Origin of the sequence: Promicromonospora sukumoe, assembly GCF_014137995.1 — a bacterium.
Lineage (GTDB): Bacteria > Actinomycetota > Actinomycetes > Actinomycetales > Cellulomonadaceae > Promicromonospora > Promicromonospora sukumoe.
The window spans coordinates 1,311,313-1,367,558 of sequence record NZ_JACGWV010000001.1 but is presented as its reverse complement, the minus strand read 5'-3'; the positions used below and the strand labels follow the sequence as shown (position 1 = coordinate 1,367,558).

Genomic DNA, 56,246 nt, shown 5'->3' with positions numbered 1-56,246 from the left:
GCCTGCCTGATGACCGTTCGCGTCGACGTCCCACAGCAGCCGGCCGTGGTCGCCGTCGACGGCGTCGGCGATCCTCGTGAAGACGACACCGGGGTTCTGCTCGTGCCACCAGGCGAGGTACCGCACGAAGTCCTCGGCGGTGCGGATGTCGTCCGCGGGGGTCGACCCGTCGGGCCCGGTCACGGCGAAATGGATCCGGAAGTCGTCCGCACAGATCTGTCGCGCGATGTCGCCGTCCGAGTTCCACATCGTCAGCCACGCGTCTAGTGCGTGCCGGGCGGTGGGGCTGGGTGTTGTCGTCGGGGTCGGGGTCGTGGTGTCGGTCATGGATCCAGTGTCGGTCGACGACGCGACAACTGTGTGTCGGTGTTCCCGGGCTTTCGGCGTGCGGTCGGTTCTGCTGTGGGCAGATCGGGTCGGCTCGGCGGGCGGTGCGAACGGGCGTGCCATACGTTGATGACATGACGCGAACGGGTGAGGTACCAGGATCGACGGGCGGGGAGCCCACTCGACCGGTGCTGCCCGGCGGAGTCGTGGATGTGGCGGCCGTCCGGGCAGTACGGGAGTTGCTGGCGGGCATGATGCTGCCTGGTGCCACTGACACCGGGCCCGTTGGTCCCGTCGCGGCGGCAGTGCAGGCCGAGTGGGTGGACCTGCTCGGTGAGCTGGAAGCCGTGAAGAACGCGGTGACCGCGACGCAGGCGCGGCTGACGGTGGCATTGGACCAGGCGGCGCGCGGCGAGGAGGCTTGGCTGTCGATTCGTGCGGAGCGGCGGGGCCGTGGTGTGCCGAACCAGGTCGGTGGCGCGCTGCGGGTCAGCCCGCACGCCGGGGCTGGGTTCGTGAGTACGTCCCGGGTGTGGGTGACGCAGATGCCGCACACGTTCGCGGCGCTGGAGGCCGGGGTGCTGTCGGCCTGGCGGGCCACGCTCTTGGTCCGGGAGACCTCGCACCTGTCCCTGGAGCACCGCGCGCTGATCGACGAGGAGATCTGCGGTCCCGCGCACCTGGACGAACTGGCCCGCATGGGGACCCGCCGGCTGATCGCCCGCATCAAGGAACTCGCCGCCAAGCTGGACGTACACGCCTGCGTCAAGCGCAACGCCAAGGCCGTCTCGGAGCGGCGCGTCTCGGTACGCCCGGCACCCGACCTGATGGTCTACCTCACCGCCCTGGTACCCATGGCGCAGGGTGTGCAGGCGTACGCGCAGCTCAAGGCGACTGCCGAGAGCGCGAAGGCCACGGGTGACGAGCGTGGAGTGGGCCAGATCATGGCCGACACCCTCATCGAACGCGCCACCGCCCGCGAACCCGGCCACGCGAACGACGTGCCGGTCACCATCAACCTCCTCGTCTCCGACCAGACCCTGTTGGCCGACGGCAACGAACCGGCCGTGGTGGTCGAGGGCGCACCGGCAGGCGCGGGCGTCATCCCAGCCCCCGTGGCCCGCAACCTCGCCGCCCACGCGATCGACACCGACACCGCCTGGCTGCGCTCGATCTACGTCAACCCACACGGCCGCCTGCTGGCCACGACCTCGACCTCCCGGTTCCACCCGCAAGGTTTGGCCGCGTTGCTGCGCGCCAGAGAGCAGGGCATCTGCGCCACCACCTGGTGCGACGCCCCCATCCGACACACAGACCACATCACCCCGCACGCCGACGGCGGCCCCACCAGCCTCGACAACGGCCAAGGCCTGTGCGCGCGCTGCAACCATGCCAAGCAGGCACCGGGGTGGCGGCAGAAGACAACCCAGCTCGACGGCCGCCACGCGGTCGAGACGGTCATGCCGACGGGGCACACCTATGTCTCGGTCTCGCCCACACCACCGACACCGGTCGGGGCAAGCGTCATGGCACCGGTCCGCGGTGCGGACTCCTCCGGAGCGGCGCCCGGCGGCACGCTGGTCACCGGCCAGACAGGCCGAGGCGTCGATACAGCCCCCGACCGAAGCGCGGCCGCGTCCAGTGACGGCCAGAGTGCGACGCCAGACCGCGACCGCGTCACAGCACCTCCGTGGACCCCGGCGGCCGGCATGACCAGCCCCGCACCCGGTCGTACCCCGCGCAGCCGCTATTCGATCGGCTGCCAGACCCGTCCCGACCATGGCGCGATCGCCTACAGGCCGAGCCCGCCACCTCGTCGAACACGCCCTGGTCGAGCCCGCGCCCAAAGACGTCGGCCCGACCTCTCCTGGACCCACCCCAGTTAGGACGGGCGGACCACCACACCCGCCGGCGGGGTGACCGCGCGGGAGAAGCACGCCGAGACCGCGACCAGCACCATGACCAGCAGGATCGCGAGCCGCAGCGTGAAGTGCTCGCCGATGAAGCCGAGCAGGGGCGGCCCCACCAGGAACGCCGTGTACCCGGCGGTGGCGACGGCGCTGACGCGGCGGGCGGCGTTCAGCGGGTCGTCGCCGGCCGCCGAGAGCGCCACCGGGAAGCCCAGCGAGGCGCCGATCCCCCAGAACAGCACGCCCACCGCGCCGAGCACCGCCGTCGGCGCGAGCGCCACCAGGCCGATGCCGACGATCGCCAGCAGGGCGCTGACCACCATGACGGGCGCCCGCCCGAACCGGTCCAGGAAGTAGCCCCCGCTGAACCGTCCGACCGCCATCGACAGGCCGAAGAACGAGTAGATCAGCGCCGCCGTCGCGGCAGAGAGCTCGAAGCCGTCGACCATGATCAGCGGCAGCCAGTCGTTCGCCGAGCCCTCGGCCAGGGCCATGCCCAGCACGATCACGCCGATGGCCAGGGTGCGCGGCTCACGCCAGACCGCGAGGAACGCACCGACGGTCTCGCCGAGGGGACGGCGGTGCTGTCCGGCGTCCGCGGCGCCGTCCTCCAGACCCACACCGTGCGCCAGGTTGGCCACAAGCCACACCGTGGCGACGGCGGTCAGCCCGGCGACCACCAGCAGGTGCGCGAGCACCGGAAAACCACCGGCGCTCGCCCCCAGGCCGACGAGCCCGCCCACGCAGACACCGAGGCTGTAGGAGCCGTGCAGGCTCGGCACCACGGTGCGCGCCAGCGCCCGTTCGACGTCGACGCCCTCGACGTTCTGGCCGATCTCGCCCGAGCCCATGCCGTACCCGAACGACGCGAGGCCGACCGCGACAAGCCAGCCCTCGCCGACCGCGGTGCCGACCGCCACCACGGCGACGCCGGTCACGATCGCGACCATGCCCCACAGCACGACGAACCGGGCCCCGCGCCGGGCCACCAGGGTGCCGGCCACGGCGATGCCCACCATCGAGCCCGCCGACAGGCCCGCGATGATGAGCCCCATCTCGGCCGTGGTCGAACCGGTCGCGTCGCGGATGGCGGGCGTGCGGGAGACCCAGGTCGCCATGGAGAGCCCGGTCAGGAAGAACGACGCGAACAGCGCGGCCCGACGGCGCTGGGCCGACGGCACGAGGTGCGCGGTCACAGCACGCGGGCCAACGCGTCGAGCGCCGCCAGCGGGTCCGGCCCGGCGGGGATGAAGACGCTGGACGTGACGCCGGCGCGGCCGAGCTCGTCGATACGCGCCCGGACCTGGTCGGGCGTGCCGGCGAGCGCGAGGCGCGCGACCCACTCGTCGGGCAGGCGCTCGACGAAATCCGCGCGCGTGGCGGACGTGGCTCGCAACGCCGCGAACTCCTCCGCGAACGGCAGGGGCGCGACGTGCGGCGCCCAGTCCGGCTCGCCGATCCACTCCAGGCCGGGACGGGCGGTGCGCAGGGCGGCCGCCGCGTCGTCGTCGACGGCCCCGATGTTGTAGGCCACCAGCCGGTGCTCGCCCTGCGGCGCGACCGCGTCCAGGGCGGCCGCCGCGTACTCCGGGCCGACGGGCTCGGCGAGCACGGTGCCGTCGGCGACCCGGCCGGACGCCGCCAGCGACCGCGGGCCGCGCACGCCGAGCAGCAGCGGCGGCACGGTGTCGGGCACGGCCGAGGAATCGAGCCGCACCTCGCCGGAATCCCCGCCGCCCAGCAGCGTCCGGAGCGTGGTCACGTACTCCGCGAGGAAGGTCAGCGGCCGCTCGGGCCAGGCCCCCGCCTGCCGCATCCAGCCCGGCATCCCGTGCCCGACGCCGACGTCGGTACGGCCAGGGTGGAGCTGCTCCAGCGTGGCGATCTCCATGGCCGCGAACGCGGGGTTGCGCACGGCGGCGGGCAGGATGCCGATGCCGACGCGGAGGCGCTCGGTGGCGCCCAGCACGGCGGCCGCCTGCACCAGGCCGCCGCGGTAGCCCAGGTCCTCGACGACCCAGAGCTCGTCGAAGCCGAGCCGCTCGGCGGCGCGCGCGTACGGCAGCACCTGGGCGGCGGGCAGGTCGCGCGGGAGGACGACACCGATCTGCGGAGAGGTCATGGCGCAGTTCTACCAGAACGATCGTATCGATACGAGAGCCGTTCAGGCCGACTAGGCCGCCGGGGCCGGCAGCGCGACGTCCAGCCGGAAGCCCTGGGGGACGTGGGCCGCCCGCACGTCGCCCCCGTGCGCCCGGACGATGCCGCGCACGATCGCCAGGCCGAGCCCCGCGCCGGGCGAACCGGCGGCCGGCACCGCGTCGGGCGTACGTGCCGCGCTGGCCCGCCAGCCCACCTCGAACATCCGCGTGAGGTCCTCGCTGTCGACCCCGCTGCCCTGGTCGAGCACGGAGAGCACCAGCCGGCCGTCGGCCTGGTCGGCGGAGACCAGGATCTCGGACGCGTGCGGGGCGTGCCGGATGCTGTTGGTCAGCAGGTTGACGACCACCCGGGTCAGCTCGTGCGGGTCGGCCCGCAGCATCCGGCCCTCGACCCCCGCGTGCTCGATGCGGATCTCCTTGGCGACGGCGAGCTGGTGGACGTCGGCCACGGCGTCGGACACGACATCCAGCAGCTCGATGTCCTGCGGGCGCAGCCGGAGCGCGCCGCTCTGGATCTGGGACAGCTCGAACAGGTCGTCGACCAGCCGGTTCATGGTCCCGACCTGCGCCCGGATGCGCCGCACGTAGTCGGCCGGGTCGGCGACGGCGCCGTCGTCCAGGGCTTCCGCCAGCGCGCTGACGCCGGTCAGCGGGGTGCGCAGGTCGTGCGAGATCCAGGCGAAGAACTGCCGCCGCGCGGCGTCGAGCTGCTCGATCTCCGCGCGGGCGGCGGCGAGGCGCTCCGAGGCCACGGCGAGCTGGGCGGACAGGTCGGCGAGCTCCCGCCCCGCGTAGGCCTCCGGCCCGACGACGGCGCCGCGGCCGACGCGCTCGACCGCCTCCCCCAGGCCGGCGAACGACCGGCTCACGGCACGCGCGGTGAGCAGCGTCGCGGTCAGGCTCAGCAGCGCGGACAGCCCGACCACCCACAGCATCACCTGCAGGTCGTGCAGCGAGAGGTACATCAGCGCGGCGATGGCGACGGTCGAGCAGACGACGGACCCGATCGCGGCGACCACCAGGACCACGAACGGCTCGGTGACCGAGCGCTGCCGGCGGCGGCGCAGCACCAGGAGCGCGAGCAGCGTGGTCGCCGCCGTGCAGACCGCGGCGGTCGCGAGGATGAGCAGCAGGTCGGCCAGGGTGAGCATCATGCGGCGGCCCCCACGGTGAAGCGGTAGCCGCGGCCCCACTCGGTGAGCAGGTAGCGCGGGTAGCGCGGCTCGGGCTCGATCTTCTCGCGCAGCCGCCGCACGTGCACCGTCACCGTGGACACCTCGCCAAAGCTCCACCCCCACACCCCGTGCAGGATGTCGTCCCTGGTCAGGGTGCGGTCCGGGTTCTGCAGCAGGAAGAGGAACAGCTCGTACTCCCGGGCCGTGAGCGTCATCTCGGCGCCGTCCGCCCAGATGCGGCGGTGCGCGGCGTCGACCCGGAACGGCCCGAGGCTGAACGGCGCCGGCGAGACGTGCACCGCGCGGCTGCGCCGGACCAGGGCGTCGATCCGGAGCTGGAGCTCCCGCAGCGCGAACGGCTTGGCGACGTAGTCGTCGGCGCCGTGCTCCAGCCCGTCGATCCGCTGTTCCACGGTGTCCAGGGCCGTGAGCATGATGATCGGCGTCCGCGGGGCCGTCGCCCGGACCTGGCGGCACAGCTCGTCCCCGCTGACGCCGGGCAGCATCCGGTCCAGCACCAGCACGTCGGGGCGCGCCGTGCGCAGCGCGTCCCGGGCCACGAGCCCGTCGCGCAGCGCCGTGACGGCGTAGCCGCGTCCGCCCAGGTAGTCGGAGACCACGCCCAGGACGGTCTCGTCGTCCTCCACGACCATCACCTCGACACGTGCTCCCATGCCCGGCAGCGTAACCGCGCGAGGCCCCGCCGAGTTCTTACGCGTCTGCAAGACTCCCGCGTCCCCGGAGCCGCCCTGCCTAGGTTCGACGACGTCGCCGGCACGTCCGCCGGCGACGTCGAACCCGACCGAGAGGCCACTTCCCATGCGCAAGACAGCGCTCGCCGGAGCCACGATCCTGACCGCCACCCTGCTGCTCACCGCCTGCGGCACCGCCGATGACGGGGCGGGGGACGCGATGTCGGACCAGACCGCGTCGTCGCAGGAGCAGTCCGAGGACATGGCGGAGGACATGGGCGACGACATGGCCGCCGACCCCCGCACCGGCACCTTCGAGGGCCTGAACGACAAGTCGGTCGCGGGCACCGTCGAGGTGAGCGGCACCGAGGTCGTCCTGTCGGGCTACTCCTCCGACGAGGGCCCCGACCTGCACGTCTACCTCACCAACGGCACCGACGAAGCGGCGGTCGCCGCGGGCACGGAGATCGACGTCGTCGCCTTCGACGAGGCGTCCCAGACCTTCGCCCTGGACGGCGTGGACGTGGCGGGCTACGACACCGTCGTCATCCACTGCGACAAGGCCAAGGCCGTCTTCGGCGCCGCGGCCCTGGCATGACCAGCGGCCTGCACCGCGCCGCCGTCGTGCTGACGACGGCGGCGCGGGTCGCGCTCGGCCTGCTCTGGATCAACGAGGGCCTGATCAAGTACCGGGCCGGGTTCGGCGACGCCGACATCCGGCTCGTGGCCGACGGCGCGGCGGCGAGCAGCCGGGTGCCCGGCTACTTCCAGGTCTTCGCGGAGAACGTGCTGGGCCCGGCGTCCGGGCTGTTCGGCGTGCTGATGCCGCTGCTGGAGGTGGGCCTCGGCGTCGCGCTGGTCGCCGGGGTGCTGACGCTGCCGGTCGCGCTCGCGAGCGTCGCGACCCTGCTGAGCTACTGGTCGGCCGACCAGCTCACGGCGGCGTACCCGGTGATGGTCGCCCTCGCCGTCGTGCTGGTCGCGTGGCCGGCGCTCGCCTCCCGCGTCGCGGTGGGCACGCTGGTGAGGCGGCTCAGGCCAGCGAGCGCAGCACCTCGATGACGGAGGTGATGTGGGCCCGCATCGCGGCCTCGGCCGCCTCGGGGTCGCGCGCGACGACGGCGGCGATGACCGCCTCGTGCTGAGCCAGCGAGACCGCCGACCGGCCGGGGACGCGCGAGAGCGCGAACTGGTGGCGCACCATCTGACCGTGGAGCTGCGCCACGATCCGGTCGGCGGTCTCGTGCCCGGCGATCTCGCGCAGCGTCGCGTGCAGCTCGGCGTTGAGGTCGCTGTACACGGCCGCCTCGCCGCCGTCGACCGCCTGGCGCATGCGGCGGCCGATCCCGGAGAGCCGCTTCGCGTCGGCGGCGGTGAGCCGCTCGGCCGCCCGAGCGGCCACCAGCCCCTCGACGACGCGGCGGATCTCGCTGATCTCGATCGCCTCGGCCAGGCTGATCTCGCGGATGCGCGCCCCCCGGTTCTGCTGGCGCTCGACGAGCCCCTCGGCCACGAGGTCCTGCAGGGCGGCGCGCACCGCGAACCGGCGCGCGCCGAACTGCTCACAGAGGTCGGCCTCGACGAGCCGCTGACGTGGCGCGAAGTCACCCCGCAGGATCGCCGCTCGCAGCTCGTCCCGCACCTGGGCGTCGTCCACCATCACGTCCCTCTCACGTCGTCGCCCGCCACCCCCGGGCGCGCAGCGATTGTCAACAATATGAGCACCTTAACGGCTGGCGTCCACCTCCGGCGCCGACGCCGCCGACGCAGCCGCCGCCAGCCGCGCCCGGCGCGTGGCCGGACCGAAGATCGCCAGGGCCACGGCGCCCACCACCCAGGTGCCCGCGATGAAGTAGAAGACGGTCTGGTAGCCGTGCCCGCTGTACAGGCCGGCGATGATCAGCGGCCCGACGGCGTTGGACAGCCGCCCCAGCCCGTACGAGATCGACGTGCCGAGCGAACGTCCCTTGGTGTCGTACAGCTCGGGCGAGTACGCGTAGGCCAGGGCCGTGTAGCCGCGCTCGAACAGGTTGACCAGGAACCCGAACACGACGATCAGCACCGGCGTGAACGTCAGCCCGTACAGGAGCCCCGACCCGGCGATGACCAGGGCGAACACCACCAGGCACCACTTGCGTTCGAACCGGTCGGTCACCTGCGCCGCGAGGAACGAGCCCAGCGGCGCGCCCACGGTGGTCAGCGCGACGAAGAAGATGGAGTCCTCGACGCTGATGCCCTCGGCGGCCAGCAGCGTGGGCGCCCAGGACGAGAACCCGAAGAAGCCGATGGTCTGGGTGATCCACAGCACCGACAGCAGGAGCGTCGGGTAGAGGAACTTCTTGTCCTTGAGCATCGCCAGCCCGGCCCGGGTGGCGGGTCCGGTCTCGACGGGGACGGCGGCGTCGGGCAGGGCGCCGTGCTGCGCGACCGCCTGCGCCTCCATGTCCCGGAGCACCGCGTCGGCCTCGTCGTGCCGGCCCCGGGACTCCAGCCACTGCGGCGACTCGGCGAGCTTGCGCACGAAGAACAGGAACAGCACGCCGAGCGAGCCCCACAGGTAGACCAGCCGCCAGGACCACTCGTTGATCGGCACCACGAACGAGGCGATGAGGTTGGTGGCGGGCGTGCCGCAGATGCCGATCATGATCACGTACGCCTGGTACTTGCCGCGCACGGCCTTCGGGAAGAGCTCGTTGATGTAGACCACGGCCACGACCGTCATCGCGGACAGGCCCGCGCTGGTCATCACGCGGAACAGGCCCATCGAGAAGATGTCCCAGGCGAAGATCGTCGCGAACGACCACACCGAGAACCAGACCGTGGTCGCCACCAGCGTGCGCTTGCGGCCGAGCCGGTCGGCGAGCCCGCCGGCCACGATCGACCCGATGAACATGCCGACGAACGACAGGGACGTCACGTACGCCACGTGGTTGACGCTCGCGCCCCACTGCTCGCGGATCACGGGGGCGGTGATCGCGAACGTGTTGATGTCCGCGAACTCGAAGAAGTAGGTGAAGGCCAGGGCGACCATCGTCGTCTTGTGGAACCTCGAGATCGGCAGCCGGTCGATCCGGTTGGCCGCGTTGGTCCGGGTGTGCAAGGGGGTCTCCTTCTGTTTCCTCGGGCGTCGTCGCCCGGGGTGCTCAGGCCTCCGTCGGCCAGTACAGGCGGCGGGGGTTGTCCACGAGCAGGGCCTGCCGCAGCTCGGGGGTGGGGGCGACGTGCGGGATGTGGTCCACGAGCAGCCCGTCGTCGGGCATGTGGTCCTTGAGGTTGGGGTGGGGCCAGTCGGTGCCCCACAGCACGCGGTCGGGGAAGCGCTCGACGACCCTGCGGGCGAACGGCACGACGTCGGTGTACGCGTGGCGCTCGCCGTCCAGGGCGGCCGGTCCGGTGACGGTGAGGCGCTCCGGGCAGGAGACCTTGACCCACACGTCGTTCGCGGCCACGAAGTCGAGGAACTCCGCGAACTCCGGCCCGTCGGGGTCCTTCGTGACGTCGGGGCGGCCCATGTGGTCCACGACCAGGGGCACCGGAAGGGTCGCGAAGAAGTCCTTCAGGTCCGGCAAGTCGGCGGCCTCGAAGTAGACGACGACGTGCCAGCCCAGCGGGGCGATCCGCGCCGCGATCGTCTCCAGCGCCGCCGTGGGTACGGCGTCGACCAGCCGGCGCACGAAGTTGAAGCGGACGCCGCGCACCCCGGCGTCGTGCAGGCGGCGCAGCTCCTCGTCCGTGATGTCGGCGCGGACGGTCGCCACGCCGCGGGCCCGTCCCTCGGAGCGCTCCAGGGCGTCGACCAGGGCGCTGTTGTCCGCGCCGTGGCACGTGGCCTGCACGATGACGTTGCGGTCCACGCCCAGGTGGTCGCGCAGGTCGAAGAGCTGCTGGGCGGAGGCGTCGACGGGCGTGTACTTGCGCTCGGGCGCGAAGGGGAACTGGTCGGCGGGGCCGAACACGTGGCAGTGCGCGTCCACGGCGCCGTCGGGCAGCGTGAAGGTGGGCCTGGTCGGCCCCTGGTACCAGTGCAGCCAGCCGGGGGTGACGTCCTTGTCGGTCATGGTGGGTCCTTGTGGGTGGGGATCAGTCCGTGTAGGTCAGGCCGAGCTCGGCCAGCCGCGGTCGCATGTCGTAGAGGTCCAGCCCCAGCTCGCCTGCGGCGAACCGCTCCCGCTTGGCGGTCTCGTTGTCCTCGCGCCGGCGGGCGGCCTCGGCCACCTCGGCGGCCCGGGCGGCGGGCACGACGACGACGCCGTCGGCGTCCGCCACGACCACGTCGCCCGGGGTGACCAGGGCGTTGGCGCAGACGACCGGCACATTGACCGAGCCGAGCGTGGCCTTGACGGTGCCCCTGGCGTTGATCGCGCGGGAGAACACCGGGAAGTCCATGGCGCGCAGGGTGTCGACGTCGCGGCAGCCGCCGTCGATCACCAGGCCGCGGGCGCCGCGCGCCTGCATCGAGGTGGCGAGCAGGTCGCCGAAGAACCCGTCCTCGCTCTCGGTGGTGCAGGCGGCCACGACGACGTCGCCGGGCCGCACCTGCTCGGCGGCGACGTGCAGCATCCAGTTGTCGCCGGGCTGGAGCAGCACGGTCACCGCGGTGCCGCACATCGCGGCGCCCTCGTAGACGGGGCGCAGGTACGGCCGCATCAGGCCGAGGCGGCCCAGGGCCTCGTGGACCGTGGCGACGCCGAACCGCGACAGCGCCTCGACGGCGGCCGGGTCGGCGCGGTCGATGTTCGTGTGGACGACTCCGAGCTCAGGCACGGGTCAGCCCCCTCTCGGTCAGGCGCCGGTCGAGCAGCGGGTAGACACGGCGGGCGTTGGTCTCGAACAGGGCGCGCACGGCGTCGTCGTCCAGGCCCCGGGTCGCGGCGTGGGACTCGACGTAGCGGCGCGTGTCGTCGAAGTGGTGGCCGGTGCGCGGGTCGACGCCGCGCACGGCGCCGATCATCTCCGAGGCGAACAGGACGCCGTCGCGCGGGATCACGTCGAGCAGCAGGTCGGCGCCGGGCTGGTGGTAGACGCAGGTGTCGAAGAAGACGTTGGTGCCGAGCATCTCCTCGGGCTCCGGCTTGCCCAGGGCCTGGGCGAGGCCGCGGAACCGGCCCCAGTGGTAGGGCACCGCTCCCCCGCCGTGCGGGATCACGAGCCGCAGGTCCGGGAAGTCGGCGAACAGGTCGCCCTGCAGCAGCTGCATGAACACCGTGGTGTCAGCGTTGAGGTAGTGGGCGCCGGTGGTGTGGAAGGCGGGGTTGCAGCTCGTGGAGACGTGCACCATGGCGGGCACGTCGAGCTCGACCAGCTTCTCGTAGACGGGGTACCAGGACCGGTCGGTCAGGGGCGGCGCCGTCCAGTGCCCGCCCGACGGGTCGGGGTTGAGGTTCACGGTGACGGCGCCCAGCTCGGTGACGGCCCGCTCGATCTCGGGGACCGACGTCGCCGGGTCGGCGCCGGGCGACTGCGGCAGCATGGCACCGGGCGCGAACCGGTCCGGGAAGAGCCCCGCCACGCGGGCGCACAGGTCGTTGCAGATCCGCGCCCACGCGGTCGACGTCGCGAGGTCCCCGACGTGGTGCGCCATGAACGACGCGCGGGGCGAGAAGACGGTGACGTCGATGCCGCGGTCATCCATCTGCCGGAGCTGGTGCGCCTGGAGGGTCTCGCGGATCTGGTCGTCGCTGATGCGGGGGCCTGCCGGGTCGGGGGCCAGGCCCGGGTCGGCCAGGGCGGCGACCTGGGCGTCGCGCCAGGCGCCGAGCGGTTCGGGGGCGGTCGTGTAGTGGCCGTGCACGTCGATGATCACGCGGTGGCCTCCTCGTTCTGGTCCTCGGGCTGGTCTTCGGTCGGTTCGGTGGTCGGGTCCCAGACCGCGCGCGGCACCAGCACCTCTCCCGCCATGAGCAGGCGGGCGGTGCGCAGGAGCGCGGAGCCGACGACGGCGGGCGGGTCGCCGGCGTCCAGCGCGAGCGAGACGGAGAACTCTCCCGAGGGGTGCTCGACGGAGACGGTGACCTCGTGGGCGCCGTCGGGCACGACGGCGACCTCGTGCGCCACGCTCCCGGGCAGCACGCACGCCGTCGCGACGGTGACAGCGGCGAGCACGCCGATGGACTGGTGCGCCACGCGCGGGATGAGCGAGCGGGTGGCGATGCTCCCGCCCGCCCGGGGCGCGGAGACGAGCGTCATCTTGGGGTAGTTCTTCGCGGTGACGTCGCCGAGCCCCATGACCCGGCCGCAGACGAGGCGCAGGCGCTCGACGCGGTCGCGCAGGCCGGCGTCGGCGTCGATCTCGGCCGGGGTCTCGTCGCCGCGCGCGCCGAGGCGGTCGGCCCGCACGATCACGAGCGGCTGGCCGTTGTCGATCAGGGTCACCTCGACGTCGCCGAGGACCGGGACGGCGACGGTGTCGCGCACGCTCCCGGTGGGCAGCAGGCTGCCGGCCACGGAGCCGGCGGTGTCGAGGAACGCGATGCGCACGGGCGCGGCCGTGCCGGGCACGCCGTCGATCCGGGCGTCACCGGCGTACTCGACGTACCGGGCGCCGTCGGGCCCGCGCGGTGTGGAGACGGTGATGTCCGCGACCGCGCCGGTGTTGCGCGTCAGCACCCGGGCGGTGGTGGTCTCGCCGTCGGGCACGAGGAGGCCGGTCTCGATCGCGAACGGGAGCACCGCGGCGAGCATGTTGCCGCAGTTCGGCGTGGTGTCCACGACGTCGGAGTCGGGCTGGAGCTGGGCGAACGTCCACTCCACGTCGACGTCGCCGGACCCGGGCGCCACGATCCCGACCTTGCTGGTCAGGGGGTGCGCGCCGCCCAGTCCGTCGATCTGGCGGGGGTCGGGCGAGCCCATCGCTGCGAGCAGCACGGCGTCGCGGGCGGCGGCGTCGGCGGGCAGGGTGCGGGCGTCGAGGAACAGGCCCCGCGACGTGCCGCCGCGCATGACGAGCGCGGGCACCGCGGTCTGCGAGCCCGCGGTGCGGGCACGACGGTAGGACGGGCCATCGGTGGCGGTCACTGCGCTCCTCCTCTGTGAGGCGTGTCCCGGCACCGTAGTCCATCAACAATCTTGTTGACAATTTTGTCGCGAATCCAGCCAGGCCCCCAAACGTGTCAGACGCCCAGGTCCCCCGAGGGACCTGGGCGTCTGACACGTCGCGAGCTTCTGACTGGTGCGGTTACCCCTGGGCCTTCCACGGCCCCCACGGCGTGCCCGGCTTCTCGTTGCGGGTCCACCACTTCGCCTCGTACGCCTGGCCGTCGTGCACGGCCACCGAGCCGGCCTCGAAGATGCGGGACGGCGTCCAGCGCGCCACGCCGTCCCGCTCCACGATCTGCTGCCACGGGCCGTAGGCGGCGCCGGGCTCCTGGCCCCGCGTCCACCAGGCGGCGCGCCAGGTCGAGCCCTCGTAGGAGATCTCGTCGCCGGCGGTGTAGACGGCCGACGCGTCCCAGGCGGGGACGGCGGGCGCGCAGCCGTCGTCGCACACGCTGAACGAGGCGAGCACGGCCTTGTGGTCGGACGGCCAGACGGCGTCCGGCGTCAGGATCTCGTCGGCGCTGTCGTCGTCGACCCGCTCGTTGCGCACGATCGTCGACTGCGGGCCCACGACGGCGGCGTCGTCGATCGAGACCCGCTCGTCGGGCGTGACGAAGACGTAGTCGATCCGGTCGCGCTCGTCGACCTCGGGAGCCCAGGTGAGGTCCGTCGTCGGGAACAGCGGGTTGTCGGACGGCCAGGTCACGCCCGGATTGGCGACCGGGTCGGGGTGGACCTCGCGGAACGCGTCGACCAGCCCGCCGTCGAGCAGGATCTGCGTGGACTGCCACGGGATCACAAGACCGTTGTGGTCCTGCAGGTCGGCGGTCTCCTCGGTCCAGTCCTGCACGGACGGCTCGTTGAAGTCCCCGCCGACGACGGCGATGCGGCCCGCCGCGCGCTCCGCGGCGATGTCCTCGACGAGGGCCGCGGCCGTGGCCGGACGGCCGGACTGCCGGTTGGCCTCCAGGATCGCGTCCACATCGGTGACCGGGCCGCCCGGCAGCTTGTCCCACGTGTCCCAGCCGTCGGGCCAGTCGCCCTGGACGGCGCCGCCGTAGCCGCGCGGCAGGTAGGTCGCGTACCAGCGGTACTCCAGGTGCCCGCCGTAGGCCACGACCTCAGTGCCGTTCACGTCGAGCACGGCCTTGGTCCACCAGCGGTCCACCGTGCTGGTCTCCAGGATCGGGTACCGCGAGACGATGCCGGTGTCGGTAGCGATCACGTGGTCGTAGCCGAGCAGCGCGGCGACCTGCCGCGGGGAGTCCCCCTGCTCGGGCAGGAACGTCACGTCGGCGTCGGTCTCCAGCAGGACGTCGGCGATCTCGCGGGCGCCGTCGTCGATCTGGGTGCCGCCGTGCCACACGTTGAACGTGAGCACGTTGAGCTCGCTGACGCCGTCCACCTCGGGCTTGGGCTCGGCGGTCGGGACGGCTGCGGTGGCCGATGGCGCGACGGCCAGCGCGGCGAGCGTCGCGCCCACGGCGACGGCCGCCAGCAGGCGTCGAGGGCGTACGGGTGCGGATGACATCGGTGTTCTCCCCTGCTCGGAAATGGGTCCGGCCGGGACCCTACGGCGGACGCGTGGCCGGGCCGTGGCCGGAAGGTGAACGTGCCCCGGGCTGATAGGTCGCATCATCACCTTGACCCCCGCACCGCCCAGGCCGGAGATTCGACCCCGAACGGCCCGGGCGGCATCCGCGCCGCCGCGCACCGGAGCGCGGCGACCCCCGGGCCTGAGCGGAGTCACCATGGATTCGGACCGAAAGCTCGTGCTGGACCGGCGCAGCCTGCTCCTGGGCTCGGCGGTGCTCGGCTCGGCCGCCGCCCTCGGCGTCGCGGCGCCGCCCCACGCGGCCGCGGCGATACCGGGCTTCCCCACGTTCCACCGGGTCGGCGCCGCGCTGAACAAGTCGGCCCTGGCCTACAACCCGACCAACGAGCTCATCTTCCCGTCGATCCGCAACGTCGCCGGCAAGGTCCAGAACCCGCTGGGCAACTGGTACATGTACTACGCGCCGCACGACGCGCCCGGCGGCATCTGCCTGGCCTACGCCGACTCCCTCGACGGCCCGTGGCGCGAGTACTCGGGCAACCCCGTCATCTCCCGCACCTGGTCGCCGCACTACTCGGTGAGCCACGTCTCCAGCCCGCACGCGGTCTGGAACGCCGCGGACAACCGGCTCTACCTGTACTTCCACGGGGAGAACACGACCACCCGGGTGGCGTCGTCGGCCGACGGGCGCAGCTTCACCTACGAGGCCACCGTGCTGACCACCGCGATGCTGCCCTCGAACGTCACCGAGACGTCCTACGCGCGGGTGTTCCCGCACCCCACGAAGTCCGACACCCAGATCATGCTGTTCATGGGCGCGCAGGCCGGGACCCGCAAGATCTTCATCGGCTGGTCCAACCGGCTCACCTCGGGCTGGCAGTTCAAGCCGCAGCCGCTGATCTCGCCGGCCGCGGGCGAGGGCGGCCAGCTCTCCGGCGCCCACTACTGGGGGCGCAACGGCGGCGGCCACGTGGTCTACCACGGCGGCTCCGGCAGCATGCACGTGGCCGACGTCGGCACGAGCTTCGACCGCGAGAACCACCTCGGGGTGCTGTACACGGAGCCGCAGGCCACGCGCGCCGCGGCCCCGAGCTTCGCCGAGGAGGGCGGCCGCCTCTACATGTTCTACGAGGCCGGGCAGCGCGGGAACACCAACATCGCGGTGGCCCGGACGAGCTGAGCCCGACGGCGCCGCGCCCGGCCCGCCGGGGTCAGGCGCGGCGCCGCACGGCGACCGCGAGCGCCACGAGGGCGAGCAGCGTGCCGCCGGCGATCAGCACCTGGAGCCACGGCCCGAGTGCGACTCCGGCGGTGACGCCGTCGCGCAGCTCGACGTCGGTGACGATGAGCCCGGGTTCGTCGGCGGGCAGGGCGGGGCCGGCGGCGCCGTCGGGCCCGAAGACCTGGCTGGTGCCCGTGGTCGAGAGGTTGACCACGGAGCGGCCGGTCTCGATGGCGCGCATGCGGGCGAACGCGGTCTGCTGCAGGTTCTCGTCGGTGCCGCGGAAGTCGGCGTTGTTCGTCTGGAACATGAAGGCCTGGGCGCCGTTGTCGATGCCCTCGCGGATCACGTCGTCGAACACGACGTCGAAGCAGATGGCGAGGCCGACGACGGCGTCGCCGGTGTCCACGGCGGGCACGTCGGTGCCGGGCGTGTACTCGCGGCCGAGCAGGTTGACGAGGCTGGGGACGATGGCGCCGTACAGCCACCGGTCCGGCACGTACTCGCCGAACGGGACGGGGTGCCGCTTGCTGTGGGTGGCGGTGGCGCCGTCCTCGGTCCAGAGGAACGACCGGTTGTAGGTGAGGTCGCCGTCCGACGACGCGGCGTTGACGAGCAGCGGGGCGCCGTACCTGCGGGCGGCGTCGCCGAGCGCCCAGGCGGTGCCGGCGTCGGCGAGCGGGTCGCTGTCCACGCCGCCCTCGGGCCAGACGACGAGGTCGACCTGGTCGTCGGTCAGGGGCGCGGAGGCCGCGAGCTGGGAGCGCAGCAGGTCGCCGGACGTCCGCTCGTCGGAGAACGCGGCGGGGCCGTCCCCCTGGGCGGCGCCGACGCGCAGGGTGCCGGCGTCGGCCGTGGGGAACTGGGGCGTGACGAGCAGGAGGGCGGCGAGGGCCACGGCGGGCAGGGCCGCGATCCAGGCCCGACGCCGGACGGCGGCGTCGGCCCCGCGCCGGCTGCTCCGCAGCAGCTCGATCACCATGGCGCACAGCAGCACCATGGCGAAGCCCAGGCCGGACACACCCAGCCACGACGCGACGGGCGCGATCGGGCTCGCGGACTGGCTCATGCCGAGGCGCCCCCACGGGAAGCCGCCGTACGGCCAGGAGCCCATCGCGAGCTCGCGCGTCATCCAGGTGCCCGCGACGAGCAGGGGCAGCACGACCAGCCGCACGGGGCCGGTGGCACGCCAGCGCGGCACCCACCGGTAGGCCAGCGTGATCAGCGGGGACAGGGCCGCGAGGAACAGGGTCTGCACGGCGGCGAGCGCGACCCAGGGCACCCAGCCCAGCGGGTCGTCGCCGAGGAACCGCGAGGACCACGAGACGTGCGGGAAGAAGAAGGTCGCCCCGAAGACCGCGCCCACCAGGACGGCGCCCCACGCCCGCCGGCCGATGAACGTGAGCAGGGAGAGGGTCACCGCGACGAACGCGAGCGGCCACCACCCGAGGGAGGGGAAGGCGCCGTCGAGCGCCAGGCCCGCCGCGGCGGCCACGGGGACCGCCGCCCACAGCGGCAGGAGCGGGGGGTCCAGGAGGGCCGCCCGGTCGACGGGACCGGTCCGTGCGGTCAGTGCTGCCTGCGTCACGCCCCAGAGTCTCCCACCCCGGGCTGGGAGCGGACGCCGCGGCGCCCGCTCCCGAGTGCCCGCGGCGTGCCCGGTGCCCGCTCCCCCGCCGTCAGGCCTCCGGCGCGTCCCCGAGGTCGGGGATGTCCAGCCGGACGCCGCCCTTGAGCGCGGAGTGGTGCGCGACGATGCCGGGCAGCGTGTACCGCGCCGCGACCCAGGCGTTCACGGGCGGCAGGGCGCCGGTCGTGACGGCCGTGACGAAGTCGTCGGCCAGGAAGTGGTGGCTGCCCTCGTGGCCGTTGGACACGTTCGCGAACTCCTTGGGCAGCCGCGAGCGGTCGTGCACCGGCGCCGAGCCCGAGGTGAAGGCGTCCCGCAGCGCGGGCGAGACGTGCTCCAGGGACGGGTCGTCGGGCGAGAGCGTGGGCTTGGGCCGCAGGTGCTCGGTGAGGTCGGTGACCTCCTCCTTGTCCTGCCAGAGGCTCACGTTCACGAGCTGCTCCATGCTGGCCTCGGTGCCGAAGAACCGGAACCGGGACTCGCGGATGTGCGACGGGAAGCCGACCCGGCGGAACTCGTTGATCCGGAACGCGCCGCCGCCCGCGGCCTCGAACAGCGCCGTGGCGTTGGAGAAGTCGTTGTCGAACTGGCTGACGTCCTTGTCGAACACGCCGTCGCCGCGGTCGTCGAGCACGCCGATGGCCGAGACGCTGGTCGCGTGCGTCTGCCAGGCGCCGAGGATGCCGCCCAGGGAGTGCGTGGGGTACATCAGCGGCGGGTAGCTCGCGGTGGCCTTCCAGCCCTCGCCGCCGCTGTACCGGTAGGCGTCGTAGAAGCCGAGGTCCATGTCGTGCAGGTAGTCGCCCTCGGCGTAGAACAGCCGCCCGAAGGCGCCCTTGGCGGCCTGCTCGCGGGCGTGCACGGTGGCCGGGTTGTAGTGGCTGGTCTCGCCCATCATGTAGGTCAGCCCGGTCTCCCGGACCGCCTCGACGATGGCCCGGATCTCCTCCTCGGAGATCGCCATCGGCACCGAGGAGTACACGTGCTTGCCGGCGCGCAGCGCCTGGACCACCAGCGGCCCGTGCGTCCAGCGCTGCGTGAAGATCGCGATGGCGTCGACGTCGGAGGCGAGCAGGTCCTCGAAGGACGGGACGGTCCCGGCGAGGTCGTACTCGTCGGCGAGCCGCTGCGCCCGCTCGGGCAGGAGGTCGGTGACGACGATGTCGCCGACCCCGGGGTGCAGGCGCCAGAGCTTGGCGAACTGACCGGCGAACTGGCCGGCTCCGACGATGCCGAGTGAGAACACGGGGGCTCCTTGTCGTACGGCCGCGACGGCGCGGCCACAGGGATGACGGCGGCCGGCGGCCGCGTTGACGGCCCCGACACTACGGTCCTACGATCGGCGAACTCTTCATCGATCGGAGCGGGTTCTTCCCGGATTCTCAGATGGCACCCATGGCACCTCAAGCGGCACAGCAGATCGAGATCCAGCCCCCGGCCCTGCTGAGCTGGTCCGGCCGCCCGGAGCTCATGGGCACCGCGCACCAGCACGACGACCTGGAGATCAACCTCGTCGCCGAGGGCGGCACGATGCTCTACCTGTTCGGCGGGGAGCCGGTCGAGATCGGCCCCGGGTCCGTCGCGGCGTTCTGGGCGGCGGTGCCGCACCAGCTCATCGCCAGCACGGCGACCCGCGCGTACTGGGTGCACGTGCCGTTCGCGACGTTCCTCGGCTGGGGGCTGCCCGACGCGCTGGTCGGGCGCCTGCTGGCGGGCACGCCGCTGATCGCCCCGCCGTCGGCCGCGCTGGCGGGTGACCCGGCGAACTTCGCGCAGTGGGCGCAGGACCTGTCCGGCGACCGGCCGGAGCCGCGCCGCATCGCGATGCTGGAGGTCGAGGCCCGGGTGCGCCGGCTCGCGCTGGCCACGCCGGGGCAGCTCGCCACGCCCGGACAGCCCGTGCAGCAGGTCACGAGCGGCGACCCGACCCTCCAGCAGGTGCTGACCATGGTGCGGCACGTCGCCGAGAACTTCCGCGAGCCGCTCACCGTCGCCGACGTCGCCCGCACCGTGCGGCTGCACCCCAACTACGCCATGGCGCAGTTCCGCAAGGTCGTGCGCACCACGATCGTCGACTACCTGACCCGGTGCCGGCTCGCCGAGGCCCGCCGCCTGCTGGTCACCACGGCGCTGCCGGTCCCCGACGTCGCCGCCGAGTCGGGGTTCAGCTCCGTCAGCCGGTTCTACACCGCGTTCGGCGCGGCCTGCGGCATGCCGCCGGCCGCGTACCGGCGCGAGAACCAGCACGACCAGCCGCGCTGAGAGGCAGGACGGCGGGCGCCTCCCGCCGCTACGCTTCCGGAGGCCTTGACCGATGACGACAATGGAGCCGATCGTGGACGTTCCGTTCTACTGGGTGGACGTGTTCGCGGCCACGCCGCTGACCGGCAACCCGCTCGCCCTGGTCCCCGACGCGGACGTGCTGCCGATCGAGACCATGCGGGCGGTCGCCCGGGAGTTCAACCAGTCCGAGACGACCTTCCTGGTCAGCCCCGACGGCGACGGCGCGGACCACCGGCTGCGCTCCTTCACGCCCGCGGGCGTCGAGGTCTACGGCGCGGGCCACAACGCGATGGGCGCCTGGATCTGGCTGGCCCTGGCCGGCCGGCTGGACCCCACCCGGGACACGTTCGTGCAGCAGATCGGCGACGCGCTGCTGAACGTGGGGGTCTCGCTGCGCGCGCGGGTCTCCGAGCGGCCCTCGTCCGGCGTCCAGGTCACGATGGAGCAGTCGGCCCCGCGGTTCCTGGGCCGCGTCGAGGACCGCGCGGCGCTGGCCGCCGTCCTCGGCCTGGGGGTGGACGACGTCGGCGGTGCGGGCGGCGGCGCGGAGGTGGTCTCCACCGGGGCCGAGCACCTGCTCGTGCCCGTGCGGAGCATCAAGGCTGTCGACGCCGTCCAGCCGGACACCGCCGCGCTGCGGGCGCTGCTCGCCGACGCCGGGGCCGAGGGCTGCTACGTGTACACCACCGACGTCGAGGGCGGCATCAGCGCCTACGCGCGGTTCTTCAACCCGACCGTGGGGATCGCCGAGGACCCGGCGACGGGCACCGCCGCCGGGCCCCTCGCCGCCGTCCTGGCCCGCGACGGGCTCGTCCGCGACCCGGCCCGGATCGTCGTCGAGCAGGGGCGCGCGCTCGGGAGGCCCAGCCTGATCACGCTGGGCGCCGCCGGGCCGGTCGTCACGATCACCGGCAGCGGGACCGTCGCCGCCGAGGGGACGCTCCACCTGTGAGCACGGCTGCCGAGGTGCCCGAGCGGCTGGAGATCGCCGGCACGACGTTCGTCCGGATCGAGTCGCCGGAGTCGATCGCGTGCTGGGCGGCGCGTTCCGACGGGCCGGGCGACGTCGACGATCCCCCGCCCGTGAGCGTCGTCGTGGAGCCGGCCGCCGCGCCGGGAGAGCCCGCGCTCGACCTGGCCGCCGTCGTTCTGGAGCGGTTCGCCGAGCTCGCGGACGCGGGCGCCGCGTACCTGCGGGAGCGGCTCGCCGAGCCGGAGTTCGGCCTGGACGACACCGAGCGCGCGGCCCTGGCCGCCCCCGATCCGCCGTTCGAGGAGCCCGAGGCGGTGGTCTGGGACGACGGGACCTGGCTGCTGCGGTTCGCGGAGTCGAGCCTGGGACTGGCCGACCCGTACGGGATCGGCGTGCTCTTCGAGGGGACCGAGCCGACCGGGGTCGAGGACCTCTCCAGCGCGGACCTGATGTAGGCGCGGGCCTGCTCCAGGCCCTTCCCAGCTCTAGGCCCGGCCCTGCCGGGACCCCGGCAGCACCAGCGCGAGCGCCGCGACGAGCGCGCCCGCCAGCAGTGCGGCGCCCACCAGCATCGCGCCGGGGTAGGTGGCCGAGACGGCGAGGACCAGGCTGGTACCGAGCGCGCCGCCGAGCTGGTGCACCGAGTTGACGACGCCGGAGGCGGCTCCCGCCCGGTCCGGGGTGACGCGCGCGATGCCGGAGGCGGTCAGCGGCCCGAACGCGAGGCCCTGCCCGGCGCCGACCAGCACCATGGGCAGCGCGATCCCGGCGAGGTACGAGGTGGAGTCCTGGACCAGGCCGAGCCAGCCCAGGCCGACGACGGCGAGCACCAGGCCGGCGACCAGGAGCGCCGGACCACTGACCCGGCGCCGCAGGCGCGGGACGGCGAGCGCGACGGCGAAGTTCACGACCGTCATCGGGAAGTAGGCGACCCCGGCCGCGAGCGCCGACCAGCCGCGCTCGTCCTGCAGGTACTGGCTGGTGAAGAGGAAGAAGCTCATCATCGCGCCGATGAACAGGCCCCGGGCGACGTAGGCGCCGACGCGTTCCCGGTCGGCGAACAAGCCGAGCGGCAGCACGGGCTGCGCCGTGCGGCGCTCGGTCGCGACGAGCGCCCCGAGCAGCAGGGCGCCGAGCGTGAGGAAGGCGATCGTGACGGGCGAGGCCCAGCCCGCGTCGCCGGCCTCGACGAACCCGTAGACGAGCGCGGCCGGGCCCGCGGTGGCGAGCAGCGCGCCGGGGACGTCGAACCGCCCGGGGGTGCGCGGCGTCTGCGGCAGCAGCCGGAGCCCGGCGACGAGCATGACGGCGCCGACGGGCAGGTTGATCAGGAAGCCGGCGCGCCAGGTGAGCAGGTCGGCGAGCAGCCCGCCCGCGACGAGGCCGACGCTGGCGCCGATGCCGGCCACCGCGCCGTAGGCCGCCGTCGCGCGGACCCGCTCGGGGCCCTCGGGGAAGGTGGCGGTGAGCAGCGCGAGCGTGGCCGGGGCGAGCACCGCCGCCCCGAGGCCCTGGACGGCGCGCGCCCCGATGAGCCAGGCGCCGGTGGGCGCGAGGCCGACGGCGACCGAGGCCAGGGCGAACAGCACGAGCCCGAGCACGAACGTCCGCCGTCGGCCCAGGAGGTCGCCGGCGCGGGCGCCGAGCAGCAGCAGCCCGCCGAAGGTCAGCAGGTAGGCGTCCTGCACCCAGGCGGTGCCGCCGGCGTCGAGGCCGAGCTCGGCCCGGATGTGCGGCAGGCCGGTGATGACGATCGAGTTGTCGAGGATCACCATGAAGTAGCCGACGAGGACGAGCGCGAGGATCGCGCCGGACCGGCCCGGCGCCGGCGCGGCGGGCGCCTCGGGCGGTGCGGCAGTGGTGGAGGTGCTGGTCATGTCCTCCAGCACACGCCGTCCGCGCCGTCCGAGGGAGTACGGGGTGTCCCCGGTAACGCCAGTACCTCCCTTGCCGGGCCCGCCGGACGTACTGTCGAAGGCATGGACCTGAAGGCGGAGACCCGCGAGTTCCTGGCCACCCGCCGGGCACGCATCACCCCCGAGCAGGCCGGGCTGCCCGCGTACGGTGGGCACCGGCGCGTGCCGGGGCTGCGCCGCGAGGAGGTGGCGATGCTCTCGGGCGTGAGCGTCGACTACTACACGCGGATGGAGCGCGGGAACCTGGGCGGCGTCTCCGAGGAGGTGCTGGAGGCCCTGGCGGACGCGCTCCAGCTCGACGACGCCGAGCGCGGCCACCTGTTCGACCTGTCCCGGGCGACCAACGCCTCGGGCGCCGCGCGGTCGCGGGCGAGGAGCGCGCCGGCGCCCACGCTGCGGCCCGTCTTCCAGCGCATCCTGGACTCGATGGAGAACGCGCCCGCGTTCGTCCGCAACGGCCGCCTCGACGTGCTCGGCGCCAACGTGCTGGGGCGGGCGCTGTACGCGCCCCTGTACGACTCCCCCGAACGGATCGCGAACAAGCCGGTCAACAGCGCCCGGTTCCACTTCCTCGACCCGGTGGCAGCGCGGGCGTTCTGGGGCGAGAAGGCCGACCGCATGGCGCACGACGCCGTCGCGATCCTGCGCGCCGAGGCGGGCCGCAACCCCTACGACAAGTCGCTGACCGCCCTGGTCGGCGAGCTGTCCACGCGCAGCGAGGACTTCCGCCGCATGTGGGCCTCGCACGACGTGCGCTACCACCGCACCGGCACCAAGGTGTTCCACCACCCCGCGGTCGGCACGCTGGAGCTCGACTACGAGGCGCTGCTGCTGCCCGCGGAGCCGGGCCTGCAGCTCAACGTCTACACCGCGGTGCCGGGCTCGGCGTCGGAGGACGGGCTCAAGGTGCTGGCCTCCTGGGCCGCGACCCGGGAGCAGGAGCGCGGCGCCGTCAGGGCACCGTGACCACGAGCTTGCCGAGGCTGTCCCCGGCCGCCAGCCGGGCGAGCGCGGTGGGCGCCTCCTCCAGCGGGTACACCTCGTCGATCACGGGCCCGACGGCGCCCGCGGTCACCAGGGCGGTGACCTCCTCCAGGTCCGCGCGGGACTGGGGCACCATCAGCACGCCGACCCGCTTGCCGGTGAGCCGGCGCAGCACCGGGCCGGCGACCGCCGTCCCCAGCAGCACGCGGGTGCGGCCGCCCACCATGAGGTAGGACCCGCCGGGCCGCAGCGCCCCGTGCACCCGGTACGGCGAGCGGTGCGCCACGAGGTCCACGACCCGGTCGTACCGGTCGCGCTGGTCGGCCCAGTCGCTGCGCTCGAACGCGATGGTGTCGTCGGCGCCGGCCCGCAGCAGGTGGCCGGACTTGTCGGCGCGGTCCACGGCCGTCACCCGGGCGCCGAGGTGCCGGGCGAGGCCGATCACGAACGCGCCGCCCGCTCCCCCGGCCCCGTTGACCAGCACCTGGTCGCCCGGCCGCAGGCCACGGGTGGCCCGCAGGGCGATGCCCCCGGCCTGCGGGATCGCAGCGGCCTCCGCGAAGGGCAGCGCGGGCGGCTTGCGGGCCAGCAGCCGGGGCGACGTCGCGACGTACTCGGCCAGCCCGCCGCGGTAGCCGGCCAGCTCCCCGAACACGTCGTCGCCGGGCGCGTACTCGGTGACGGAGGTGCCCACCGCCACGACGGTGCCCGCCACGTCCGACCCGGGCACCGGGTGCCGCGGCCGACGCAGCCCGCCGAGCCGCGCGTAGCCGGGGCTGCCGGTGAGGTTCTCGCGGTCCGACCCGTTCAGGGAGACGGCGCGGACCCGGACCAGCACCTCGTCGTCCGCCGGGACGGGTTCAGGGAGGTCCGCGACCTCCACATCGTCGGCACTCCCGTACCGGTCCTGGATGACGGCCCGCACACTGCCCTCCCGATCAGGCGCCCGAGGGCCCCCACCGTAGCGGCGGCGGGCGGCCCGCAGGAGGGGTCCGGGACCACTTCACCCGGGCAGTTCCCGGACGCGGGGTCAGACGTCGAGGCGCATCAGGTCGGTGCCCACCACGACCTCGCCGTCGAAGCCCCGGCTCGCCTTGAGCCGCCAGCTCTCGTCGGGCAGCGCCACGGTGCCGGGCGCCAGGTGGGACAGCACCAGCCTGGGCACGCCGGCCCGCTGCGCGTGCGCGCCGAGCGCGCGGACGTCGGCGTGGCCCGCGCGGTGGTGCTGGAGCTGCTCCTCGGTCAGGTTCCCGTACCGCTCGACGACGTCGAGGTCGATGGCCTCGTGCACCAGCACGTCCGCGCCGCGCGCCAGGGTCACCACGTTCTCCGTGATGGTCGTGTCCCCGCTGAACACCACGGAGCCGTGCTCGGTGTCGAACCGGAACGCGAACGACGGGAAGACCGGCGGGTGCTGGACCAGGATCGCGGTCACGGAGACCCGGTCGTCGGACATGACCGGGAAGGGCTCCATCGGTGGGGCGACGTTCGTCAGCGGGTCGGCGCCGACGCCGGGCACCTCGATGTCGTGGGCGCGCACCAGGTCCCGGGGGTCGGGCCAGTTCTCGTCGCGCATCCGGAGGTTGAGGTCGTAGGCCGCCGCCGCCATCGAGGTGCTGATGAAGTCGGACAGCCCCGGGGTCGGGTTGTCCGGGCTGATCACCGGCGTCTCCTCGCCCGACGACGGCTCCGGCAGCGCCCCGGCCGACCCCGGGCCGTAGACGTCCACGGCGTGGGTCAGCGGGTTGACCCCGCCGAACCGCAGCCAGAACAGCGTCCAGAGGTCCGCGAGGTGGTCGGAGTGCATATGGGTCACGAAGATGCTGTCCAGGCTGTCCGGCTCCACGCCCGCGCGGCCGAGCTGGTCGAACGCGCCGTGCCCGACGTCGACCAGGTAGGCGCGGCCGTCGACCACCAGCGCGCTGGAGATGCCCACCCGGCCCTTCATCGGCACCGGCCCCGCGGCGGTGCCGAGCAGGACCAGCTCGGTGCCCTTGCCCCGGATCGGGGTGCTCGTGGCGGCGGCGCGTGCGCCGGCCGTGCCGGCTGCCGCCGGGACGGCGGCAGCGGCCGGGACGGCGGCAGCGGCCGTCGTCGCGGCGGTGGCTCCGGCCAGTGCGGCCGCCGAGCGGAGGAACCCGCGGCGGTCGAGCGTGAGCTTCTGCTTCATCGGTTCTCCTGGTTCATCGGTGTTCCGGGTTCATCGGGGTTCCGGGATCGAGCAGCCCGGTGCGGAAGGCGTAGCTGACGGCGTGCGCCCGGTCGCGCGCCTCGATCTTGGTGAGGATGTGCGTGATGTGGCTCTTGACGGTCCCCTCGCTGATGACGAGCTCGGCCGCGATCTCGGCGTTGCTCTGCCCGAGGGCGATCAGCCGCAGCACCTCGGACTCGCGCGGCGTCAGCACGCTCGGGGGCACGCTGAACGGGGCGGGCGGCGGCTCGCTACCGGGCGGCGGCGGCTGCCGGGAGATCGCCGCCACGAGGTGGCGCTGCACGGCGGGGTCGAGCGCCGCGTCGCCGTCGACCACCCGGAACAGCGCCGAGCGGATCTCGTCGGCGCCCGCGTCCTTGGTCAGGTAGCCCGCGGCCCCCGCCTGGAGCGCGCCGATCACCGACCGGTCGTCCGCGAACGTGGTCAGCACCAGCACCTTCGTGGTCGCGCCCGAGGCGACGATGCGCCGGGTCGCCTCGACCCCGTCGCAGCGCGGCATGCGCAGGTCCATGAGCACGACGTCGGGCGCCAGCTCCGCGACGAGGCGCACAGCCTGCTCGCCGTCCTCCGCGGCGCCCACGACCTCGACGCCCGGGAGGAGGCCGAGCAGCAGCGCGAGCCCCTCGCGCACCACCTTCTGGTCGTCGGCCGTGAGCACGCGCACCGGGGCGCGGTCCTGCGCCGTCATGCCGGCACCTCCAGCTCGACGACGAACCCGTTGTCCGCGGGGCGCGCCGTGAGCGTGCCGCCCAGCAGCGCCGCCCGCTCGCGCATGCCGGTCAGGCCGTGGCCGCCCGGCTCGGCCGGGACGGTCGCCGCCGACGTCGCCGAGCCGGGTCGCGATGCGCCGCCGTCCGGAGCGCCGTCGTCCGGCCGGTCGGCCACGCGCAGCCGCACGTGCTCGGGCCCGTAGCGCAGGTCGACGTCCACCCGGCCGGCGTCGGCGTGCCGCACCACGTTGGTCAGCGCCTCCTGGGTCACGCGGTAGAGCGTGAGCTCCGCGGTGGCGGGCAGCGGACGCCGCTCGCCGTCGACCCGCAGGACGCACGGGATGCCGGTGTCCTCGGTGAAGGTCCGGACCAGGTCGCCGAGGCGGTCCGAGCCGGGCAGGTCGTCGTCGCGCAGCAGGCCGATCGCGCGGCGCGCCTCGTCGAGGCCCGACCGGGTCAGCGACTGCGCCCGCTCGATCACCGCGACCACGGCCGGGTCGGTGTTCCGGTCGGCGGCCAGCAGCCGCGCGCCCTCGAGCTGGAGCGCGAGCCCGGACAGCGAGTGCGCGAGCACGTCGTGCATCTCGCGGGCGAGCTGCTGACGCTCGTGCAGCACCGCGGCCTCCTGCTCGGCGCGGCGGCTGCGCTCGGTCGCCACCAGCAGGTGCTCGGCCTCGTCGACGGCGGCCCGCATCCGCTGGGCCACGGTGATGAGCACGACGACCACGCCGACGGCGAGGATGCTCAGGAACGTCCGGGAGAACACCGGCGGGTGCAGCAGCGAGGTGGCGACGACCAGCACGACGGCGCACGGCACCGCGATCCGCCCGAGCCGCGGGGAGACCAGGCCGAGCAGCACACAGCCCGCCACCCCGACCCCGAGCATGCCGACGCCCGCGGTCTGCACGAACGACAGCGTCAGCGCCGCGACCAGGGCGAGCGCCGCGGCGACCAGCCGCAGCCGCCGCACGGCGGTGCCGTACAGCGCGACGCCGCAGGCCAGGACGAACACCGACAGCGCGCCGAGGACCAGCAGGTTCGTGCCGGTCAGGCCCGGCCGGGGGTCGGCCTCCAGCGAGGCGGCGAACACGACGACGACGGCCGCGGGGGTCGCGACCTGGACGACGCGACCGGTCCGGTCGTGCAGCAGGCGCGCCCTGCGCAGGCGGTCGATGCCGGGACGCTGCGGCGGGTCGGCCGCCGGGGTGAATTCCACGTCGACCAACCTAGGCGGACGCCGCAGGGGCCGGCATCTGCCGTGGGTCAGGTCTTCGGCCCCCAACCGTCTATGACCAGGGTCGTAGACGCGGGCCGTCGTCGCCCGCCCGCGACAGCACCGCGGCCCGCCGACCCGGGGTGGGTCGACGGGCCGCGGGCCCCGCTCAGCAGAAGCGGGAACGGGTGCGGGTACGGGTCACCGGAGGCAGGCCTCGGCGCCCTTCTTCTCGAGCTGCTTGATCGTGCAGGTGTCGCTCTCCGGGTAGTAGTCGCCCATGATCTCCGCGGTCGCAGCCGCGTCGCTGCCCTCCGGCACGTTCACCACGGACTCCTCGAAGCCGTCGACGGGGAGCATGTTGCGCAGCACCAGCACGTGGTCGGCGCGCGGCTGCTCGGCGGACAGCGGCAGGAACGTCGCGCCCGGGATCGCCTCGATCCGCTCGCGCTGGTCCTCGGTGCCCACCACGTAGGTGTAGTAGCCGTCCTCGTCCACCGCGGTCTGGTCGTCCGAGGCGCAGCCCAGCTCGTTGGTGCCGTCCGGCTGCTCGACGGTGATGGACTCGTAGGGCACGTCGGTCAGGCCCATGCAGATCGACCAGAACCGCGTGTCGACGCCGTCGCCCGGCCACACCTCAGGGGTGTTGCCGCCCGTCTGCACCGGTGCCTTGCCCTGGACCACGAGCACCTCGTCCTTCTTCTTGGACGGCTCGTAGGTGCGCTCGACGTAGCCCGTGTCGGCGTTCGGGAAGAGGCCCTCGACCGGCTGCCGGGAGAACTCGGTGGTCCAGGTGTCCGTCAGGTCGTCGCCGACGAGGTCGAGGATCTCGTCCGGCACCTCGTCGGAGATGTCGTCCGGCCCGCACGTGGGCAGCGCCGTGGACACGCCGTCGGTCACCACGCTGACCTCGGGGAGGTCGATGGCGGAGAAGTCGTCGCCGGCCGGGCTGTAGACGCGGTAGATCAGGTAGCCGACCGAGCCCTCCGGCGCGGCGTCGGGCGCCATCGGCAGGGTGTTCGGCGTGCCGGGCTCGACGTCGGTACTGACGGTGAGGCTGAACGAGCCGCCCGGCTCCGCGCCCTCCTGGGCGAACGGGTTGGCGCTGCCCTCGTCGGGCACGAGCTCGTGGTCCGTGAGCCACGAGTCCACGCCGTCGTCGGTGGTGAACCAGCCGCCCTCCTGCTGGTAGGTCGCCATCTGCAGGTAGCGGGAGTCCGGGTAGGTGCCCTCGATCTCGAGGGTGGTGCCGTCCGAGACCACGTACGGCTGGATCCAGTAGTTGGCGCTGCCCTCCGGGTAGAAGAGGTTCCAGCCGTCGGGCCCGACCGCCGCCGACCAGGCGCAGGCCGGGCCGGGCGTGCCGGGGGTGCCGGGTTCGGTCGGGTAGGCCGCGTCCGCGGCGAAGCTCGGGACGACGGCGCTGCCGACCACGGCGACCGACGCCGCCGTGGCCCAGAGCGCTCGGGTGTGCTTCATGTGGAGCCCTTCTCTCGACGGCCGGCCCGGATCTCGAACCGGCCACCAGGAGTCTGCTTTTCGCCCGTGACCAGGGCATCTGCCGCCGGTCGGATCTTCCGCGCGGCCCGAACCACGACCAGGGACACACCCCCTCCGACCCTGGTGGGAGATCGGTCACGTGGACGCGGGCCGGCCCGCGCGGAGATCTACGCTGAGGTCTTCCACGACCGTCCGGACGGAGCAACGACGTGACGACCACCCTGCTGGGCAGCGACCTCCCGATCGCCGCGGCACCCATGGCGGGCGGCCCGACGACGGCCGCGCTCGCGTCCGCCGCGACCCGCGCCGGCGCCTTCGCGTTCCTCCCGGGCGGCTACCTCACGCCGGACCGGCTCGCCGACGACGTCGCCGCCGCCCGCGCGTGGGGCCGCCCGTTCGGCGTCAACCTCTTCGTCCCCGGTCCGGCGGCCCTGGACCGGGACGCGTTCGCCGCCTACGCCCGGCGGATCGCGCCCGAGGCGGCCGCCCTGGACGTCGCGCTGGCGGCCGAGCCCGTCGAGGACGACGACCGCTGGGCCGACAAGCTCCGACTCCTGGTCGAGGACCCGGTGCCGGTCGTGTCGTTCACGTTCGGCTTGCCCTCCGCGGCCGACGTCCGCGCCCTGCGCCGGGCCGGCACCGTGGTGCTCGCCTCGGTGACCACCCCCGAGGAGGCAGCGGCGGCCCGGGACGGCGGCGTCGACGGGCTCGTGGTGCAGGGCCCGGCGGCCGGCGGGCACAGCGCCACGTGGGACCCGGACCGCCGGATCGCGGACGCGCCGACGTCGGCGGTGGTCCGGGCGGTCACGTCCGCCGTCGGGCTGCCGGTCGTGGCGGCGGGCGGCGTCGACGGGCCCGACGCCGTGCGGGACCTGCTCGCCGCCGGGGCCGAGGCCGTCGCGGTGGGCACGCTGCTGCTGCGCACCGACGAGTCGGGCGCGTCCGCGACCTACCAGGCGGCGCTCGCGACGTCGGACCGCGGCACCGTGGTCACCCGGGCCTTCACCGGGCGGCCGGCGCGCGCGGTGCGCAACGGGTTCGTCGACCGGCACGACGACGCCGCGCCCGTCGGCTACCCCGCGGTCCACCACCTCACCCGCGACCTGCGCCGCCGGGCCGCCGCGGCCGGCGACGCCGAGCGGCTGCACCTCTGGGCAGGCACCGGCTACCGGCAGGCGACGACGGGACCAACCGCCGACGTCGTCCGCGCGCTCACCGCGACCCTCTGACAACCCGCCCGTCCCGCTCCCAACCCGGCTGATCCCAACCCGCCCGCTCCCAACCCGTCCGGCCCCAACCCGGCCGGCCCCAACCCGCCCGGCCCCAACCCAGCCGATCCCAACCCGGCCGCTCCCAACCCGGCCGCCGCAACTCTCCTTCGAGACCTAAGTTTCTTCGCTTTGCGGCGGCTGAGAGCGAAGAAACTTCGGTCTCGAAGGAGAGCCCCCGCCCAGGTCCCACGGCGAAAATCCCTGGCCCCGCAGGCCCGCCCGGGTGTTCCCTGACGTCGTCATCGCAGGCCGGCCGTTCGGCCCGTCCCTGGGACACCCCGCTGATGGTCGTCATCGCAGGCCAGCCGTTTCCGCCCGACCCTGGAGCACCCCGTTGATCGTTGTCTCCGCCGCTTCCGGCGCCCTCGGGCGGCTCGTCGTCGCCGAGCTGCTCGCCGCGGTTCCCGCCGGCCAGGTCGTGGCCGCCGTCCGCGACCCAGGCCGCGCGGCCGACCTCGCGGCCCAGGGCGTCCAGGTGCGCCGCGGCGACTACGACGACGCCGCGAGCCTGGGCGACGCGTTCGACGGCGCCGACCGGCTGCTGCTCATCTCCTCCCCCGAGCTGGACACCGCCCGCCGGACGGCGCAGCACCTGGCGGCGATCGAGGCGGCCGACGCGGCTGGGGTCGAGAGGATCGTCTATACGAGCTTCCTGGGCGCCGACCGGGCGGGCGACGGCATGAACGCCGCCCACCACGCCACGGAACGGGCGCTCGTCGCGAGCGGGCCGGGGCACACGGTCCTGCGCCACCCGTTCTACTCGGACGCCTTCGTCAACGCCGGGCTCCGTTCCGCCGTCGACTCCGGCCGGCTCGTCAGCGCGACCGGCGGCCGCGGCCTGAACACCGCCTCGCGGGCGGACCTGGCGGCCGCGGCCGCCGCCGTCCTGACCGACGACGGCCACGCGGGCCGGTCGTACGACCTGACCGGGCCGCTGTGGACGTACCCGCAGCTCGCCGAGGAGCTCGCCCGCGCCACGGGCCGGCCGGTCGCCCACCAGGCCGGGGACGTGCCCGGCCCGATGGGCTTCCTGATGGGGCTGGCCCGCGCCGGCGCCCTGGAGCGCCAGACCGACGACCTCCACCACCTGCTCGGCCGGCCGCCGACCAGCCTGCGGCAGGCCGTCGCGGCCGCGCTCGCGGGCTGAGGTCAGCGGGCCCCGTCGGCGGCACCGACAGCGGCAGCGGCCCCGTCGTCGGCCCCGGCATCGTCGTCGTCCTCCGAGTCCGAGTCCGACCGGAACGGCGCCCGCAGCGTCGGCAGCAGCTCGCGCCGGTAGCGGAACGCCACCACCAGGGCGATGACCAGGTAGACCCCCGACAGGACCAGCCGCCCGCTCGTGGAGGTCAGCGGGAACTGGACCGCGAACAGCGCGAGCAGCGCCCAGGCCGCCCAGCGGTGGAACCGCAGGGTGAGCAGGATGGCGATGCCCATGAGCGTCTGCGTCGCGGTGAGCAGCACCTCCTCGACCTGGCGGGCGTCGAGCACCAGGCTGGCCGAGCCGCCGCCGAGCAGGTAGGCGATCGGCAGCGAGCCGACCAGCAGGGTCCACTGGTTGATCTTGGAGGAGATGAGGGTCGCGATCGCGGCGGTGCCCTTGCCCCGGGAGGCGAACAGGACCGCGACGATGAACTCCGGCGCCTCCGAGGCGAGCGGTGCGAGCCACTGCACCAGCAGGAACTCGTCGATGCCGAGCGCGGAGCCCGAGGTGACCAGCGACTCGGCGAACGGCTTGGCGCTGACCAGGATGATGCCGGCCGCCAGCACGAAGAGCACGACGACGACGGTGCGCCGCGCGCGCCGCGGCAGGGCGCCGATCGCGGCGGCGGTGCCGATCAGGTCGGGCTCCTCGGCGCCGCCCCGGGTCAGCTTGTACATGTAGAACCCGAACCAGGCGATCAGCGCGAGGCCGAGCACGAGGTGGATGTGACCGGTGGCGGGGATGACGAACGCGACCAGGCCGGCGATGAGCAGGAACCCGAGCTCGGTGCGGTTGCCCGGCTCCAGCGCGAGCGCGCGGACGGGACGGCCGGTCGCCTTCGTGGCGACGTACAGCGCGACGATGACCACCAGCGGCCAGCCGAGGCCGAGCAGGAGCCGATTGGAGCCGGTCATGTTCGCGGCGGCGTACTGCACGTACTCGGGGTTGCTGCCCGCGGTGTACGCGTAGTACAGGTCGACGGCGTACTCGGGCAGCACGGCGATCAGGGCCAGGACGGCGATGGCGAGACCGCCGGAGACGTCGACCTGGGCGGCCTCCGCCGCCCACGCCAGCACGAAGCTCGCGGCGACGACGGCGGCGCCGTAGACGGCGAGCTGCACCAGGGCGGGCGCGTCGGCACCCGAGAACCGCAGGACGACGGCGGGCACCACGAAGACGAGGGCGATCAGGGCCGAGCGCCACAGGGTGCGCGGGCCGGGCGGCGCGGCCGCGGACGAGGACTGCAGGGCGAGCGACATGACGAATACCTCTCGGTCACGTGCCGGCCGAAGCGCATGAGGGCATGACTTCGACCAGCCATGTACGGACTGGTCGAAGGTCTCGCCCACCGGTCTTTTGAATCGGCGCGATGACCGGGTGCAGTGCACCAGCGTGTCGACCATCGCTGCAGGCCATGGGCCTGCCGGGCTACTCCCCTTCGCTTGGAGCAAATTACCGGAGGTAATTCCGACAAAGCAAGAAACCGCTCTGTGACGCCGATCTCGGAAATCTATTGTTTGCGGGTCCGGAAATACATTCTTCGGACGGGCGAACACTCGGATCAGGTTGTCCGGTTCTGGCGCGGTCCGCGAAAACAGTCCGTTGACGTGCGCGGAGGGTGATAACTAGCCTCCGGGAGTCGGCGGTGCGCCCCACGGCGCTCCCCCGGCACCTTGGCCCCGGACAAAGGAGTTCCGCCATGCCCACCCCGATCTCCCGTCGCACCGTGCTCGTCTCCGGCGCTGCCGCCGTCGGCGCCTCGGCCCTGCTGGGCGCACCCGCCGCGAGCGCCACCGGCGCCGCGGCCACCACCTCCACCACCGGGCACGGGCAGCGCGGCACGCTGGTGACCCCGGTCGCCGAGGTGCTCGACGGCGGCGAGCAGGTCACCTCGCTCGTGCTGTCGTCGTCGGCGCTGGGCCGGGTCGAGCGGTCGTCGCTGACGGCGGCGACGTTCGCCGTGCACGTCACCGCGACCAACCCGCTCACGGGTCAGGTCGCCTACGAGCAGGACCGGGTGGTCACCGGGGCGGCCTGGACACGCCGCGGCGAGATCGACCTGGGGCTGGAGCACGGGTTCGGGGTGAACGGCGCCGGGACGCTGCAGTACATGGGCGCGTTCGGCCGCAACGTGCTCCTGGAGCTGGACCACACGGTCACGCAGGTGGAGCCGCTGCGGGCGCGGGGCGGGGGCCAGGTCGTGCTGGACGCGTTCCGCCAGGGGCGGCTGTCGGACCCGGAGGTGGACGCGTTCACGTACCACGCGACGGCGTCGGGCCTGAACTACAGGCTGTTCTCCCCGGACCGCCGGCACGAGCGCAAGGGCGGCCGGCGCGGCGTCGCGCTCGTCGTGTGGCTGCACGGCGGCGGCGAGGGCGGCCTGCGCACGGGCGGGTACGACTACTACGACAACGAGGCGACGCTGCGGGCCAACCGGGGCGCGCTCGGTTTCGCGACGCCGGAGGCGCAGGACCTGTTCGGCGGCGCGTACGTGCTGGCGCCGCAGGCGACGTCGGCGTGGATGCAGGACGGCGACGGCTTCGCGCCGATGGTCCTGGAGGCGATCGAGGAGGTCGCGGCGGCACACCGGATCGACGCGAGCCGGGTGCACGTCGTCGGCTGCTCGAACGGCGGGTACATGTCGCTGAAGATGGTGGCCGAGTACGCGGGGACGTTCGCGACGTCGACGCCGATCTGCTGCGGCATCGGCCCCCGCGACGGCTCGGGGGGCTACTTCATCTCGGACGACGAGCTCGCCGCGATGACGACGCCGACGTGGCTCGTGGCGTCGGCCGACGACACGACGCTGGACGCCGAGGACAACACCGTCTACGCGCACGAGCGCATCGACGGCTCGATCCTGAGCCTGTACGAGAACGTCACGTGGGACGGGAACACCTACCCCGGGCACTGGTCGTGGATCTACGTGGCCCGCAACGACCCGCGGCACGGCCGCAAGCACATCTGGGAGTGGATGGCGAAGACCCGGCGCTGACCGCGGCGGTACGTCGGCCCGGCGTCGGCCTACTTCGTCGACGCCGGGTCGTCGTCGCCGATGTGCCCCGGGGCGTTGGCGGCGAGCACGCGCTGCACGAACGCGCAGTACTCGTCCATGTAGTGCCGCAGGAACCGGGCGGTCGTCTCGTTGGTGACCGTGCCGTCGGGGCCGAAGTCGTCGGCCACGTAGGTGATGTAGGCCTCGGGCGAGTTGAGCTGCGGCGCGTCGAGAAAGCTCAGCACGCCGCGCATCGAGGACTGCATCACCGCCGTGCCGATGCCGCCCGGCGACGCCCCGATGATGCCGGTGGGCCTGCGCGCGAAGGAGTTCTGGCCCCAGGGCCGCGAGCCCCAGTCGATCGCGTTCTTCAGCGCGCCCGGGATCGACCGGTTGTACTCCGGCGAGACGAACAGCAGCCCGTCGGACGCCTCCAGGGCCCGCTTGAACGCGCGGCCCTCCGGCGGGAAGTCGGCGTCGTAGTCCCAGCTGTACAGCGGGAGGTTCCCGATGGGGACCTCCGTGAACTCGAGGTCCGGCGGCGCCGACGCGACGAGCGCACGCGCGAGCGTGCGGTTGATCGATCCCTTGGCCAGGCTGCCCACGAGGTAGCCGATCTGGTACGTCATGACGTCTCCCGTGCTCGGTCGCCCGCCGACGCCGACCGTCGGCGGACCGACCCCTCCACTGTGCTCCCGCACCCGCGAACCCGCGCGGCAGCGGCCGTCGAAGGGGGTTCCGGCAGGGACTCCCACGGCGTCGTCCGGGCGGCGAGGGTGGGGGCATGTCCCGCTTCCTGCCCGCGCTGCTCCTGCTGCTGACCGTGTTCGGGCCCATCTCCATGGACCTGTACCTACCCGCCCTGCCCGCGCTGACGGCCGAGCTCGGCGCGGCGACGTCCGTCGCACAGTTCACCGTGACCGCCTGCCTGGTCGGCCTCGCCCTCGGGCAGCTCGTCGCGGGGCCGCTGTCGGACCGGTTCGGCCGCCGCGGCGTCCTGCTGGTCGGGGTCGTGGCCTACGTCGTGACGTCGGCGCTGTGCGCGGCGAGCCCGACCGTGGAGCTCCTGATCGCCGCCCGGCTGGTGCAGGGCCTGGCCGGCGGGGTCGGCATCGTGATCGCCCAGGCCGCCGGGCGCGACGTGTTCTCCGGCGGCGCGCTGATCCGGTTCTACGGGCGCCTGACGGTGACGGGCGGGCTCGCCGCGATCGTCGGGCCGCTGCTGGGCGGTCAGCTCAGCGCCGTGACCGACTGGCGCGGCCTGTTCGTGCTGCTCGCCGCCGTCGGCGCGGTGCTCCTCGTGATCACCGCAACGGCCTTCCCCGAGACCCTGCCCGCCGCGCGGCGCACCACGGGCGGCTTCGCGCAGACCGGGCGCGACTTCCGGGTGCTCCTGGCCGACCGCGTGTTCCTGGGCGCGGTGCTGAACCAGGGCTTCCTGTACGCGGCGCTGTTCGCCTACCTGTCGGGCGCCACCTTCGTGCTGCAGGGCATCTACGGGCTCTCGCCGCAGGGCTACGCCCTCGCGTTCGGCCTCAACTCGGCCGGGTTCATGCTCTTCGGCTTCCTCGGCGGGCGTGCCGCCGAGCGCTGGAGCGTGCCCGGCACCCTCGGCATCGGCATCGCCGTGGCGGGCGCCGGCGCCCTCGGGCTCCTGGGCGCGGGCCTGACCGCCGTCCCGCTGTGGGTGGTGGTCGTCTCGCTCCTGGCGCTGGCCAGCGGCGTCGCCCTCACGTCACCGCCCGCGACCACGCTCGCCCTGGTCGGGTACCCCCGGCTCGCCGGCACGGCGTCGTCGCTGCTCGGCATGGTCCGGTTCGGCTTCGGCGGGGTCACCGCGCCCCTGGTCGGCGTCGCGGGGGCGGCCACGATCCTGCCCCTGGGCGTCGTCACCACGGCCTCGGTCGCCCTCGCGCTGGGCGCGTACCTGCTGCTCGCCCGGCGGGCCCTCGCCCGCCGGCCCGGCCCGAGCACCGTGCCCGGCCCGCGGGACGACGACCGTCAGGACGCGGAGAGCCGGACGACGCGCGCGGCGTCGTCGGTGGCGGCCCACGAGGCGAGCAGGCGCAGCGAGTCCTCGGTGGGTGACCCCGGCGTCGCCAGGTAGGTGGTCATCGACAGGCCCGGGTCCCCGTGGAGCTCGAGCGTCTGGTAGTGCAGCTCCAGCTCCCCGACCACGGGGTGCCGGAACGTCTTCTGCCCCGCGTAGTGCCGGCGCACGTCGTGCGCCGCCCACAGCGCGCGGAACTCCTCGCTCCGCGTGGACAGCTCGCCCACCAGCGCCTGCAGCCGCTTGTCGCGCGGGCTGCGGCCCGCCTCCCGGCGCAGGATCGTGACGTTGGTCCACGCCGCCCGCTCCCAGTCCGGGTAGAAGTCGTGCGCCGCGGGGTCCAGGAAGATGTGCCGCGAGAAGTTCACCGGCCGGGCCGGGTCCTCCAGGAGCGGCGAGTACATCGCCAGGCCCAGCGCGTTGGCCGCCACCAGGTCCATACGGTTGTTCCCGACGAAGGCCGGGGCCGTGGTGATCGCGTCCAGCAGGTACTGCAGCTCCGGCCGCACGGGTGTGTCGCCCTGCTGCCGGCGCGGCCGCAGCCCCACGGGGTTGGCCGTGCGCGCCAGGTCGAACAGGTGGTCGCGCTCGGCGGCGTCGAGCAGCAGGGCGCGCGCGACCGACTCCAGCACGGCGTCGGACACGCCGCGCAGGTTCCCGCGCTCCAGGCGCGTGTAGTAGTCGATGCTCACGCCGGCCAGCCGGGCGACCTCCTCGCGGCGCAGACCCGCCACCCGGCGGAGGTCGCCGTACGTCTCGACGCCCGCCTGCTGGGGCGTCACGCGCGCGCGGCGGGACATGAGGAACTCGCGCACCTCGGCTCGGTCGTCCATGCTCCCGACGGTACGACGGCGGCGGGCCGGGTGGGAGGTTCTGCCAGACCCCGGCTCGGCCCCCGGCCCGTCAGGGGAAGGATCAGGCGACCGGAACCCCGAGCACCTGGTGCACCGAGGCGACGGCGCTCGACCCCTCGCCGACGGCGGCCGCGACGCGCTTCATCGAGCCCCGGCGCACGTCGCCGACGGCGAAGACCCGCGGCACGGACGTCTCGAACGGGAGCGGGCCGCGGCCGAGCGGCTCCCACCCGGCGAGCGCCTCCGGCGAGACGTCGACCCCGGTGCGGATGAAGCCCGCCTGGTCCCGGTCGAGCGCCTGGACCCACGACGTCGCGGGCTCGGCCCCGATGAAGCAGAACAGGCCCCGCGCCTCGACGGGGCCGGCCGTGTCGATCGACACGGACTCCAGGTGCCCGTTGCCGTCCAGCCCCACGATGTTCGAGCTGCGGTGCACCTGGATGCGGGGGTCCTCGATGAGGCGGTCGACCAGGTAGGACGACATCCGCGCGCCGAGGTCCGTGCCGCGGACGACGAGGTGCACGGGGCAGCCGTTCGCCGCGAGGTACAGGGCGGCCTGGCCGGCGGAGTTCGCCCCGCCGACGACGACCACGGGCGACTCGGTGACCTGCTTGAGCTCCAGCGGGGTCGCCGCGTAGTGGATGCCGGCCCCCTCGAAGTCCTCCCAGCGCTCCAGGCGCAGCCGCCGGTAGGCCGCCCCGGACGCGACGATCGCGGAGCGGGCGCGGATGGTGCGGCCGTCGGTGAGCGTCAGCTCCAGCTCGTCGCCGGCTGGGCGCAGCGCCGCCGTCTCGCACGGCGCGCACACGCGCACCCCGAACTTGATGGCCTGCAGCGTCGCCTGGCCGATGAGGGCACCGCCGCTCACCCCGAACGGGAACCCGAGGAAGTTCTCGATCCGGGAGGTCGACGCCGCCTGCCCGCCCGGCGCGATGGCCTCCAGCAGCAGCGTGCTCAGCCCCTCCGAGGCGGCGTAGATCGACGCCGCCAGGCCGGCCGGCCCGCCGCCGATCACGACGAGGTCCACGACGTCGTCGTCGGTGGCCTCGTAGCTCAGCCCGAGCTGGTCGGCGATGACGCCTGGCGTTGCCCGCACGATCGGCTCGCCCTGGACGAACGCGATGGGCAGGTCCTCGGGGGCGTAGTCGTGCAGGGGGTGCGACAGGGAGCCGTCCGGGGGCATCGGGACGGCGGTGTGCACCAGGTCGAGCCGCTCGGCGAAGCGGCGCAGCGCGAGGAACTCCGCCGACGCCTCGTAGCCGACGAACTTGAGGGTCAGCGCCGCCGGGCCGCGCCGCAGCAGCTCCCGGCGGGCCCACAGCGCGTGCAGGATCGCGTCGCCGAGCTCGTCCTCCTGGGCCAGGATGCGCCGCAGGTCCGGGCGCGCGAGGCACCAGACGCGGCCGGGGCCCGTCGCCCGGGCCGACAGGAACGCGCTCTGCCCGTTGAGCAGCCCCAGCTCGCCCGCGAACGAGCGGGGTCCCATGGTCGCCACGACCTCCTCGCCGATCCAGCGCAGCGCGTCCCGCACCACCTCGACCTCGCCGGACTCGACCAGCACCATCGGGTAGTCGCGCTCGCCGGACCGGAAGACGTAGTCGCCCCGGTCCACGTCACGCGGCGTCGCGTGGGCGATCAGCTTCTCCCACTGGGCGTCGGTGAGCTGCGGGTCGAGCTCCGGATCGGTGAAGCTCAGGTCCGTGGTCGTCATCTGCGGCCTCCTCCAGACGGGCTGGTTCATGATATCCGCGCGAGCGCGGCCCGTGTGGGCTCCTCCGGGTAGGGCGAGCGCGCCACGGCCTGCTCCGCGGTAAGCACTCCGGAGGCGACCTCCCGGCACAGCTCGGCGACGAGCGCCAGCTCGTCGCGCTGGGCCCGGACGAAGCCGCGGTCCACCGGGGCGCCGTGGCCCGGCAGGACGGTCGCGGCGTCCAGCCCGAGCACGCCGTCCAGCGCCGTCGGCCAGCCCTGGGGCTGGGCGTCGTCGAACTGGGGCGGCGCGCCGTGCTCCACGAGGTCGCCCGCGAACACCACCGAGGCGTCCGGGACGTGCACCACCAGGTCGTGGTCGGAGTGCGCAGGCCCGAAGTGGCGCAGGACGACGCTCCGGCCGCCGAGGTCCAGCTCCGCCCGGTCGTCGACCAGGTGGTCGGGCAGCACGGGCCGGACGGCCGCGACCCGGTCGCCGACGTCGGGCTCGCCGCGCTCGCGGTAGAACCGCGCCCACACCTCGCGCTGCTGCGCCCCGGTCGCCACCAGGTCGGCCCGGCACCCGCGCTGCGCCCAGACGGCGCACGGCACGAAGGCCTCGGTGCCGAAGCTGTGGTCGAAGTGGGAGTGGGTGAGCACCACCTGCCACGGCAGCGGCGTCACCTCGCGCACCGCCGCGGCGAGCTCGGCGCCCTGCCCGGCGTCGCCGCCGGTGTCCACGACCAGGCACGACGTGCCGCCCACAATCAGCCCGAGCGACAGGTCCAGCTCCTGGTAGCGCCGCACCAGGACGCCGTCGGCGACCTCGATCCACCGTGCCATGCACCGACCCAAGCACACGGACCGGATTTCGTTGCGCACCGTCGGGCGTTTCGTCACACTATGTCGGCTTTGTTCGATCTGATGGAGGTTCTTGCACGACATGGGAACAGTTCTCGAGGAGGCTCCGCCGCGTCCGGAGCCCTCGTTCGCACCGCCGTCCGAGCCGGCCGAGCCGCGACCCGACCGGCGGTGGGTCATCGACGTGGCGATCGGCGTGGTGTCCAGCCTCGTCGTCGGCCTGCTGCTGGCGGGCTACCAGGCGTGGATCGACGACCGGCGCGAGCAGCAGACCCAGGCCGTCGAGACCGAGCGCGCCGAACGCGACCAGGTGCTGGCCAACGTGCAGTTCATCCGCGAGACGATCCGCGACGCCCCCGACGGCGTGAAGCCGTTCCGCGGGATGAACCTGCGCGACGCCGACCTGTCGGGGATGGACCTGGGCTGCCCGGTCCACTACGAGGCCACGGGCGGCTGGGCGCGGAACAGCGTGGAGACGTGCGCCGACTTCACCGGGGCGGACCTGACGGGCGCGCGCCTCGACGGCGCCAACCTCACCGGCGCGCTCCTCGTGGACGGTTCGCTCGAAGGGGTGTCGGCCGTCAACCTCTTCGCGCCGGCGGCGTCGATCGGCGGCAACCTCGACGGCGCGACCTTCGACGGCGCGGTGCTGTTCGGGTCGATGTTCCGGTCGCCAGAGGGTGACACGTCCTTCGTGGACACGAGCCTCGACGGCGTCCGGGTCGAGGCCGACCCGGAGGCGGCCTCGGCGTTCACCCTCAGCCGGGTCTCGATGACCGGCCTCCAGGTCGGCGCGTCCGCCGAGGACGCCTCGGGCGACTGGACGGCCATCGACTGCGACACGGGGTTCGACCAGGCCCGCCGCGGGGGCGACCTGCAGCAGGTCTCCTCCTACTCCGACCTGCCCGACGGCGGCCGCGTCCAGTGCGGAGAGTACGGCGAGCGCTGCGACTTCGACCGGTTCCCGCAGGTCGGCACGCAGCTCGTCGCCGGCGGCGTCTGGAAGATGCCGGCCCCCGGGTGCCCGGGCGGCTTCTCCGGGCAGTCGCCGCAGGACACGCCGGCCGACGACGTCAGCGCGTTCTACGACGACCTGCTCCCCGACTGGACCCGGGGCGACATCGCCCGGTCCGAGGCCTAGCGGCGGCGGGCCGGGCGTCGTCAGGCGGCCAGGAGCTTGGCGACGTCCGGCGCGTAGACCGTCATCCAGTGCGGACGGAGCCGGAAGTAGACCACGTCCCGGTCCCAGTCGAACGCGTCGTCGCCGTAGAACTCCTTGAGGTAGGCGAGCGCCTCCGGCCAGCGGTCGGAGGGCTCGCCGCCCTCGGGGTTGAGCACCTCGACCGTGCCGTGCGCGAACACGCCGAGGTCCTCGCCGCGCATGTGCGCGACGCTCGCCGCGGGACGCGCGGTGAGGTGCCGCGCCTTGGCGGCGCTGCGCGCGGTGCCGAAGTACCACTCGCCGTGCAGGAAGTGCCCGTCCGCACCGCTGATCCGCGGTTCGCCCGTGGCGGTGACCGTGGACAGGGCGAGGGTGCACATGCCGGTCAGCACCTGGGTGACCTGTTCGGCGGTCATCGTGTGCTCGTCGACGATGGACCGCAGATGGGTCGTCGAGCGGGAGAGGGAGGCATCGAGGAGGGTCTGGAGCCGGTTCAGCTCGTCGGGTGTCTCGCGCATCGACTCACCCTAGGCGGGACACGGGTTCGCCTGGCACATTTTTTTGGCGCGTGTCCCGTTTTCGGGGCGCGTTCCGGGAGGTCACGGCATTTTTCGTCACCCCGGCGCACCGGTGAGGGTACTGTTGCCCCCGGGTCAAGCAGACGGCCTGCCTCCGTTCCGCATCCCTCTCCGCTCGCACGGTGCACGCACCGCGCCCCGGCTCGGGAGGGCGAGGCGCACCATTCGCGTACGACGCGTCCGTCCGCCCCGTCCTCGTCAGGACCCCAGGGAGACGTATGACGCCGACCGGAGGAACACCGATGACCACGAGCGACACCCGCCGGCTCGACGACGAGCCGACAGCCCCGAGCACCGCCGACGACGCCACCACCACGCGACCCGTGGGCAGGACGTACGCCGGCAGGTCCCTGACCGGGGCGGAGGCGCCGACGGCCGCGCCGACCACGACCCGGCTGGACGTCGAGGACGGGCTGGTCCCGGACGTCACCGCCGACCTGGAGCTGGCCGTCGAGCTCGCCGACGAGATCGCGCTGACGCTGCGGCTGCACAGCACGCTCGAGCCCGGGGACCGCGCGGCGGACGCCGAGACGGTCGACGCCGGATCTGACGGGAACGATGCCGCCCCGGCGGTCCAGCTCTGGGTCGACGCGGGCGAGGTCCTGGCCCGGTTCGGCGTGGACGGCTGGGCGGAGTACAGCCGGCTCGACGAGCAGATCCGCGAGCTGCACGAGACGTTCGGGCCCCAGCACCCGCTGACCCGGTCGGCCATGGCCGACCGGGACGCGGTCGACGCCCTGTCCCAGCGGGACGAGGCGGCCTACCAGGAGGCCCTGGTGGCCGCCGTCGAGCAGGTCGCGCTCGAACGGGGCATCGAGGTGGAGGTGCTGCCGCTGCGGATGGCGCAGAACCTGTCGGCGGGACCGGAGCGGGCGGAGTCGCAGGCGGCGAGCCTGCGCGCGGCGGCCGAGCGCCGGGCCGTGCTGCCCCAGCTCGGCCGTGCGCCGGGCGACCTGACCTCCGGCGAGGTCGTGGCGGCCGTCCGGGCGGCGGGACGCACCTACCTGGAGCGGATCGGGACCGGCGAGCGGCCCGAGCCCGTCGCCGGCCACGACCAGCTGGAGGAGCAGCTGGAGACCGAGCTGGAGGCCGACGAGCTGCTGCCCGACGTGCCCGGACCGGTGGTGGCGGAGCTGATCCCCGGCCTGCTCACGGACCCGCGGCTGGTGGACGACCCGCCGGCGGCGGACGACGACGCGTCGTCCCGCTAGCCCCGGCAGCCTCCCGGTCCAGGCGGTCCTGGGCCGCGAGGAGCACCGGGGTGTTGTCCCCGGCGTAGACGTCGTAGGCGCCGCCGCGCTGGACCACCTCGAAGCACACCCGCCCGACCGGGGGCGTGTAGAAGTGCCAGAACTCGCCGGCCGCCGAGCGGTCGTACATGAGCTGGTGGTCGCGCAGGCGGTCCAGCGTCGCGTCGTCGAGCCCGAACCGGGCCCGTAGGTCGTCGTAGTAGTTGTCGGGCACCGGCACCCTGCGCAGCCCGCGGTCCTGCGCCCGGCGGGCGACCTCGAAGATGTCGGTGCAGGCCAGGGCGACGTGCTGCGGGTGGGAGACGGCGACGGGCCCGACGTTCAGGGAGATGCGCACGGCGCCGTCCCGCGTGCGCACCACCTGGCTGCGGACCAGTCCCTGCGGGCCGGCGGCCTCGGTCGCCGTCGGCCGCTCCAGCCCGAGCACGGTGGTCCAGAAGAGCACCGCCTCGTCGTGGGTGTCCCAGCCGTGCGAGACGTTGACGTGGTCGATCCCGGCGATCTCGCCGGCGCCGCCCGGGCGGCCGCGGTGGAACTCGGCGGCCCAGGCGGGCTCCGGGCCGGCGTCGGTCTCGGTGCGCCGGTCGTTCAGGAACACCTCGAGCCCGCTCGGCGCCACGAACCCGGCCAGGTCGGCCTCCCCGGCCTGGGTGCGGCGGGGTGCCGCCCGCACCGCCAGGGCCCTGGCCCGGTCGCTCGCCGCGCCCGCGTCGGCCACGCCGAGGCCGATCCCCGCGAGGTGCGGTTTCAGGTCCCGCGCGTGCTGCTCGTTGAGCACGATCCGCGCGCCGCCCGACGACCACAGGCGCACCGGCTTGGTCCGGTGCTGGCCCCGGAAGGACAGCCCGAGCTGGTCGAGCACCACCTCGACCTCGCCGGTGTCCTCGGCCTTGATCTCCACGTAGTCGTAGCCCGTGGGCACGTCCACGTCGGCGATCCGGTCGAGCGCGACCCCGGCGGCCGTTGCGCGTTCGCCCGCGGAACCGTCGCCGGCGCCGTCGTCGTCGGCCAGGAGCCGGGCCGCCCGATCCTCCAGCCAGACGAGGGAGCGCAGGGCGTGCCGGGCGGTGCGCCGGGTGTCGGTCTGCCGGAAGACGTCGTTGAAGACCTCCAGCGACAGCGGCCCGGTGTACCCCGCTCGGACGAGGTGGGTGACGAACCGCCCGAGGTCCCACGCCCCCTCGCCGGGGAACAGCCGGTGGTGCCGGCTCCAGGAGAGCACGTCCATGGTGAGCGCCGGGGCGTCCGCGAGCTGGACGAAGAAGATCTTCTCCCCCGGGATCTCCTCGATCCCGGCGGGGTCGTGCCCGCGCGAGAGGATGTGAAAGCTGTCCAGGCACACGCCGACCGCCTCGTGGTCGGCGAGCCGCGCGATCTCCCAGGAGCGCCGGTAGTCGTCCACGTACCGGCCCCAGGCCAGCGCCTCGTAGGCCACGCGGACGCCGTACGACGCCGCGAGGTCGCCCAGGTGGCGCAGCTGCTCGGCCGCCACCTCGTCGGAGCCGGTGGTGGCGGTCGCGACGTTGCTGCACACCAGCACGGTGCCGACGCCGAGGCGCCGCATGGTCTCGAACCGCGCCCGGGCCCGGCGCAGGTTGTCCTCGAGCTGGCCGGGGCCCACGCCCTCGAAGTCGCGGAACGGCTGGTACAGGTCCAGGCTCAGGCCGAGCCGGTCCGCGAGCGCCCGGATCTCCTCGGGGCTGCGGTCGGTGACGACGAGGTCGGGCTCGAAGATCTCGACGCCGTCGAACCCGGCGTCGGCGCAGGCGTGGAGCTTGTCCTCCAGGCTGCCGCTGAGGCAGACGGTCGCGATGGACCTGCGCATGTCAGGCCTCCTCCAGGGGGTCGGGTGCGGCTGAGGTGTCGGGGCCGGCGACGAGCCGGCGGAAGTGCGCGTGCATGCGCGCGGCGTCGGGTTCGAGGCCGGTGATGAGGCGCAGGCTCTCGACGGCCTGGCCCACGGCCATGCCGCCGCCGTCGAGCGTCGCCAGGCCGCGCGCCCGCGCGCGGCGCAGCAGCTCCGTCTCCAGGGGCCGGTAGACCACCTCGGCGACCCAGGCCGCGGGGCCGAGCCGGCCGACGTCGAACGCGACCCCGGGGTGCTCGGCCATGCCGACCGGGGTCACGTGCACGACGCCGTCGGCCCGGGGCAGCCAGTGCTCCAGCCGGCCGCCGCTGCCCAGCAGCCGGGGCGGTCCGGAGCCCTGGGGGCCGACGGCGTCGGTGAACCGGTCGAGCAGGGTCGCGACGGCCGCCGGGTCGGCGTCGTGCACGACGACGGTGCCCACCCCCAGGTCGAGCAGGGCGGCGACGGTGGCGCGCCCCGCTCCCCCGGCGCCGACCTGGAGAACTGTGCCCCGGGCGCCGTCGTCCCCGAGGAACCCCGCGAGCGCGCCCCGGAACCCCGGCTGGTCGGTGTTGTGCGCGGTGCGGCGGCCGCCGTCGAGCAGCACCAGGTTGGCGGAGCCGAGGCGCCGCGCGGTGGGGCTGAGGTCGGTCACGTGCTCCAGGACGGCCTGCTTGTAGGGGTGGGTCACGTTGGTGGCGGCGTACCCGGCGTCCTCCAGCAGGCGGAGCTCCGCGCCCAGGTCCACCCGCGCCCGGCCGAGGAGGTCGACCGTGCGGTAGGTGTAGTCGAGGCCGAGGTGCCGCGCCTCCGCCACGTGCAGCGCGGGCGACAGCGAGGCCCCGATGCCGTTGCCCAGGAGCGCCACCCGGTACCGGCGCCCGGGCCGCTCGTCCCGGCCGCGCGGCGTCACTGCGCGGAGCCCCGGATGGCCTCGTAGACCACGAGCGAGTCGCCCTGCAGGTTCTCCTGGAACCAGGCGTCGGTCCGCTCCGCGAACGCCTCCTGGTCCACGTCGTCGACGATCTCGACGGCGCCCTCCTGCGCCCAGGCGTCGAGGATCTCCTGCTCGGCCTCGTCCACGCAGCCGGGCATGCGTTCGACGGCGGCCGCGACGGCCGCGTCCAGGGCGGCGCGCTGGTCGTCGTCCAGCTCGGCGTCGTACGACGGCGCGGCCACGATCAGGTTCGAGTTCTGCCCGTGGTCGGACATGCTCAGGTACTCCTGCACCTCGACGAGGTTGCTGGCGTGGATGTTGGTCAGCGGGTTCTCCTGCCCGTCGACGACCCCCTGCTGCAGGGCGAGGTACAGCTCCTCGTAGGCGACCTCCGTGGCCTGCGCGCCCAGGGCCTGGGCGTTGAGCAGGTACTGCGCGGAGCCCGGGAACCGCATGCGCAGCCCGTCGAGGTCCGCGGGCTCGCGGATGGGCCGGTCCGCGGTGAACTGCCGGGCCCCGGCCGACCAGGCGCCGAGGATCGACACGCCCCCGGAGGCCTCCTTGAAGTCGGCCGCGAGCTGGTCGGCCGAGCCGTCGGCGAAGAACCGGGCGAGGTGCGCGGCGTCGTCGAACACGTAGACCGCGTCCACGACGCCGGCCGGCTCGTACACGGCCGCGAGCGCCGAGGCGCCCTGGATGTCGATGTCCACGTCGCTGGCCTGCACCGACGCGATCCGGTCGGCGTCCCCGCCGAGCTGGCTGTTGGGGTAGACCTCGACGGTGATCCCGACGTCGGCGGCCTCGGCCTCCTCCTTGATGACCTGGGCGCCGCAGACGTGCTGCGGCTGGTCCTCGGTGTAGCTGTGGGCGAGCGTCAGCACGACCTCGCCGCCTCCGGCGGCGTCGTCGGGCCCGGTGCCACCGCAGGCGGTGAGCAGGGCGAGGGGCAGGACCACGGCCGCGCTCGCGGCGGCGGTGCGACGAACGTTCATGAGGGTTCCTTTCGGGTCAGAGGCCGAGCACGCCCGGCAGCCAGGTGGCGAGGCCGGGGAAGAAGATGATCAGGACGCAGCACAGGGTCAGCGGCACCATGAACGGGAGGGTGCCCCAGAAGACCTCGGCGACCGGCACCTTCTGGGTCGAGCTGAGGACGAAGAGGACCGTGCCGACCGGGGGCGTGAGCAGGCCGATCATCAGCGAGATGATCATCACGACGCCGAGCACGAGCGGGTCGACGCCCAGGGCGGTGGCGATCGGCATCAGGATCGGCACGACGAGCACGAGGATCGGGGTCGCGTCGCCGACCGTGCCGAGCACCAGCATGAGGAGCAGCACCAGCAGCAGGAAGACCGTGCCGTCGTCGGTGATCCCGAGCACGAGCTCGGCCAGCGCCTGGGGTACCCGCTCCAGGGCCAGCACGTACCCGAGCAGCGCGGCCGACGAGACGATCAGCATGATCGCGGCCGTGGTCAGCGCGGTCTCGACGAAGATCTTGGGCAGGTCCCGGACGCTGAGCCGGCGGTAGGCGAAGCCGAGCGCCATCATGTACGCGGCGCCGACGGCGGCGGCCTCGGTCGGCGTGAAGAGGCCGCCCAGGATGCCGCCGAGGATGACCACGGGCGCCCCCAGCGGCAGCACGACCCGCTTGCCGGTCTCGCCCACGCGCCCCCATGAGAACCCGACGTGCCGGATGTTGGGCTGACGCCGGACCAGCAGGAACACCACCACGCAGAGGCCGACGACCATCAGGAGCGCCGGCACCACGGACGCCGCGAACAGCGCGCCCGTGGACACGGTCGCGAGGCCCGCGAAGATGACGGCCGGGATGCTCGGCGGCATGACCGGCGCGATGAGCGCGGACGCACCCACGACGCCGAGGCCGAACCGCCGGGAGTAGCCGGCGCGCAGCATCGGCGGGATCTCGACCTTGCTCAGCGCGGCGGCGTCGGCCACGGCGGAGCCGCTCATCCAGGAGAAGCCGAGGCTGACGCCGACGCTCACGTAGCCGAGCCCGCCGCGCACCCGGCCGAACAGGGCGAGCGCGAAGTCGAACAGGCGGTCCGCGATGCCCGCGTGGTTGGCGACCACGCCGAGCAGGATGAACAGCGGGATGGCCAGCAGCACGAAGTTGCCGGTGGCGTCGGCGACCAGCCGCATCGGCAGGCCGAGCGACTGGCCCTCGACGAGCAGGTAGCCCAGGCCGGGCCCGAGGAACGAGAACGCGACCGGGACGCGGAGGGTCAGCAGCACCATGATGGTGATCAGCAGGAGCAGCGAGGTCATCACGGGCCCTCGCTCTCGGCCGGGCCTGCCGGCGGGCCCGCGGGCGCGGCGAGCGCGCCCGGACCCAGCTCGTCGTGGAGGCCCGCGTGGTCGGGCGGCGGCGGCCCGTAGCAGGCGATCTGCACCGCGCCGACCGCCGCGCGGACGGTCGCGCTGACCAGGCCGACCAGCACGAGCGCGTAGACCCAGGACATCGGCAGCCGCAGCGCGGGCGAGGTGAGGAAGCCCGCGGAGTGCACCAGCTCCCAGCACGCCCAGGTGAAGGCCGCGGAGATGACCGCGACCAGGACCATGGCGAGCGTCTGCACCACGCGCGCCACGAGGGGGCCGGGCACGTTGTCGATGAGCTGGATGGCGATGTGGCCGTTGCGGGTGACCAGCACGCCGGCCGCGACGAACGTCAGCCAGATCAGCCCGAACTGCGACAGCTCGCCCGCCCAGATGATCTGCGGCACGGGCAGGTAGCGCTGCGCCGCCTGGAACAGGATAAGCACGAAGATCAGGGCCGTGGCCAGGCACGCGATGGCGAGCTCCACGCCGGTGAGCAGAGCAACGAGTCGTCTCAGGCCGTGCTTCATGCGTGGTTCACGTACATCGGGACGAGCCCCTTCCGTCCGGCGGCGCACGTCCGTGTGCGCCGCGGTCGCCGCCACACGTCGGCGTGTGGCGTCGTAGCTGCGGCGACAGTAGAAACCGTCCGGCAAGTTGCGCAAGCAGTTGCCAAAGTTGCCGGACATATGCGTAGATGCCCGGGTGCAGCCCACGATCTACGACGTCGCCGAGGCGGCCGGCGTGGCCGCCTCGACGGTCTCGCGCACCTTCAACCGGCCCGGCCGGGTCAACGAGGCGACGCGGCGCCGGGTGCTCGCCGCGGCCGCCGAGCTCGGCTACGAGCACAGCCCGCAGAACCGTGCGCTGCCGGGCGGGCGGCACCGGACCATCGCGATGGTCCTGTCCGACATCACCAACCCGCACTTCTTCGAGCTCATCCGCGGCGCCGAGCAACGCGCCAAGGCGTCCGACGTCACGCTCGTGATCGTCAACGCCGAGGAGTCGCAGCGCATCGAGGAGACCCAGGTCCGCGACCTGTCCCCCACCGTGGACGGGTTCGTCCTGGCGGCCAGCCGGCTCGCCGACGACGCGCTGCTCGCCCTCGCGGAGAAGCACCGCGTGGTGCTGCTCAACCGCGAGCTGGCCGGGCTGACCAGCGTCACGCTCGCGGTCGGCGCGGGCTGCCAGCAGATCCTGGAGCACCTCGCCTCGCTGGGTCACCGGAGCTTCGCCTACTGCGCCGGGCCGCCGGGCTCCTGGATGGGCGCCGTGCGCTGGGCGGCGCTGAGCGCGGGCGCCGAGGAGCACGGCCTGACGGCGCACCGTGTGGGCCCGTACACGCCCAACGTCGCCAACGGCGGCGCGGCGGCCGACGGCGCGCTGCGCACCGGCGCGACGGCGATCGTCGCGCACAACGACCTGCTGGCGTTCGGCGTGGTGCGCCGGCTGACGCAGCGGGGCATCACGGTGCCGGACGACATCAGCGTGGTCGGCTTCGACGACATCTTCGCCTCCGAGTTCGTGCACCCGTCGCTGACGACGCTCGGCGGGCCCGGCGCGCACGCGGGGCGGCTGGCCGTCGAGCTGCTGATCGAGCAGTTCGCCGGGCGGGCCACGCAGGACGCCGAGCAGATCCGGCTGCCGACCGGGCTGGTGCTGCGCGAGTCGTCGGGCCCGGCGCCGCGCGCGCCCGCGGCCACGCCCGCGGCCGCTCCCCCGCCCACGACCCCGCCCACCGCCTAGGCTCTGGGCGATGAGCGACACGACGACCAGCCCCGGGCGCACCGTCCGGTACACGGTGCGCGACCGGGTGACCGACGCCGTGCTGATCGCGTTCGCCGGCGTGATGGTGCTGGTCTCCTGGTCGCTCCAGGTGAACGGACCGGCCTGGCTCCTGGCGGCGGACGTGGTCGTCGGGGTGCTCGGCTGCGTCGCGCTGTGGTGGCGACGCCGCTTCCCCGTGGCGCTCGGCCTCGTCCTGGGGGCGCTGAGCACGCTCTCCGAGACGGTCTCCAGCGCCGCCATCGTCGCCGTGTTCACCGTCGCCGTGCACCGCTCGCCGCGGGCCACCGCGGCGGTGTGCGCGACCAGCGTCGCGGCGCTCAGCACGCACCAGCTCCTGTGGCCCGAGCCGGGGGTACCCCCGGTCACGATGTACGTGATCATCGCCCTGGGGCACCTCGCCGTCGTGGCGTGGGGGCTGTCCGTGCGCAGCCGGCGCGAGCTCGTACGCTCCCTGCGGGAACGGGCCGTGGCGGCCGAGACCGAGGCGCGGCTGCGGGCGGAGCGCTCCGAGGCCGAGGCCCGCGAGACCCTCGCCCGCGACATGCACGACGCCCTGGGCCACCGGCTCTCCCTGCTCAGCGTGCACGCGGGCGCCCTGACGTACGCGCGCGACGCGCCCGCCGAGGACGTCGCGCGGGCCGCCGAGGTGGTCCGCGAGAACGCGCACCGCGCGCTCCAGGACCTGCGCGAGGTGATCGGCGTGCTCCGCGCGCCCGTGGGCGAGTCGCCGGTGCCGGCCGTCGAGGACGTCCTCGAGCTCGTCGACGAGGCCCGCCAGGCCGGCACGCCCGTCGAGCTGCGGGACGAGGCGGGGCTGACCACCGGCGCGGGGAAGGTCTCGGAGTCACAGGGCCACACCGTCTACCGCGCGGTCCAGGAGAGCCTGACCAACGCGCGCAAGCACGCCCCCGGCGCCCCGGTCGTCGTACGGATCAGCGGGCGGCGCGGGGACCACCTCGTGACCGAGGTGACCAACGCGTCGACGTCGGGCCCGCCCGCCTATCCCGGCAGCGCGGGCGCCGGGGCCGGGCTGACCGGGCTGGCCGAGCGCGCCCGGCTCGTGGACGGGGAGCTCGACCACGGGCCGACGGGCTCGGGCGGCTGGCGCGTCCGGCTACGCCTACCCTGGCCGTCGTGACCCACCCCGTGCCTGACGCCGACCAGCCCGACGCCGGCCTGCCCGTGACCGAGCCTTCCGCCCCCGGCGGGCCGGTCGTCGACGTCCTCATCGCCGACGACGACCCCATGGTCCGCTTCGGCCTCAAGATGATGCTCAACGGCGCCCCCGACCTGCGCGTCGTGGCCGAGGCGGCGGACGGCGCGGAGGCCGTGGAGCTGGCCGGGCGCCACCACCCCGACGTCGTGCTGATGGACATCCGGATGCCCGGCACCGACGGCCTGACGGCGACCGAGACGCTGCGCGGCCGGCCCGCCGCCCCGCAGGTGGTCGTGCTCACCACCTTCGACGCCGACGCCCACGTGCTGCGCGCCCTGCGGGCCGGGGCGGCGGGGTTCCTGCTGAAGGACACGCCGCCGGACGAGCTCGTCCTCGCGATCCGGCACGCGGCCCAAGGGCGCCCGGTGCTCTCGCCGGAGGTGACGCGCCGGCTCATCACCCGGGTCGCGGAGTCGGACCAGGACTCCCGCCGCGCCACGGCCCGCCGTCGGCTGGACGCGCTCGGGGAGCGCGAGCGGGAGATCGCCGTCGAGATCGGGGCCGGGCGGTCCAACGCCGAGATCGCCGCGCACTTCTTCCTCGGCGTCACCACGGTCAAGACCCACGTGTCCTCCGTGCTGGCCAAGCTCGGCCTCAACAACCGGGTCCAGGTGGCGCTGCTCGTGCACGACGCCAGGCTCGACTCCCCCGACCAGCCAGGCTGACCGGCGGGACCGGCCGGGTCCCGCCGCTCCGACTTTGGTCGGCGGGTCCGGACCCATCGACCGATGGTCCGGGCCGGACGGCGTTCCTAGGGTCGAACGCATGCCTTCACCCACTCGACGAACCCGCCCACCGCACGCCGCCCTCCTGACAGCCACGGTGCTCGCCGTCGTCTCGCTGGCCGTCAGCGGGTGCGCCGCCGGGCCCGGCGCGGCCATCACGGCGTCGGCCGCGAGCACCGTCCCGACGACGCCGGACGCGACGCCGCCGGCCCCCACCCCCGACCCGGTCGACTGGGCCGAGTGCGGCCCGGACCTGGACTGCGCCACCGTCGAGGTGCCGCTGGAGTACGCCGAGCCCGACGGCGAGCAGGTCGCGCTCTCCGTGGTGCGGCACCGGGCCACCGACCCCGACCGGCGCATCGGCAGCCTGTTCGTCAACCCCGGCGGCCCGGGCGTGCCCGCCTCCGAGATGGTCCGCTCCATCGACCCCAGCGGCGAGACGGGCCCGTTCTCGGCCGACATCGTCTCGCGCTTCGACGTCGTCGGCATGGACCCGCGCGGCGTCGGCGAGTCGGACGCCGTCCGGTGCCTCACCGACGAGCAGCGCGCCGAGCAGGCCGCCGAGGACCGCGACCCCACGATCCCCGGCGGCAAGCCGTTCGGGCAGCTCCTCAAGGACGCCCGCACCTTCACGAAGGGCTGCGCCACGCACCAGGACCGCGCGTTCCTGGCGAGCATGTCCACCGACAACGTCGCCCGTGACCTGGACCAGGTCCGCGCCGCGCTCGGCGAGGAGCAGGTCACGTTCTACGGCGCCTCGTACGGCACGGTGGTCGGCCCCATGTACGCCACGCTGTTCCCGGAGCGCGTGCGCCAGATGGTGATCGACGCCCCCGTCGACACCGACCTGTGGCAGAACGACCCGCTGCGCCTGCTGGACGACGTCGCGAAGTCCAACGAGGAGACGCTCGACCTCTGGTTCGAGACGTGCCGTGCCGAGGGCACGGAGGCGTGCGCGTTCGGCGACGGCGACCCCGAGGCCGCCTTCGACACCCTGATCGCCGACCTGGAGGAGAAGCCGCTGCAGGTTCCCCCGGTCGAGGGCCTCACCCCCGGCGGGACGCTCGACGGCGCCATGACGCTGGAGGGTGTCCGGGCCGCGGCCGGCGTCCGCACGCTGTGGCCCCAGCTCGCCGCGGGGCTGCTCGCCGCCCAGCAGGGCAATGGCACGTTCCTGCACTTCATGGTCGCGAACCTGACGGTCGCGCCGTTCGGCGGCCCGTTCGCCACGCTCCAGGAGCCCCACACCGCCGTCCGCTGCGCCGACTGGCCCGCCCTGCGGAACCTGGGCGAGCACCGGGCTGCCGCCCGCGAGATCGCCGATCGCGGCGAGCGCCTGGGCAGCCGGGCCGCGTTCAGCGCGCTGAACTGCGCGTTCTGGCCGGCCGCGAACGAGGACCGGTACACCGGTGAGCTCGACGGCGCGGGCGCTCCCCCGGTCCTCGTGGTCGGTGGCGAGGTCGACAACGTGTCGCCGTACCACTGGGCGCAGGCCATGACCGAGCGCCTGGAGGACTCCGTGCTGCTCACCCGCACGGACGTGGGCCACACCTCCTACCGCACCAGCGGGCCGTGCATCGACGAGGCGGTCGACGCCGCCCTGGTCGACGGCGTGCTGCCCGACGACGGCACCGTCTGCGAGGCCGTGCCGGCGGGCACGACCCGGCCGCCGTCGGCCCCCGCGGGCGAGTAGGCCCGGCCGGCACGACCAGCTCGACCACGAGCGGCGCATGACACATGTCATGCGTCGCTCGTGCGCGTCGCTGAGGAACGGGTGACTGACCGACACTTCTGCGCCGCGGCCCACTGCCCGAACGTGGACGCATGACTCGAAACCGCCCACGTCACCCCCGTCCGGTCCCCGCCGGCGTCCCCTACCACCGGGTGCTCGCCGGGGAGAAGCGCCGCATCGGCCGCGGCATCCTCGCCATCGCGCTGCTGAACCTGGGGCTGGCCGCCTTCACCGCGCTGTTCGCGCAGCTCAGCGCGCTGGTCGACGGCCTGCTCGGCCGGGACAGCATCGTCACGGGCGGTACGGAGCTCACCCCGGCCGCCATGGCGGCCACGTTCGGCGCCGTCGCGCTGCTGATCCCGTGGAGCATGCTGCTGCAGCGCTGGCTGTACGGCGTGCGGGGCGCCTCGCTGCACTCCGTGGTCTCCGCCTTCCGGCCCGCCGCCCTCGGCCGGGCGGTCCTGGTCCTGGTGCCGGTCTGGGTGGTCTACGTGACGGCGTTCACCGCGCTCCAGCCCTACCAGCAGACCAGCCGGACGCCGCTCGACCTCATGCTCATGTTCGCGATCGTGCTCCTGGTCGTGCCGCTGCAGAGCGCCGGCGAGGAGTACGGCTTCCGCGGCCTGGTCTTCCGCGTCGCCGCGAGCTGGGGTCGTGGCCCGCGGACCGCGCTCGTGCTCGGCACGCTCACCTCGGCGGTGCTGTTCGCGACGATCCACCTGTCCACCGACCTCTGGCTCAACCTCTACTACGTGGCCCTCGGCGTCTCGTGGTCGCTGATCACGTGGCGCACGGGCGGCATCGAGACCGCCGTCGTGCTGCACGCCTCCAGCAACGTCTTCGCCTTCCTCCTGGCGATCGTGCTGCAGTCGGACCTCTCGACGGACCGCGCGTCCGGTGCCGGGTCGGTCATCTACCTGATCCCGATCGCGCTCAACGCGGCCGTCGCCGCGGTGGTCTGGTACCGCACGCGCCACAGCGGGCCGGCGGTGACGCCCGAGGACGTCACCGCCGACGACGCGGGGACCCGGGCGGTGCCGGTGCCGGCCGCCTGAGCGCCGCTTACTGCCGGACGCCCGTGCGGGCCGCCTGCTCCAGCCGGGCCACGAGGCGGCTGTTGTGCACGGCGCGGTCGAACCCGGGGGTGTACCGGGTGCTGTCGGCGAGGTCGCGCGCGAGGCTCGCGTAGACCTCGCCGACGTTGATCGCGGCACCGGCCCAGACCTCGGCGGCGGCCGGGCCGGTGCCGGTGGCGACCGGGCGGTCGGGGGCGTCGAAGGCGACGCTGGAGGTCAGGGTCAGGTCGCCGACCTGGACGCCCGCCGGGTGGTCGCCGGTCAGCCGGAGCCAGCCGTCCGCCCCGCGGACCTCCAGGACGAAGTGCGCGTCCGGCACCGGGACGCCGGCCAGCACCTGGACGCTCACCGGCGCGCCGGACGTGGTGGCGACCACGGCGTCGACGTGGTCGGGGACCTCACGGGCGGTGGTCGCGCCGGTGTCCGCGAGCACCACCTCGGGCCAGATCAGCTCGGTGCGCGCGTCGATCTCCGTGATGTCGCCCAGCACGGCCTCGACCACGTCCAGCACGTGGCCGACGGCGATGTTCAGGAAGCCGGCCCCGGAGGCCGCCTTGTCGAAGTACTCGTAGGCGCTGACCGACTCGGGCCCGTTGCCGAACGTCGTGGCGGTCACCCGCGCCGACAGCGGCCGGCCGATCCGGCCCTGGGCGACGATCTCCGCCGCGCGACGCACCGCGGGGTTGTGCCGGCCCTGCAGCCCGATCGCCGTGTGCAGGGAGCCGGCGGCGGCCGCCATCTCCTCGGCCTCCTCGACCGTGGCCCCGAGCGGCGACTCCGAGTAGACGGCCTTGCCCGCGGCGAGGGCGGCGAGCACGAGCTCGCGGTGCGCCGGGACCTTGACGGCCACCGTGACCAGGTCGATGTCCGGGTCGCGGATCAGCGCGTAGGGGTCGGCGAACCAGCGGTCGACGCCGAACACCCGGGCCGCCTCCCGCGCGCTCTCCTCCCGCCGGGTGGCGACGGCCGCCAGCACCATCCCGGGCTGCGCGGCCAGCGCAGGCACGTGGGCCGCACCGGCCCAGCTCGCCCGGGCGTCGGCGCCGATGATGCCGACGCGGATGAGGTCGTTCGTCATGGTGGGTCGCTCCCGTTCGTGATGGGTTGAACTTGACCCGTCAAGTTCAACTGACGCGTCACTTTATACCCGCACAGAACTTGAAGCGTCAAGAACAGGACTCGCGG

51 protein-coding genes (1 of these 51 running past the window's edge) are annotated in these 56,246 nt (G+C 74.0%); 19 read left to right on the top strand and 32 right to left on the bottom strand.

Annotated features, from left to right (window positions below):
- Positions 1-327: the 5' portion of a nuclear transport factor 2 family protein gene (locus FHX71_RS05995; protein ID WP_182614864.1), read on the bottom strand. 84 nt of this gene lie to the left of the window's left edge; only the first 327 of its 411 coding nucleotides appear in the window; its start codon is at positions 325-327; its stop codon lies beyond the left edge, outside the window.
- Between the two features lie 251 nt (positions 328-578).
- Here FHX71_RS05995 and FHX71_RS05990 point away from each other — a divergent pair, with 251 nt between their 5' ends.
- Positions 579-2,213: an HNH endonuclease gene (locus FHX71_RS05990; protein WP_182618505.1), complete on the top strand. Its 1,635-nt coding sequence runs from the start codon at positions 579-581 to the stop codon at positions 2,211-2,213.
- Here the strand turns inward: FHX71_RS05990 and FHX71_RS05985 are convergent.
- From FHX71_RS05985 to FHX71_RS05970, 4 genes are read right to left on the bottom strand one after another with little or no spacing between them, the layout of a single operon-like run.
- Positions 2,210-3,433 carry an MFS transporter gene (locus tag FHX71_RS05985; protein WP_182614863.1) on the bottom strand — a complete coding sequence of 408 codons (1,224 nt, stop codon included), beginning with the start codon at positions 3,431-3,433 and terminating at the stop codon, positions 2,210-2,212. The genes FHX71_RS05990 and FHX71_RS05985 overlap by 4 nt on opposite strands.
- Complete coding sequence (locus tag FHX71_RS05980) at positions 3,430-4,359, bottom strand: LLM class flavin-dependent oxidoreductase (protein WP_182614862.1); 930 nt, start codon at positions 4,357-4,359, stop codon at positions 3,430-3,432. The genes FHX71_RS05985 and FHX71_RS05980 overlap by 4 nt, the downstream gene beginning before the upstream one ends.
- 51 nt (positions 4,360-4,410) lie before the next feature.
- Entirely contained in the window at positions 4,411-5,553 is a 1,143-nt protein-coding gene (locus FHX71_RS05975; protein WP_182614861.1) for a sensor histidine kinase, read from the bottom strand.
- The gene (locus FHX71_RS05970; protein ID WP_246402254.1) at positions 5,550-6,248 is read right to left on the bottom strand and encodes a response regulator transcription factor; all 699 of its coding nucleotides are present in this window, start codon (positions 6,246-6,248) and stop codon (positions 5,550-5,552) included. Before FHX71_RS05970 ends, FHX71_RS05975 begins: the two co-directional genes overlap by 4 nt.
- 145 nt (positions 6,249-6,393) lie before the next feature.
- Here FHX71_RS05970 and FHX71_RS05965 point away from each other — a divergent pair, with 145 nt between their 5' ends.
- Both FHX71_RS05965 and FHX71_RS05960 read left to right on the top strand, forming a co-directional pair.
- The gene (locus FHX71_RS05965) at positions 6,394-6,864 is read left to right on the top strand and encodes a DM13 domain-containing protein (RefSeq protein ID WP_182614860.1); all 471 of its coding nucleotides are present in this window, start codon (positions 6,394-6,396) and stop codon (positions 6,862-6,864) included.
- On the top strand, positions 6,861-7,328 hold the full coding sequence (locus FHX71_RS05960; protein ID WP_182614859.1) for a hypothetical protein: 468 nt from the start codon (positions 6,861-6,863) through the stop codon (positions 7,326-7,328). Before FHX71_RS05965 ends, FHX71_RS05960 begins: the two co-directional genes overlap by 4 nt.
- On the opposite strand, the gene FHX71_RS05955 is transcribed toward FHX71_RS05960, so the two are convergent.
- From FHX71_RS05955 to FHX71_RS05925, 7 genes are all read right to left on the bottom strand, one after another.
- The gene (locus FHX71_RS05955; protein WP_182614858.1) at positions 7,300-7,926 is read right to left on the bottom strand and encodes a GntR family transcriptional regulator; all 627 of its coding nucleotides are present in this window, start codon (positions 7,924-7,926) and stop codon (positions 7,300-7,302) included. The genes FHX71_RS05960 and FHX71_RS05955 overlap by 29 nt on opposite strands.
- Before the next feature lie 66 nt (positions 7,927-7,992).
- Positions 7,993-9,366 (bottom strand): MFS transporter, encoded by a 1,374-nt coding sequence (locus tag FHX71_RS05950; protein ID WP_246402251.1) that lies wholly within the window; start codon positions 9,364-9,366, stop codon positions 7,993-7,995.
- Between the two features lie 43 nt (positions 9,367-9,409).
- Positions 9,410-10,324 carry an amidohydrolase family protein gene (locus FHX71_RS05945; protein WP_182614857.1) on the bottom strand — a complete coding sequence of 305 codons (915 nt, stop codon included), beginning with the start codon at positions 10,322-10,324 and terminating at the stop codon, positions 9,410-9,412.
- Between the two features lie 22 nt (positions 10,325-10,346).
- Positions 10,347-11,030, bottom strand: a complete 684-nt coding sequence (gene ligK / locus FHX71_RS05940) for a 4-carboxy-4-hydroxy-2-oxoadipate aldolase/oxaloacetate decarboxylase (RefSeq protein WP_182614856.1) — start codon at positions 11,028-11,030, stop codon at positions 10,347-10,349.
- The gene (locus FHX71_RS05935) at positions 11,023-12,069 is read right to left on the bottom strand and encodes an amidohydrolase family protein (RefSeq protein WP_182614855.1); all 1,047 of its coding nucleotides are present in this window, start codon (positions 12,067-12,069) and stop codon (positions 11,023-11,025) included. The genes ligK and FHX71_RS05935 overlap by 8 nt, the downstream gene beginning before the upstream one ends.
- Positions 12,066-13,280 carry a 4-oxalomesaconate tautomerase gene (locus FHX71_RS05930; RefSeq protein ID WP_182614854.1) on the bottom strand — a complete coding sequence of 405 codons (1,215 nt, stop codon included), beginning with the start codon at positions 13,278-13,280 and terminating at the stop codon, positions 12,066-12,068. The genes FHX71_RS05935 and FHX71_RS05930 overlap by 4 nt, the downstream gene beginning before the upstream one ends.
- A gap of 160 nt (positions 13,281-13,440) precedes the next feature.
- The gene (locus FHX71_RS05925) at positions 13,441-14,832 is read right to left on the bottom strand and encodes a carbohydrate-binding protein (RefSeq protein ID WP_182614853.1); all 1,392 of its coding nucleotides are present in this window, start codon (positions 14,830-14,832) and stop codon (positions 13,441-13,443) included.
- A gap of 220 nt (positions 14,833-15,052) precedes the next feature.
- Here FHX71_RS05925 and FHX71_RS05920 point away from each other — a divergent pair, with 220 nt between their 5' ends.
- Positions 15,053-16,036 carry a glycoside hydrolase family protein gene (locus tag FHX71_RS05920; protein ID WP_182614852.1) on the top strand — a complete coding sequence of 328 codons (984 nt, stop codon included), beginning with the start codon at positions 15,053-15,055 and terminating at the stop codon, positions 16,034-16,036.
- A gap of 31 nt (positions 16,037-16,067) precedes the next feature.
- Here FHX71_RS05920 and lnt read toward each other — a convergent pair whose 3' ends face one another.
- On the bottom strand, positions 16,068-17,666 hold the full coding sequence (gene lnt / locus FHX71_RS05915) for an apolipoprotein N-acyltransferase (protein ID WP_312876938.1): 1,599 nt from the start codon (positions 17,664-17,666) through the stop codon (positions 16,068-16,070).
- Between the two features lie 91 nt (positions 17,667-17,757).
- The gene (locus tag FHX71_RS05910) at positions 17,758-18,954 is read right to left on the bottom strand and encodes a Gfo/Idh/MocA family protein (protein WP_182614851.1); all 1,197 of its coding nucleotides are present in this window, start codon (positions 18,952-18,954) and stop codon (positions 17,758-17,760) included.
- A gap of 149 nt (positions 18,955-19,103) precedes the next feature.
- Here FHX71_RS05910 and FHX71_RS05905 point away from each other — a divergent pair, with 149 nt between their 5' ends.
- The 3 genes from FHX71_RS05905 (at position 19,104) to FHX71_RS05895 (ending at position 21,419) form a co-directional block, all read left to right on the top strand.
- Positions 19,104-19,970, top strand: a complete 867-nt coding sequence (locus tag FHX71_RS05905; RefSeq protein WP_182614850.1) for a helix-turn-helix domain-containing protein — start codon at positions 19,104-19,106, stop codon at positions 19,968-19,970.
- A 73-nt stretch (positions 19,971-20,043) separates the two neighbouring features.
- On the top strand, positions 20,044-20,943 hold the full coding sequence (locus FHX71_RS05900) for a PhzF family protein (protein WP_182614849.1): 900 nt from the start codon (positions 20,044-20,046) through the stop codon (positions 20,941-20,943).
- Complete coding sequence (locus tag FHX71_RS05895) at positions 20,940-21,419, top strand: hypothetical protein (RefSeq protein WP_182614848.1); 480 nt, start codon at positions 20,940-20,942, stop codon at positions 21,417-21,419. The genes FHX71_RS05900 and FHX71_RS05895 overlap by 4 nt, the downstream gene beginning before the upstream one ends.
- 30 nt (positions 21,420-21,449) lie before the next feature.
- Here FHX71_RS05895 and FHX71_RS05890 read toward each other — a convergent pair whose 3' ends face one another.
- Positions 21,450-22,841, bottom strand: a complete 1,392-nt coding sequence (locus FHX71_RS05890; protein ID WP_182614847.1) for an MFS transporter — start codon at positions 22,839-22,841, stop codon at positions 21,450-21,452.
- Between the two features lie 102 nt (positions 22,842-22,943).
- On the opposite strand from FHX71_RS05890, the gene FHX71_RS05885 reads away from it, so the two are divergent.
- Positions 22,944-23,846 (top strand): helix-turn-helix transcriptional regulator, encoded by a 903-nt coding sequence (locus FHX71_RS05885; protein WP_182614846.1) that lies wholly within the window; start codon positions 22,944-22,946, stop codon positions 23,844-23,846.
- Here the strand turns inward: FHX71_RS05885 and FHX71_RS05880 are convergent.
- From FHX71_RS05880 to FHX71_RS05860, 5 genes are all read right to left on the bottom strand, one after another.
- Positions 23,833-24,789 (bottom strand): NAD(P)-dependent alcohol dehydrogenase, encoded by a 957-nt coding sequence (locus tag FHX71_RS05880; RefSeq protein WP_182614845.1) that lies wholly within the window; start codon positions 24,787-24,789, stop codon positions 23,833-23,835. The genes FHX71_RS05885 and FHX71_RS05880 overlap by 14 nt on opposite strands.
- Before the next feature lie 105 nt (positions 24,790-24,894).
- A complete protein-coding gene (locus tag FHX71_RS05875; RefSeq protein ID WP_182614844.1) occupies positions 24,895-26,034 on the bottom strand; it encodes an MBL fold metallo-hydrolase in 1,140 nt (379 codons plus the stop codon).
- Positions 26,035-26,047: 13 nt separating this feature from the next.
- Positions 26,048-26,764, bottom strand: a complete 717-nt coding sequence (locus tag FHX71_RS05870) for a response regulator (protein WP_182614843.1) — start codon at positions 26,762-26,764, stop codon at positions 26,048-26,050.
- Positions 26,761-28,002, bottom strand: coding sequence for a sensor histidine kinase (locus tag FHX71_RS29955; protein WP_182614842.1), 1,242 nt, complete (start codon positions 28,000-28,002; stop codon positions 26,761-26,763). Before FHX71_RS29955 ends, FHX71_RS05870 begins: the two co-directional genes overlap by 4 nt.
- Positions 28,003-28,200: 198 nt before the next feature.
- Complete coding sequence (locus FHX71_RS05860; protein ID WP_182614841.1) at positions 28,201-29,478, bottom strand: hypothetical protein; 1,278 nt, start codon at positions 29,476-29,478, stop codon at positions 28,201-28,203.
- A 230-nt stretch (positions 29,479-29,708) separates the two neighbouring features.
- Between FHX71_RS05860 and FHX71_RS05855 the strand changes: the two genes are divergently transcribed.
- The gene (locus tag FHX71_RS05855; protein ID WP_182614840.1) at positions 29,709-30,728 is read left to right on the top strand and encodes a nitronate monooxygenase; all 1,020 of its coding nucleotides are present in this window, start codon (positions 29,709-29,711) and stop codon (positions 30,726-30,728) included.
- A 376-nt stretch (positions 30,729-31,104) separates the two neighbouring features.
- On the top strand, positions 31,105-31,917 hold the full coding sequence (locus FHX71_RS05850; RefSeq protein ID WP_182614839.1) for an NAD(P)H-binding protein: 813 nt from the start codon (positions 31,105-31,107) through the stop codon (positions 31,915-31,917).
- A 2-nt stretch (positions 31,918-31,919) separates the two neighbouring features.
- On the opposite strand, the gene FHX71_RS05845 is transcribed toward FHX71_RS05850, so the two are convergent.
- Positions 31,920-33,230, bottom strand: coding sequence for a calcium:cation antiporter family protein (locus tag FHX71_RS05845; RefSeq protein ID WP_182614838.1), 1,311 nt, complete (start codon positions 33,228-33,230; stop codon positions 31,920-31,922).
- A gap of 440 nt (positions 33,231-33,670) precedes the next feature.
- Here FHX71_RS05845 and FHX71_RS05840 point away from each other — a divergent pair, with 440 nt between their 5' ends.
- The gene (locus FHX71_RS05840; RefSeq protein ID WP_182614837.1) at positions 33,671-34,966 is read left to right on the top strand and encodes an alpha/beta hydrolase family protein; all 1,296 of its coding nucleotides are present in this window, start codon (positions 33,671-33,673) and stop codon (positions 34,964-34,966) included.
- 29 nt (positions 34,967-34,995) lie between these two features.
- On the opposite strand, the gene FHX71_RS05835 is transcribed toward FHX71_RS05840, so the two are convergent.
- Complete coding sequence (locus FHX71_RS05835) at positions 34,996-35,595, bottom strand: NADPH-dependent FMN reductase (RefSeq protein ID WP_182614836.1); 600 nt, start codon at positions 35,593-35,595, stop codon at positions 34,996-34,998.
- 155 nt (positions 35,596-35,750) lie between these two features.
- Between FHX71_RS05835 and FHX71_RS05830 the strand changes: the two genes are divergently transcribed.
- Positions 35,751-37,073 (top strand): multidrug effflux MFS transporter, encoded by a 1,323-nt coding sequence (locus tag FHX71_RS05830; RefSeq protein WP_246402248.1) that lies wholly within the window; start codon positions 35,751-35,753, stop codon positions 37,071-37,073.
- On the opposite strand, the gene FHX71_RS05825 is transcribed toward FHX71_RS05830, so the two are convergent.
- From FHX71_RS05825 to FHX71_RS05815, 3 genes are all read right to left on the bottom strand, one after another.
- Positions 36,968-37,849, bottom strand: coding sequence for a helix-turn-helix transcriptional regulator (locus FHX71_RS05825; protein ID WP_182614835.1), 882 nt, complete (start codon positions 37,847-37,849; stop codon positions 36,968-36,970). The genes FHX71_RS05830 and FHX71_RS05825 overlap by 106 nt on opposite strands.
- An 82-nt stretch (positions 37,850-37,931) precedes the next feature.
- Complete coding sequence (locus FHX71_RS05820) at positions 37,932-39,581, bottom strand: FAD-dependent oxidoreductase (RefSeq protein ID WP_182614834.1); 1,650 nt, start codon at positions 39,579-39,581, stop codon at positions 37,932-37,934.
- Between the two features lie 26 nt (positions 39,582-39,607).
- Positions 39,608-40,402, bottom strand: coding sequence for an MBL fold metallo-hydrolase (locus tag FHX71_RS05815; RefSeq protein WP_182614833.1), 795 nt, complete (start codon positions 40,400-40,402; stop codon positions 39,608-39,610).
- A gap of 100 nt (positions 40,403-40,502) precedes the next feature.
- Between FHX71_RS05815 and FHX71_RS05810 the strand changes: the two genes are divergently transcribed.
- Positions 40,503-41,561 (top strand): pentapeptide repeat-containing protein, encoded by a 1,059-nt coding sequence (locus FHX71_RS05810; RefSeq protein WP_182614832.1) that lies wholly within the window; start codon positions 40,503-40,505, stop codon positions 41,559-41,561.
- 20 nt (positions 41,562-41,581) lie between these two features.
- Here FHX71_RS05810 and FHX71_RS05805 read toward each other — a convergent pair whose 3' ends face one another.
- A complete protein-coding gene (locus FHX71_RS05805) occupies positions 41,582-42,100 on the bottom strand; it encodes a pyridoxamine 5'-phosphate oxidase family protein (protein WP_182614831.1) in 519 nt (172 codons plus the stop codon).
- 302 nt (positions 42,101-42,402) lie between these two features.
- Here FHX71_RS05805 and FHX71_RS05800 point away from each other — a divergent pair, with 302 nt between their 5' ends.
- Positions 42,403-43,371, top strand: a complete 969-nt coding sequence (locus FHX71_RS05800; protein ID WP_182614830.1) for a hypothetical protein — start codon at positions 42,403-42,405, stop codon at positions 43,369-43,371.
- On the opposite strand, the gene FHX71_RS05795 is transcribed toward FHX71_RS05800, so the two are convergent.
- Genes FHX71_RS05795 through FHX71_RS05775 form a run of 5 tightly spaced genes read right to left on the bottom strand, consistent with a single transcriptional unit; the run spans position 43,310 to position 49,054 of the window.
- Complete coding sequence (locus FHX71_RS05795; protein WP_182614829.1) at positions 43,310-45,235, bottom strand: sugar phosphate isomerase/epimerase and 4-hydroxyphenylpyruvate domain-containing protein; 1,926 nt, start codon at positions 45,233-45,235, stop codon at positions 43,310-43,312. The two genes, FHX71_RS05800 and FHX71_RS05795, sit on opposite strands and share 62 nt — an antisense overlap.
- Before the next feature lies 1 nt (position 45,236).
- Complete coding sequence (locus FHX71_RS05790; RefSeq protein WP_182614828.1) at positions 45,237-46,169, bottom strand: shikimate dehydrogenase; 933 nt, start codon at positions 46,167-46,169, stop codon at positions 45,237-45,239.
- On the bottom strand, positions 46,166-47,185 hold the full coding sequence (locus tag FHX71_RS05785; RefSeq protein WP_182614827.1) for a DctP family TRAP transporter solute-binding subunit: 1,020 nt from the start codon (positions 47,183-47,185) through the stop codon (positions 46,166-46,168). The genes FHX71_RS05790 and FHX71_RS05785 overlap by 4 nt, the downstream gene beginning before the upstream one ends.
- 16 nt (positions 47,186-47,201) lie before the next feature.
- Positions 47,202-48,476: a TRAP transporter large permease gene (locus FHX71_RS05780; RefSeq protein WP_182614826.1), complete on the bottom strand. Its 1,275-nt coding sequence runs from the start codon at positions 48,474-48,476 to the stop codon at positions 47,202-47,204.
- On the bottom strand, positions 48,476-49,054 hold the full coding sequence (locus FHX71_RS05775) for a TRAP transporter small permease (RefSeq protein WP_182614825.1): 579 nt from the start codon (positions 49,052-49,054) through the stop codon (positions 48,476-48,478). Before FHX71_RS05775 ends, FHX71_RS05780 begins: the two co-directional genes overlap by 1 nt.
- Positions 49,055-49,229: 175 nt before the next feature.
- Between FHX71_RS05775 and FHX71_RS05770 the strand changes: the two genes are divergently transcribed.
- From FHX71_RS05770 to FHX71_RS05750, 5 genes are all read left to right on the top strand, one after another.
- The gene (locus FHX71_RS05770; RefSeq protein WP_182614824.1) at positions 49,230-50,270 is read left to right on the top strand and encodes a LacI family DNA-binding transcriptional regulator; all 1,041 of its coding nucleotides are present in this window, start codon (positions 49,230-49,232) and stop codon (positions 50,268-50,270) included.
- A gap of 10 nt (positions 50,271-50,280) precedes the next feature.
- Entirely contained in the window at positions 50,281-51,450 is a 1,170-nt protein-coding gene (locus tag FHX71_RS05765; RefSeq protein ID WP_182614823.1) for a sensor histidine kinase, read from the top strand.
- 44 nt (positions 51,451-51,494) lie between these two features.
- Positions 51,495-52,193, top strand: a complete 699-nt coding sequence (locus FHX71_RS05760) for a response regulator (RefSeq protein ID WP_182618501.1) — start codon at positions 51,495-51,497, stop codon at positions 52,191-52,193.
- Between the two features lie 100 nt (positions 52,194-52,293).
- A complete protein-coding gene (locus tag FHX71_RS05755; RefSeq protein ID WP_182614822.1) occupies positions 52,294-53,946 on the top strand; it encodes an alpha/beta hydrolase in 1,653 nt (550 codons plus the stop codon).
- Positions 53,947-54,077: 131 nt separating this feature from the next.
- Positions 54,078-55,040: a CPBP family intramembrane glutamic endopeptidase gene (locus FHX71_RS05750; RefSeq protein ID WP_182614821.1), complete on the top strand. Its 963-nt coding sequence runs from the start codon at positions 54,078-54,080 to the stop codon at positions 55,038-55,040.
- A gap of 7 nt (positions 55,041-55,047) precedes the next feature.
- Here FHX71_RS05750 and FHX71_RS05745 read toward each other — a convergent pair whose 3' ends face one another.
- Positions 55,048-56,139: a Gfo/Idh/MocA family protein gene (locus FHX71_RS05745; RefSeq protein WP_182614820.1), complete on the bottom strand. Its 1,092-nt coding sequence runs from the start codon at positions 56,137-56,139 to the stop codon at positions 55,048-55,050.
- Positions 56,140-56,246 lie beyond the last annotated feature (107 nt).

Bases quoted from the DNA above. Each gene is read 5' to 3' on its own strand.
- FHX71_RS05990 (WP_182618505.1), top strand. From the start codon at position 579: ATGATGCTGCCTGGTGCCACTGACACCGGGCCCGTTGGTCCCGTCGCG.
- FHX71_RS05980 (WP_182614862.1), bottom strand. From the start codon at position 4,359: ATGACCTCTCCGCAGATCGGTGTCGTCCTCCCGCGCGACCTGCCCGCC.
- FHX71_RS05975 (WP_182614861.1), bottom strand. From the start codon at position 5,553: ATGATGCTCACCCTGGCCGACCTGCTGCTCATCCTCGCGACCGCCGCG.
- FHX71_RS05970 (WP_246402254.1), bottom strand. From the start codon at position 6,248: ATGGGAGCACGTGTCGAGGTGATGGTCGTGGAGGACGACGAGACCGTC.
- FHX71_RS05965 (WP_182614860.1), top strand. From the start codon at position 6,394: ATGCGCAAGACAGCGCTCGCCGGAGCCACGATCCTGACCGCCACCCTG.
- FHX71_RS05960 (WP_182614859.1), top strand. From the start codon at position 6,861: ATGACCAGCGGCCTGCACCGCGCCGCCGTCGTGCTGACGACGGCGGCG.
- FHX71_RS05955 (WP_182614858.1), bottom strand. From the start codon at position 7,926: ATGGTGGACGACGCCCAGGTGCGGGACGAGCTGCGAGCGGCGATCCTG.
- FHX71_RS05945 (WP_182614857.1), bottom strand. From the start codon at position 10,324: ATGACCGACAAGGACGTCACCCCCGGCTGGCTGCACTGGTACCAGGGG.
- FHX71_RS05925 (WP_182614853.1), bottom strand. From the start codon at position 14,832: ATGTCATCCGCACCCGTACGCCCTCGACGCCTGCTGGCGGCCGTCGCC.
- FHX71_RS05920 (WP_182614852.1), top strand. From the start codon at position 15,053: ATGGATTCGGACCGAAAGCTCGTGCTGGACCGGCGCAGCCTGCTCCTG.
- FHX71_RS05905 (WP_182614850.1), top strand. From the start codon at position 19,104: ATGGCACCTCAAGCGGCACAGCAGATCGAGATCCAGCCCCCGGCCCTG.
- FHX71_RS05890 (WP_182614847.1), bottom strand. From the start codon at position 22,841: ATGACCAGCACCTCCACCACTGCCGCACCGCCCGAGGCGCCCGCCGCG.
- FHX71_RS05885 (WP_182614846.1), top strand. From the start codon at position 22,944: ATGGACCTGAAGGCGGAGACCCGCGAGTTCCTGGCCACCCGCCGGGCA.
- FHX71_RS05875 (WP_182614844.1), bottom strand. From the start codon at position 26,034: ATGAAGCAGAAGCTCACGCTCGACCGCCGCGGGTTCCTCCGCTCGGCG.
- FHX71_RS05870 (WP_182614843.1), bottom strand. From the start codon at position 26,764: ATGACGGCGCAGGACCGCGCCCCGGTGCGCGTGCTCACGGCCGACGAC.
- FHX71_RS05860 (WP_182614841.1), bottom strand. From the start codon at position 29,478: ATGAAGCACACCCGAGCGCTCTGGGCCACGGCGGCGTCGGTCGCCGTG.
- FHX71_RS05845 (WP_182614838.1), bottom strand. From the start codon at position 33,230: ATGTCGCTCGCCCTGCAGTCCTCGTCCGCGGCCGCGCCGCCCGGCCCG.
- FHX71_RS05840 (WP_182614837.1), top strand. From the start codon at position 33,671: ATGCCCACCCCGATCTCCCGTCGCACCGTGCTCGTCTCCGGCGCTGCC.
- FHX71_RS05835 (WP_182614836.1), bottom strand. From the start codon at position 35,595: ATGACGTACCAGATCGGCTACCTCGTGGGCAGCCTGGCCAAGGGATCG.
- FHX71_RS05830 (WP_246402248.1), top strand. From the start codon at position 35,751: ATGTCCCGCTTCCTGCCCGCGCTGCTCCTGCTGCTGACCGTGTTCGGG.
- FHX71_RS05825 (WP_182614835.1), bottom strand. From the start codon at position 37,849: ATGGACGACCGAGCCGAGGTGCGCGAGTTCCTCATGTCCCGCCGCGCG.
- FHX71_RS05820 (WP_182614834.1), bottom strand. From the start codon at position 39,581: ATGACGACCACGGACCTGAGCTTCACCGATCCGGAGCTCGACCCGCAG.
- FHX71_RS05815 (WP_182614833.1), bottom strand. From the start codon at position 40,402: ATGGCACGGTGGATCGAGGTCGCCGACGGCGTCCTGGTGCGGCGCTAC.
- FHX71_RS05810 (WP_182614832.1), top strand. From the start codon at position 40,503: ATGGGAACAGTTCTCGAGGAGGCTCCGCCGCGTCCGGAGCCCTCGTTC.
- FHX71_RS05805 (WP_182614831.1), bottom strand. From the start codon at position 42,100: ATGCGCGAGACACCCGACGAGCTGAACCGGCTCCAGACCCTCCTCGAT.
- FHX71_RS05800 (WP_182614830.1), top strand. From the start codon at position 42,403: ATGACCACGAGCGACACCCGCCGGCTCGACGACGAGCCGACAGCCCCG.
- FHX71_RS05795 (WP_182614829.1), bottom strand. From the start codon at position 45,235: ATGCGCAGGTCCATCGCGACCGTCTGCCTCAGCGGCAGCCTGGAGGAC.
- FHX71_RS05785 (WP_182614827.1), bottom strand. From the start codon at position 47,185: ATGAACGTTCGTCGCACCGCCGCCGCGAGCGCGGCCGTGGTCCTGCCC.
- FHX71_RS05780 (WP_182614826.1), bottom strand. From the start codon at position 48,476: ATGACCTCGCTGCTCCTGCTGATCACCATCATGGTGCTGCTGACCCTC.
- FHX71_RS05775 (WP_182614825.1), bottom strand. From the start codon at position 49,054: ATGAAGCACGGCCTGAGACGACTCGTTGCTCTGCTCACCGGCGTGGAG.
- FHX71_RS05765 (WP_182614823.1), top strand. From the start codon at position 50,281: ATGAGCGACACGACGACCAGCCCCGGGCGCACCGTCCGGTACACGGTG.
- FHX71_RS05755 (WP_182614822.1), top strand. From the start codon at position 52,294: ATGCCTTCACCCACTCGACGAACCCGCCCACCGCACGCCGCCCTCCTG.
- FHX71_RS05750 (WP_182614821.1), top strand. From the start codon at position 54,078: ATGACTCGAAACCGCCCACGTCACCCCCGTCCGGTCCCCGCCGGCGTC.
- FHX71_RS05745 (WP_182614820.1), bottom strand. From the start codon at position 56,139: ATGACGAACGACCTCATCCGCGTCGGCATCATCGGCGCCGACGCCCGG.